Below are 57,422 nucleotides of genomic sequence, written 5' to 3'. Positions count from 1 at the left end.
AGACGTCGCCCTTGCCGCGAATGGTTATATATTTAGGGTCAAATTGATTGTTTACATCTACGCCCATCTGACTCTTCGGGAGGTCACGCACATGGCCCATTGACGCTTTTACCATGTATTTGCTGCCAAGATATTTTCCGATTGTTTTTGCTTTCGCCGGTGACTCGACGATTACAAGCGTATCAGCCATTATTTTCCTCCCCCTTCGGGAAATGAATCTCCCTAATTATTCAATATGCGTTTTCATTTGTCAAACGTCGAAGACACATATCCATTTTCCCTCCGCTTCACGTAAAATCCTCCAGGCAGGCAAGAAATAAATCCTTTTGCCTCCAAGAGCACCAAATGGCGGTCCAACTCACGCCGCTTCTCCTCATCTATTTGCCCGTGCAATTCATCCCAATGCAGCGGCTCATAGGACAAAAGTTCAAGTACTTGCCGCTCTCCAGCACTGACCGACGGCTGCAAAGAATCGGGCATATCAAGCGCTGAAGGGGCCAATCCAGGGTATTCCTCAAGGATGTCCTCCCAGTTTGTTACGAGTTTTGCCCCTTGTTTGATCAAGTTATTCGGCCCTCTGCTCACATTTGAAAAAATCGGCCCCGGAACGGCGAACACGTCTTTCCCCTGCTCCAGCGCACAGTCAACGGTTATCAGCGAACCGCTTCGCTCCGCCGCCTCCACGATCAGCACGCCGCGAGACAGCCCGCTGATCAGCCGGTTGCGTTCAGGAAACAATCCCGGGACGGGCTGCACCCCTGGCGGGTACTCGGACAGGATCAGCCCCTCCTCGGCAATTTGCCGATACAGTGGGAGGTTTTGCCGGGGGTAGATCTGGTCGATGCCGCAGCCAAGCACGGCAATCGTCTTGGACGGCGTTTTCAAGGCGGCGCGATGAGCCTCCGCATCGATGCCGTGAGCCAGTCCGGAGACGATCACGAAACCGGCGTTCGACAAGCCAGTCGTCAAATATTGACAGACGGATCTGCCATAAGGTGTCGGTTTGCGCGTTCCGACGACAGCGAACATCGGCTGCCGAATCAGATCGATATTCCCCTGATAAAACAAAAGCAGCGGCGGGTCGGGCATCTCGCGAAGGGCGGACGGATAAGCGGGATCCAGGAAACAGGTAAACGACAATCCGGCGGCCGTACGCTGCTGCTTGTCCAGGCTTACCTGATGCGGCTGAAGCTTTTGCTGAAGGGCATCGCGAACAGCTGAAGACAGACGCAGCCCCTCCAGCTGGTTTACTATTTTCATAGACAACCCAAGAAAAGAACCGGCGGTCTCGTAAATGCGGCGAAGCGTCTTGCGTCCAATCCCATTGATGCAGACCAGGGAATACAGCCAATCCCGCTCTTCAAGCTCTACCGAGTATACCATGCGGCAGCTCTCCTCCACCGTTTTTCTTCATTATAAGAAGAGACAGACATGGCGACAAAAAAAGAAGAGGAGACTGTTTTGTCCCCTCTTCACGTTGGCTTAGCGAGAAACCATCACTTTATCCAGCATGCCTTTTTCTTTTAACACTTCAACCAGCGTCTCTCCGATGACAGCAGGTGTCTTCGCGACACGAACACCGCAGGATTCCAGTTTGGCAATTTTTTCGGCAGCAGTACCTTTTCCGCCGGAGATGATTGCGCCGGCATGACCCATGCGCTTTCCTGGAGGCGCTGTTTGCCCGCCAATGAAGCCGACAACCGGTTTTTTCATGTTGGCCGCGATCCATTCAGCTGCTTCCTCTTCTGCGGTACCACCAATTTCCCCGATCATGATCACTGCTTCTGTATCTGGGTCTTCGTTGAACAGGTGAAGCACATCGATAAATTCCATGCCTTTCACCGGGTCTCCACCGATCCCTACAGCAGTGGATTGGCCGATGCCGCGAGTAGTGGTTTGATGAACCGCTTCATAGGTCAGGGTACCGGAGCGGGACACGATTCCCACTTTGCCCGGGAGATGGATATACCCAGGCATGATCCCGATTTTGCACTCGCCCGGAGTAATGACACCTGGGCAGTTAGGCCCGATCAAACGGGTTTTTTTGCCTTCCATGTAGCGTTTTACCTTTACCATGTCGAGAACTGGGATACCTTCTGTAATACAAATAACCAGATCCAGCTCCGCATCTACTGCTTCCATAATCGCGTCAGCTGCAACCGGGGGTGCTACGGAGATGAAAGAAACGTTTGCCCCCGTTTTTTCCACCGCTTCTGCCACGGTATTGAAGATCGGAAGCCCTTCAATCTCCGTGCCGCCTTTTCCTGGGCGAGTACCGCCTACGAACTGCGTGCCGTACTCGATACCTTGTTTGGTGTGGAACAGCGCAGTTGCACCAGTAATCCCTTGTGTAATCACCTTTGTATTTTTATTTACAAGAATACTCATCGCTTATTTTTCCCACCTTTATTAACATCTCGGAATCTCTCCGTCTTATTTTACGAGCGAAACGATTTTTTCCGCGCCGTCTGCCATCGAATCTGCCGCCACGATGTTCAAACCAGACTCATTCAGGATTTTCTTGCCCAATTCAACGTTGGTTCCTTCCAGACGAACGACGAGCGGACGATCCAGTTTCACCTGTTTTGCTGCGGCAACCACACCGTTTGCGATGATGTCGCACTTCATGATACCACCGAAGATGTTGACGAAGATGCCTTTTACTTTCGGGTCTTTAAGGATGATCTTAAATGCTTCGGTTACTTTCTCTTCCGTTGCGCCGCCCCCTACGTCGAGGAAGTTGGCCGGTTCGCCGCCGTAGAATTTCACGATATCCATGGTGGCCATCGCCAAACCTGCACCGTTTACCATGCAGCCGATGTTTCCATCAAGAGCGATGTAGGAGAGATCATACTTGGATGCTTCGATCTCTTTCTCATCTTCCTCATCCAGGTCGCGAAGTGCAACTACTTCGGGATGACGGAACAGCGCGTTGCTGTCGAAGTTCAATTTCGCGTCAAGCGCCATCACTTCGCCGTCTCCGGTCACAACAAGCGGGTTGATTTCCGCAATGGAGCAATCTTTGTCAACAAATGCTTGGTAGAGGCTCATCATAAATTGAGCAGCCTTGTTCACCAATTCACTTGGAATGTTAATCGCAAAAGCAAGTCGGCGAGCTTGGAAGGCATTCAGCCCCGTTACCGGATCGATTTCTTCTTTGAAGATTTTTTCCGGAGAGTGTGCAGCCACTTCTTCGATTTCCGTACCGCCTTCTTCGGATGCCATCATTACCACGCGGCCGCTGGAACGGTCAACAACAAGACCTACGTAATATTCCTTCTTGATATCGCAGCCCTGTTCGATCAGCAGGCGCTTTACTTCTTTTCCTTCCGGGCCGGTCTGGTGGGTGACAAGCACTTTACCCAGAATCTCGTTTGCGTATGTACGCACCTCGTCCAAATTCTTCGCTACCTTGACGCCGCCTGCTTTGCCGCGGCCGCCGGCGTGAATCTGCGCCTTGACTACCACGACCTGTGTTCCCAGCTCCTTAGCAGCCTCGACAGCTTCGTCGACGGTAAAGGCAACTTGGCCTTCTGGAACTTTTACACCGTATTGCTTCAGTATCTCTTTACCTTGATACTCATGAATGTTCATTCTCCATCCTCCTATTACAGTCTTAACCCAACATGATAGTATTCTCTTTCAAGCAAAAAAATCCTTCAATGCATCGAGGTGCTATAGACATTTTACGACAAAAAACGAGCGTCTGTCATGCCCTCCATACAAGTTCTTTCTTAGCGTCACCAAATGTACAGCTTCTCATGAAGATTTTTTCGGTTGTTCAAACATCCCAAACAGCGTCAAAATATCGCGTCCTGCATTCTTGCGCTCAAACCAGCTGCCGCCGGTCGAGAAAGCATGTTCATAGACAGCGACTTCCGTCACTTTTTCTCCTACGGTAAACCTGAGCACGTACTCGGCCCGGTTTGCCGCTTGCTCCGGTTTGCCTGCCAGGGCTGTACCGTGCTGCAGCACCCGCACCACCTGATGTACGATCCCCTGCTGGACGATCGAATCGGCTACTTTCCAATCAAGCGCCTCTGCCTTGCCGCCAGCAGGCAGCAGTTTTACCCCAGAGGCTTTAAACAGCATATGTACCGTCTCTTCATCCGGCTGTTGGAGCGGAAGCTTGCCTGTCAACCACGCAAACATCTGGCCTGAAACATGATAATAGATGATTTCCTTCCCCATTTTCACGGAGACAAGGGCCGGTGTCAACACGGTGACTTCCATGATGTTTCTGCCTGTATCAAACTTTAGCCGATAGTAGGGGTAAAGCGGAAACTGCCGGTTGCCCGGCTTTTCACGGTATTCTCCGCTGCGCAGATATTCCCAAAGCTCATTTGCTTCCTGCTTTTGCAAAAACTGGGACATGTTGAGATCGGAAGCGACGATATCCACCGATTCTACCTGGTCTTGCTGGAAGAGGGCAGCGCCGATCAGCTCCCTGACCCAACTGTAAAAGTTGCGCGCCCCCGGCCCGCTGTACGAAGCCTCACCGATTCGGCAGACGTTTTCACCGACGTCGATGATCAGCGGAGCTTCTACGGCTCGGTAGACGATCAGAGAAAATTTAACATCTTTTTCCGGCAGCGGCTGGTCCGCCGTGGTTACCTCCCCCGTCAGCTCCAGCAGCCCGCGGGAAAAGTCTTTCACATCCAAAGGGATATCCTGGCCTTCCGTCGTCAGTACAGAAACCTTTTCTACAGAGTCGACATTTTGGACAATCAGATTGCGCTCAGCGGCGTTAGGTTTTTGCGGGTTCGCAGAACAACCGTAGAGAATCAGACATACCAGACACATTAGGCCAAGCCTGATCCGCCAAAGCTTTTCCATCAGCGGCCTCCTTGTATTAAAGTAATCCCAACCTTCGGCTTACCTCGCTTCCCAGTCTTCTCTTCACGTAAATTTCGCCAATTTGATGGGGGTCCTTGACCATGACCGACCGGTTATTGGTGCGGATGCTGACGAATTTTTCCCCGTTTTTGTCCAGTCCGCATATCAAGTCGGAAGCCACTTCAACAAAGATGATGACAACGTATTTATCCTCCACCTGCTTCAGCGATATCTTGGGAAAGGGCGCCAGCAGGGGAGTTGTCTTGTCCTGGATATACTGTGTAATCGCCAGAATGTACTTGTCGGGGTCCTCGTACTGGCTCAATTCCTCATTTACCCCGACAATTTCCCCGTTGTCGTCGATGCCGAGAAACAAGTTCCCGTTGTTGCTGTTGGCAAAGGCTACGACTGTTTTGATGATATTTCCTTTCGACTGCAAAAAATCGCGCTTGAATTCGATCATGTCGTTTTCGCCCAGTCTTACGGCTGTATGCGGATCGTCTACCTTCCCCAGATAGCGGAACCTGCTAAGGGCGCCCAACCGGTAGACGTACTCTTCAAACAGGTCGGCCGGCAGCGAGATTTCTTCGATCATGGCGTCGGTATTTTGCCAAAGCTTGTATGTCTGCGGTGAAAAACACATATCGAACAGGACAGTTGTGCCAAGCGACTTGATATTCATCCCGATCGCTACCGGAGCCACACTGGAAGGCCGGTACGAGTCAAGGCCCTGCGCTTCCATCACTCCGCTCTGCACGAGAAAGTCAAAGTAGCGCCGCGGCAGGCGAACGGATTCCTTGATCAGCTCGCGCCGCTGCTGTTCGCTGATCCGCTTGGTCACGTGGTAAAGATCAAATAAAACCTCGGACGGGTCGGCATGAATAATGGTAGCCAGAAAGAAACAGAATACTCGCATCGCTCACCCTACTCTTTGTCGTAGTCCATTAGTCTTATTGTAATGACTTTTCCTTTTGTTTGCCACTTTTTTGGGTTTATTTAACAATACTAGATTTTACAGGATCTCTCCCGGCAGCATTTTTGTGCAAAAAAAGAAAGGCAGCCACTACAGCTGCCCCTCTTCATTTCGTTGCCGCTACTTCGATGGAATGCCGACTCTGCTTGCTTCCAGCAGAATCTCCTGTTTTTCGTTTTCATGTACCAGGATCGCCTTTTTATCTGTTTGGAAGTCGTAGTGTCCTTTCTTTAAAAAGTCCTCGACTTCTTGCATTTGCTCTTGGTTCAATTCATAAGAAAACAACGGCACGTACGGCGTGGTATTCCGCGTAGAGAAATACACGGCCGCGGCAACGACAATCACGAGTACCAGTACTCCAATCAAAATCGTGCGTTTGCGTTTATCCGCCATCTTTCGTGTCCTCCAACTGTTAGGCTAAAAAACTAGTACCATCCTAACATGTTTTTTGGAGAACGGTCAAATACTCTCCCCGCTGTCGGCCGAGCGTTCCTGTTCGTGCAGATCAAGCAGAAAATCCCCGATCTGCCGCCAGTCGTCAATCGAAAAGACCGGAAGCTTTTGCGGCGCAAGCGGCACCCAGCTGACGATGCCGCAGCAGTTCGTCACCTCGGCGAGCAGCGGCAAATCCGCTTCGCTGCGTATAAACGCCAGCTTGCGGTAATCCGCCCGTTTGAAGCCTTCGATCAGCACGATGTCTGCCCCCGCCGCTTCCATTCTCGCGACGAGCCGTTCCAGCGGTACAGCGGCCTGCTCAAACCAGCCTGTTTTGCTCTGTGACTGAATCGCCACGAGCGGCGCGCCAGCCTGGCGAAAACGATGTGTATCTTTTCCTTCGTCCCAATCGTGGTCATGACCATCGTGTTTGATCACGCCAACCCGGTGATGCCTGCTTTGAAAATCTCTGACCAACTGCGTCACGATCGTGGTCTTGCCGGAATTGGCGAAACCCACAAACTGCATAATCAAGGGCAATGCCGCCATGGTGTCACCTCGCTTCTCATCTCGAAGACGATCACTTGCGAAACGGAATTATTTCTACGACTTCTCCGGCTGACCGCCCCCTGCCTCCGGGGGGGATGACGATCAAACATTCGGCGTCTTTTAGCGTCCTCAGCATCCCTGACTTGTCAAACCCGTCAGGAATGGCATACAGCGTCGTCTCCTGCAGCTGCAGCCGGCCGCGCAGATAGCGGGGGTACGGACAAGGTTTGTGATAGTCGCAGATGAGCAGCGCTTTTTCGCTTCGCATCGGCGAGGCTTCACGTCTGCCTGCCAACCTGGCCAGGAGCGGCCTGACCAAGAGGTGAAAACCCGTAAAACACGCACCGGGATTTCCCGACAAAGCACAGATCAGCCTGCCGCTTTGGCGTATGGCGGTCGTCGGGCTGCCCGGGCGCATCGCCACGCGGTTGAACAGAAGCTCCACGTCCGGTTCGTCAACAAGCGACGCGACGATGTCTTTGTCCCCAACAGAAACTCCGCCGGTCGTCACCAACAGATCAACCTGACCAAGCACCTGGTCGATCTCTGCCTTTGCCGTCTCCAGGTCGTCCGGCAAACGCTGGCATACAAGCGGGATTCCTCCTGACTCGTGAATCAGGCCCCAGAGCATGATCGTGTTGCTGTCGCGGATTTTCCCGGGCGAGGGAGGCTGCGCGGGATCGACCAATTCGTCGCCGATCGAGAGGATGCCGATGCGCGGCTTTTGGTAGACGGGGACCGGCGTCATCCCGAAGGTAGCGAGGACGGCCAAGGCTCCGCCTCCGATCTGCTCGCCGGCCGCCAGCACCATTTCCCCAGAAGTAATTTCCTGTCCCTTGTAGGCGACGTTCTCTCCCGGCTCCAGCTCCCGCTTGATCAAGACGGCGTCCAGCCACTCTCCCGGATTCTCCGTCTGCTCAAACATGACGACGGCATCAGCTCCCGCCGGCATCATTGCTCCGGTCATGATTCGCACCGCCTCGCCGCGTTTGATCGGCCCTGCGGGAACGTCACCCGCCTTCAGACAGCCGGCTACTCGCAGGCGCACCGGTGACTGCGGGGCAGCCCCGGCGGTATCCGCGGCCCGAACGGCATACCCGTCGAGTGAAGCCCGGTCAAACGAGGGCAGAGCGCAATCCGCCCGGCAATCCTGGGCCAGTATCCGTCCGTGCGCCTCGGCAAGCGGCACCTCTTCTATGCCGATCGGGGCTGCGCCTGCCAACAGCCTGCGGACTGCTTCCTCAACAGTTACTGTCTCCCGGTGAAAGCGCATCTCTTCTCCTCCTCTCCGCCAACGCCCGGCGATAATCGTCAGGGGTGTTCATGTTGAACGTCGCCCACTGGTCCAAATACCCTTCCGCGATCCGCTTCACCCGCAGCTTTTCCAGGACCGACATGATCCGGTACTGCCTGGCAGCAAGCGCTTCCTCCCAAACCGGCAGCGTGCGGGCGTGGTACAGCGCAAACAGCGGGTGAATCCGCCCGCCCGCTTCCGGGATCAGCGCATCCCATTCGTTCAACTCTTGTTTCAGCGCTGCCAAGTGCATGATTTGTCTGGAGTCCGCAAACGGCAGGTCACACGACAGGATCAGCAGCGCATCCTTCCTTGCGCTCTTCAAGGCGGAGCAAATCCCGCTGACCGGACCGTGTGAGCCCCCCTCGTCACGGATCACTTCGATCCCCTGTTCCTGTAGCCTTCGCCAGCGTTCGCCTGAGCCCTCGCCTGCAGCCACCAGGCAAGGCAGTCCGGCTGTCCGCAAACCCTCAAAAAGCTGGAAAAGGAGCGGACGCCCGCCCCAATCCAGCCACTCTTTTGCCGTTCCCATCCGCCGACTCTGCCCTCCGGCCATAATCGCTGCGCCCAATGTAATCTCTGTCATCATCCAATTCCTCCCGTACGAGCAAAGCGCAGTTTTAGCCGACAGACATCTCCAGCTCTTCTATCCTTTTTTCTACGTACTTGGTGTCCTTGTGAGCGTGGTAGGTTTCCGCTCTCTCCACTATGACCGCCGTATTGTACTCCGGAATTCCGGCGAATTCTTCATATACCCCTTTGGGGATCAGGATGTTCCCTTCGGGCCAGTAGACTTGGATATTGCCAGGCTTCGTCTCGGCCAATTTGGCCCATCCCTGGAATACCCCGTGTTCATTGTACACGACAATCGCTGTCCCTTCCAAGATGTCGAGCTTTGCCGCGTCCTCCGGATGGATCAATACATCATACCGGTCCGCCGCGTTAAACGGATCTGTCTCGCTGTAGATCATCGAGTTAAACTGTTTGCCGCGCCGGGTCGTCACGTAAAAGTGGCCTTCCGGCTTGCGCAGCTCCGGCTGATCGATCGGGATCAGGTTAGCCCGGCCGTCCGGCGTCGGGCAGATCCCCCCTTCGCACAGCCAGGCACCGCCCCACTGGAAGACATCCCCACGTTTTTCCAGGTGCTGTATGCCGTCGTAATTGGGATTGGCCCGGGCGATCTCTTCTCGGATCTGTCTGGCGTCGCCAAAGTGGATCAAGTGCTTTTTCTCCGGGTAGACGCGCGAGGCCAGGTCGACGTAGATCTCCCACTCCGAGCGGGCCTCGGCGATGCGCGGCCCTTCGATTTCCGGCGTGAAGTAGACCATCCGCTCGGTGCTGGTAGACGTCCCTCCGCCCGGCTGTTCGTATCTCGTCATTGCCGGCAGGACGATCACTTCTTCTTTGGCGTCAACCAGTGTCGAGGTGTTCAAAATGATATCCTGGTGTACGCGCAGCTCAACCGCTTCCAGACACCGCTTGATAAACGCCGGATCCGGCATCGTCTCCAAAAAGTTTCCGCCGCTGGTGTAAAACAGCCGCGTCTTCCGCTCATGCCCGTCGGGAAGCAGGGTATTTTCCAGGCTGACACCGACGATATCTCCTTGCCAGCGAGGGATTTCAAATCCCCATAAGGCTTCCATCCGCTTGATATTTTCCTCGTCGAGCGGCACCCCGCCGGGCAGCGACATCGGCTCCGCTCCCATCTCGCCGGAGCCTTGCACCCCGCTGTGGCCGCGAATCGGCATCACGCCGCAGTGCTCCCGTCCGATAAATCCGCGCAAAATCGCCAGGTTGGCTACCTGGGAGACATTGTCGGTGCCAAACCGGTGCTGGGTCAGCCCCATGCTCCAGACGAATACTCCCGACTTGGCCTCTGCCAAAAGCTTGGCAAATTCGCCGATGCGCTCCCGCGACAGCCCGGAGGATTTTTCGATCAGTTCCCAGTCCTGGCTGGTCACATGGGCCTTCAGCTGCTCAAAGCCGTTGGCGTGGGCATCGATAAACTCCCGGTCAATCGCCGACCCCGGCGCCGCCTCCTCCATCTCAAACCAGTGCTTCATCACCCCGTTCATGAAGGCGATGTCGCCGCCGATGTTCACCTGGTAGACGTCATCGACGATTTTCGTGCCGAACAGCGCGCTCTCTGGAATAGAAGGGATCCAGTAGTTTTCCATCGCCGGTTCCCGGTAGGGGTTGATCGTGATGATCTTCGTCCCGGCTTTTTTGGCTGCGTACATGTACTTGGTGGAAACCGGTTGGTTGTTGGCCGCTACCGAGCCCCAGAAAACCAGCACATCTGTCCCGATCCAATCCTTGTAATTGCAGCTGGAGGCGCCGATGCCGAGCGAGCGCTTCAGCGCGGTTTTGCTGGGCGAGTGGCAAATCCGGGAAGCGTTGTCAATATTGTTCGTCCCTAAAAAGCGGGCCATTTTCGTCGCGGTGTAGTAGACCTCATTGGTGATTCCCCGCGAGGTCAGGTAAAATGCAAGCTGCTTTGGATCGATGCTCTTGATCTTCCGGACGATCCGGTCCAGCGCTTCATCCCAACTGATCCGGGTAAATGCCTTTTCTCCCGGCTTGCGGGAGAGCGGGTACGGAATCCGCCCCAGCTTGCGCAGCTCGGTGCTGTCCAGCTTCCTCAGCGCTTCGACATCCTCCAGCCACTTGGCCTCGATGGCCGGCATGGTGTTCAGGCGCAGCACATTAAGCCTGGTCGTGCAGACATGCGGTCCGGTCAGGGTCTGGTCGTACAGCCCTGACACCCCAAGCGCACAGCCGTCGCACACCCCTTGGGACAAAATCCGCCAGGCATAGCCAAGGTTGTCCTTGTTTTCGTAGATGACCTTCATGGTGTCGCGAATGTGGTGCGGCTTGACCTTGCCGAGCCCCATCGGCATGTAGCCCGCCCACAACGACGGTTTCCAGGAAGTGTCCAGTTTAATCGGACCGGTGTGTTTTGTTTTCCCCATCTGTCGCTACTCCTTTCTTGAAGCAAAACGCTCGCCATGAGCAAAAAACCACCGGGAAATCATCTTTTCGCAATGCTGAAAAGAGGAAATCACGGCGGTTAATCTTGAGCAGGGTCGCTACCAAGTACCAACATCGCACCTGTGTATGTTATGGCGCCGAGCCGCCGACAGGAGCGCTGTCGCGGCGTGCAGCAGGCTGTTACGCCTTGTTAAATTTCTCTTCGATGTTTTGATCAAAGACAAAAATCGACATGCCGTAGTCCCTGTCGATATCGATATCGACGAACAAGTCGACAAACCGGGCACCGAGAAACGCTTCCATCTCCACCGGCCGGTTTTTGCGGTACATCTCCTTCACCATTTCCGTCCTGGCTGCCCGCAGCATCTGTTTTCCTTCATCTGCGCTGGCAATAAACTTTTCGACCGGTGAAAGATTGCCTTCCATCACGCAGATCGCCCACTGTTTGCAAAAGGTCGTGTGAATCTTACTCGGACCTTTGCCCATGTGACGTTTCCGAAATGCCCGGACAAGATTGCTGAATTCCGCTTCATATTTGTTCATGGCAAGCCATTTCCTTTTACATTCTTAGCGATGAGAATATTGTAACACTTGACTGCTTTTTTCGCAATTCTGACGCTGTCAACCCCAGCAAGATTTAGGCCTGTGCCCGCGCCTCCAGTTTGGCCCGCAGCCGGGCGATGTCCAGCCGGATCAAGAGGGAGATCGCCAGCGCCACGACAAACATCCCGGCAAAAATATACATGATCAGCGAGTAGCTGTTGACTGTTTCACGCACCCAGGACGCGAAGATCGGCCCGGCCAGTCCGGCTGCGGCCCAAGCCGTCAAAATGTAACCGTGAATCGCCCCCAGCTGCTTCTTGCCAAACAAGTCGCCGATGTAGGCCGGAATCGAAGCGAAACCGCCGCCGTAGCAGGTCATGATCAAGAAGATCAGCAGCTGGAAAAACAGGGCGTTAGAAATGGACGGCAGGATGAAGAACGCGACCAATTGGATGGCGAAGAACGCCGTGTACGTGTTGGGCCGCCCAATGTAATCGGAAAAAGATGCCCAGCCGATCCGTCCCATTCCGTTGAAGAGTCCCATCAAACCTACCATCGCTGCGGCTGTGGCCGGAGTCATCCTGGCGATTTCCTGAGCCATGGGCGATGCGACGGCGAGAATGGCGATGCCGCAGGTGACGTTGATGAACAGCATGAGCCACAGCAAGTAAAACCGCCGGGTTTTCACCGCTTCATTCGCCGTCAGCTCTGACAAGTCGACGGCCAGCTTTTTCTCGCCCGACTCCACTTTTTGCTTAAATCCTTCCGGCAGCCACCCCTGCGGCGGCGGAGCCAGATAACGCGCAGAAGAGAACATCAGGATAAAAAAGATAATGCCCAAAATGAAAAAGGTGTTGGCAATCCCGACCGTTGAGATCAGCTTGGCCTCGATCGGACTGAAAATTAATGAAGCGAATCCGAAGCCCATGATGGCCAGTCCTGTTGCCAAGCCGCGCCTGTCCGGAAACCATTTGACCAGTGTTGAGACGGGCGTGATGTACCCGACGCCAAGTCCAATCCCCCCGAGAACCCCGTAGCACAGGTAGAGCAAGGGGAGCGACCCGAGGTTGACAGCCAGTCCAGCCCCGACGGTCCCGACCCCGAAAAAACAGGCAGCGAGTGTGCCGGATTTTCGCGGGCCGTGCTTTTCGACGAAGTGGCCCAAAAAGGCAGCCGACAGTCCGAGGAATAGAATCGCAATACTAAATGTGAATGATACCTCTTTCAATCCCCATTGAAACTGGTTCATCAGCGGCTTCGTATAGACGCTCCAGGCGTACACGGAACCGATGGAGATGTGGATTCCAACTGCCGAGGCCGCAATCAGCCAACGATTTTTTACATGTTCCATTCTTTTTCCTCCTTTTTAATTTTATTGCCGGTGCGGGCAGCAAGCCGCCTTCATCCACCAGCATATGGGCAAAAGAAAAACTGCCGTCTTTCAATGTGGGTACGGGCAAAACACCCTCTTCACAGTGAAATGCGACAGTTAATCTTCAGCAGGAACACTGCCAAGTATCAACAGCACACGCGATACGCCGGAATATTGTTGATCGGCAACAGGATCGCTATTCCGATACAACAATACGGTCCGGACCTTTTGGCGGGAGTTAGAAGCTCATCACCTCAAACAGAGCCAAAGCGTATGTTACAATTTTATGACAAGTTCTAGGTCTAATACTAGCATGTATGCGGTTTCATAGCAACCATTTTTAGACATTTTTTTCGTTTTGTCTTCTCAGAATTGTTTGACGCAAAAATATGCTATGATAAACGCATCCTGTACAGAGGAGTGGGAGCAAGATGCATGAGATGCCCATTACCATCAGCAGATCCGTGGCGAAATACCGCGACAGTGCATTTACGCTGGAAGATGACGAGATCGTGGCAGAGTATCCATTGACGATCTTTGTCAACGATCAGGAATTTGCGACTGTCGTCTGTACGCCTGCCGACCTGGAGGAATTGACCATCGGCTTTCTGGCATCCGAAGGAGTGATTCGCTCCGCATCAGAAGTGAAACAGATTGCCATCGATACAGGCAAAGGTTTTGCCTACGTCGACCTTCATCAAGCCTTCAAGCTGCAGCAGAGCTTCTTCACCAAGCGGCGGATCACCTCTTGCTGCGGCAAAAGTCGCCAATCGTTTTACTTTTACAGCGATGCCAGAGCGGCCAAACCCGTCGATTCGCAGCTGAGCGTCTCTGTGGAGCAGTGTTTTCACCTGATGGACGTCCTCCAGCAATCCTCCCAGATCCATCGCCAGACCGGCGGCGTCCACAATGCTGCACTGTGCAGCGGCCAGGAGATGCTCGTCAGCTACTCGGATATCGGCCGCCACAACGCACTGGATAAAATCTACGGCTACTGCCTGCGGGAAGGAATCGAAACCAGCGACAAGCTGCTCGTGTTCAGCGGCCGAATTTCTTCCGAGGTCCTGTTGAAGGCGGCGAAGATCGGTGCGGCCATTCTCCTCTCCAAATCAGCTCCGACCGATCTGGCCCTGCAGATGGCCGAAGAGCTGGGAATCACCGCCGTCGGGTTTATCCGGGGCGGCAAGCTGAACGTGTACACCAGGCCCGAGCGGATCACGGCCGGTACGCTGCCGGGCTAGGCACGAAACGCGAAAAAAAGCAGCCGTCACGATGCCGCGGCGGCTGCCAGTTTTTCCATCTGTTTACGCCAAAATCGCAAAGACGCCTGCATGACCGGGCCGACCATCAGAACGGATACGAACGTGCCAACTGAGACGGGTCCGGTCGCCAGCCAGCCGAGCAGCAGAGCGGTACCTTCCAAAATCGTCCGCACCAGGCGGATCGACCAGCCTGAGCGTTCTGCCAAAAGCAACGTAAGCCCGTCCCGCGGTCCTGCACCAATATTGGAGGCGACGTACATCCCGGCGCCGAATCCCATCAAGACGATGCCAAACACCAGCATCAGAATTCTCGCCCACAGGAGTTCAACCGCTGGCACGATATCCAATGCCAACAGCCAATTCACAAAGTAGCCAATCAAGACAATATTTAAAACACTGCCGATCCGCGGCCATTTGCGATCCAGCACGCAGGTGATCCAGATCATCAATATACCGATGATCTGGATCCACGTACCCATGGACAAAGCCGTCAAATGGGTCAAGCCGATATGCAGCACATCCCATGACGCCACGCCCAACTTCGCCTGCATCATAAACACGACGCCCAATGCCAATACGAACAGTCCAGCTAAAAACACAGTACATCTGACGGTAAATTTCGTCCCTTTCTCACTCACTCCACTACCTCATCCTTCTCATCTTTTCGTAATAAATTGATCATCATCTGTTCGATGACGCGATTGAATACGGCGAGCTCCTGCTCATCGATATTCAGCAGTGCCTTTGCTTCCAGTTCGTCCGACGCCTGCTGCCAGCTGCGAAACTTTTCGCTCGCCGCCATTGTCAGACAGACCTTCCGCTCCCTCCGGTCCGTCCCCTTTTCCCGGACAATCCAGCCCAACTCTGCCATTCGCGCCAGCGTGCGGGTCATCGTCGGGGGTTCGACGCACAAGTAATCGCTCAACTCCGTTTGCGTACATGGCCCCTGCTCGAACAAGCGCAGGATCACGCCCCATTGTGCGTTGTACATGCCGAGGGGGGATAACTGCTCATTCAGCTTTTTGGAGAATACCCTTGCAGCCTGATTGATCTTATGGCCGTAAACAACCACATATGGTTCCCCCTTTAAATACTTACCTAGCTAAGTATAATTCGAAAAGGTCATTCCGTCAATGAATGAACTTGACGGGAGGAAAGCATTGCCGGCTGGATTTCCGTAAAAAACCCCTCTGCAGATTGCTCCGCCAGAGGGTTGCAAGTTCAAAGCCGCTCCTTTACCGAACGTTTCGCCAGACATTTACGGCAAACAGAATAATCCCGATGATTGTGACAATCGATCCAATGATGATCGCCGCTTCCATCGCCTTATGACCTTGCAAGAAAAAGAACAGACCAATCATCATCACCGGCAAACCAATGTTGTGCAGCCAGAAGTGCCATACACCCAGACGGCTCTCGGCGGCTTGGGGGAACAAATGATAAATAAGACCTGCCAATGCCAACGATACCCAGCCGAGCAAATTGATGTGGGCGTGCACCCCGATCTGCGTAAACATCTGCGTCATGGACATGTACATGCCAAGCAGTACGCCGATGACGAAGTAGACGACAGCTATTTTTAACAGACGAGCTCCCATTTTTCTCCTCCTTCCTCAATAATTTACTACAGTATATTGAGGCAAAAGTCGGGTATGCCAGTCGTGTGCGTTTTCTCCCGCTATGACAACCCATAAAAAATAGCGGCTTGTCTGGCCGCCGCTTCTACCCTTTTACTGATTCAAGCCATTCTGCGTAGCATTCGTCACAAAGCAGTTCACTGTGTTCTCGCTCAGGTTCGTAAAAGGTGACGTAATGGACACTCTCCGTCTGATGATCGCAGTAATAGCACTGGTAGGCCATCTTGTTTCCTCCTTGGTGTACATTGTTTTGACGGTAGTGTTTCCTGCATTTGCGATCTGTTCACTTTGTAAATGATTCCAGTTTACACGTTCTGAAGTTGATTCGAAGCTGGCGGGATTGTGGTAAAATGACACTACATGTGGGGAGGAGATCTTGATGGAATTATCTTCTGTATTGCCTTTTATCGGGGTATCCATGCTGCTGACGCTGTCCCCCGGCCCGGACAATCTGTTTGTGGTGGCACAGAGCGTATCGTACGGCCGCAGGGCGGGATTGGCGACAGCGCTTGGTTTGTGCACAGGCATCACGGTTCATACGCTGGCGGCCGGGTTGGGATTATCCGCTATTTTGTATCAGTCCAACCTCGCCTTTCAAATCGTCAAATACGCTGGTGCAATCTATTTGCTGTACCTGGCCTGGCAGGCTTTGCGGGAAGGACCGCTGACCGCCCAGAAGGCCCTGAGGCTGAGTCTTCCCGCTCTTTTCCGCAGGGGGATTTTCATGAATGTGCTGAACCCGAAGGTATCTCTGTTCTTTTTGGCGCTGCTGCCGCAATTTGTCTCACCGCATCAGGGCAGTCCTGCTTTGCAGATGATTGAATTGGGACTCATCTTCATGGCCCAGGCCATCCTGCTGTTTTCGCTGCTCGCCCTGTTTGCCGGAAGCGTCGGACAAAAGCTGGTTGGCAAGCCGCGCGTCGCGCTTTGGATCAACCGGGCAAAAGCCGGCATCTTCTCCTTCATTGCCATCCGGCTGGCTTTGCTGGAAAAGTAAAATGTTGTGGGAAACAATACGATTTTTCTAAAAATTTTCATCATTCCTGTTGCAGTTTGCCCGAATAGATACTACAATAAAACTCAATCCAATGATCAGAATGATCGTCTGCGGTTTTACTATATCAAACAAAGATGATTTGCACGGTAGTGATTCAGTCCGTTGACCGCGCCCTGCAGATTCTCGATTTGTTCGATAAACAGACGACGTCGTTGAAAATAGCCGAGATTAGCGAGCTTATGAGGCCGCACAAAAGCACCGTTCACTCTCTGTTGAAGACGCTGCAAGACCGCTGGTAAATTGGAGCATTTTGCCGTAATGCTGTGGGAAGCTGCGCAGGAAATGTCTGCCGAGCTGGGGTATGGGATGCTGGAAAGAGGCTAGGTGTTCCTTTTCATGTCATTATTTTAAAACTTAGTTTTATAATATAAAACAATTGGAGGTTTCGCTCATGCGCATTATTCGCTATCTAAATGAACATTCTGTTCCTGCCCTCGCCGCTGTCACCGACGAGGAGCACGTCTACACGCTGCCGTACGGCGATTTTCTGGATTTGGTACACCAGGCCCGCCAACGGGGGATCACACCGCTCGCCTTGATTGGCGAGACCGTCTCCGCTTCCGCCCCCCTTGCCGCTTCCATGGAAAGTCTCTCGCTGCTGACGCCCATTGTCGCCCCGGAAGTGTGGGCAGCAGGTGTCACCTATGAGCGAAGCAGGGAAGCCCGGAATTACGAAGCAACCGGCGGGAAGCTGGATACAACCACCTTTTACGACAAGGTTTACGATGCCGAGCGGCCGGAGATTTTCTTGAAGTCCACTCCTTCGCGCACAGTCGGTCCTGATCAGGCGGTATGCCTTCGCAGTGATTCCCATTGGCAAATCCCTGAGCCGGAGTTGGGGCTGGTGCTCGACAAAACGGGACAAATCCTCGGATATACGATCGGCAATGACATGAGCTGCCGCGACATCGAGGGAGAAAATCCACTCTACTTGCCGCAGGCGAAAATCTGGAAAAACTCGTGCTCCATCGGCCCTGCGATCCGTTTGGCCGAAACGGTTGGCGATCCGTATCAATTCCAGATGTCCTGCCGGATTTTTCGCAATGGAGAAAAAATTGTCGAAGGCTTCGCCCATACCGGTCAATTACACCGTTCGCTGGATGAGCTTGTCTCCTTTTTGCTGCGAGACAATGAATTGGCCGATGGAACCGTGCTGTTGACCGGAACGACAATCGTCCCTCCCAACGACTTCACATTGGCCGACGGTGACAGGGTTGAAATCGAGATATCCCAAATCGGAACCTTGACCAACCCCGTTTGCCAGATCGGGGCATAGTATGAAGCCAAAGGCCGATTCCACGATCGGAAGATGAACAATCGGTAATACAGTGTTTGAAAGGCAGGCAAAGAGAACAAGGGATGCCCGTGGAGAATTCATCCAGCGGCATCCCTTTTTTCGTTGATCTTGATATCTTCGTACCGGATAGCGCAAAAAAATAGGCCATCACAAAGGATGGCCGATGGTCTCGCCGATGGTTCACTTGTCGTACAGTTTGATGAGCGCCTGTGTGCCGCTGTTTTCTTCCCCTTGGGCGGCCAGTTCTTCGTACAGCGATTTTGCCAGCTCCAGTCCAGGAGTCATCAGGCCCATCTCTTTGGCCGAGTCAAATGCAATGCCGATATCTTTAATAATGTGCTTGACGTAAAAGCCCGGGTCGAAATTACCTGCGATCATTCTCGGAGCCAAATTGTTCAAGGACCAGCTCCCTGCCGCCCCTGTCCCGATGCTTTCCAGAACGCGGGTGGGGTCAAGTCCGGCTTTTTTCGCGTAAGCGATTGCCTCGCTGACTCCGATCATGTTGGACGCGATCGTAATTTGATTGCACATTTTGGTATGCTGCCCTGCCCCCGCTTTTCCTTGCAGCACGATATTGGTTCCCATCAGACTGAGGATCGGTTTGACGGCTTCGAAGTCTTCCTCGTCCCCTCCGACCATAATCGTCAAACGGGCTTCCCGCGCCCCGACATCTCCGCCGGAGACTGGCGCGTCCAATGCGTGCATGCCGTTCTCCTTCGCTCGGGCGTAGATCTTTTCCGCGAGTGACGGCGTCGAGGTCGTCATGTCGATCAGATAGCTGCCGGCTTGTCCGTTGGGAATAATTCCTCCCGCTCCCAGGTAAACCTCTTCTACATCCTGCGGATAGCCGACCATGGTGATCACGACATTGGCCCGAGCGGCAACTCCTGCAACAGTATCCTGCCACTGCGCTCCGGAAGCCAGCAGATCCTCGGCTTTGGCCTTGGTGCGGTTGTAGACGACCACCTCATAGCCGGCTTTTAAAATATGGGACGCCATGCTTTTGCCCATCACGCCAAGTCCGATGAAACCAACAACGGTATTTTCTTTCGTCAATGCCAATATCCTCACGCCTTTTCATATTTTTGTAATATTTTATCATATATTATGGGCAATGGCATCCCTTACGTCATCAGCCTCTCCGGCCGAAACAGCTCGATGGGATGTGACGTTGTGCCGACAGTTGTCAAGTCAGCCAAAATCTCTCCCACCACACTGGCAAATTTGAAGCCGTGCCCGGAAAATCCGGCGGCTATGGCGACCTGCGGGTGCCTAGGATGCGGGGAGACGACAAAGTGCTGATCAGCGGTAAACGTAAAGAAACACGTCTTGGCCCGGATGAATTTGCCGTTTAACGCTGGAAAGCGATCTCTGATGTAGCCCCGCATTTCCTCTATCTCATGATCGTGTACCTGACGGTCGATCGTGTCTGTCGTACATGGGGTCCCCGCGTAGAAACCGCCGATCTTGACCCCTTCACAGGACAGACCTTGAGCGGGAAAACCGTACAGATGGGCTCCATCATCCTCCCAGATGTAGATGGGATGCTTCCCAATTCGAAACGGCTCCAACCCGTTCACGGGCTCAAACCACATCATCAGCCCTCGTTCCACGGCAAAGCTTACCCCCAAATCGGCCAGTACATCGGGTGCCCAGGCACCCGGGCAGACGATCAGCCGTCCCGCCTCGTAGACCCCCTTCTCTGTAGTGACACGGACGCCTTCGCCGTATGGGGCCGCCTCCCAAGCCGTGACTGCCTCGTGAAAGTGAAGTTCCGCTCCGTGCCGCTCTGCTTGACACAAATGCGTATACACGCTTGCTTCGGGACGGACAAAGCCGCCGTTTGCTTCGTAAAGGCCGACGAGATCGGGGGTGGGATTGAAGGCGGGAAAGCGGCTTTTGATCTCTTTTGCATCCAGCATTTCGTAGGGCAGGTTCCACCGCTTGGCGCTCTCCAGGCTGCCCCTTAGCGTCATGCTGTCCGGTTTTCCCATCATCAGGCCACCCGTGATGGTCATGATGTCGGCACCGCTCTCCCGTTCAATCTGCTCCCATAATTCATAGGCCCGAAGCAGCAGCGGGACGTACGCCGGGTCTTCAAAATACGCCTGCCGGATAATCCGCGAGCCGCCGTGATGGGACCCCTGATCGTGTGCCGGGCCAAAGCGTTCCAGTCCGAGAACGCGCTGACCGCGTTTCGCCAATTGATAGATTGCCGTACTGCCCATACTGCCCAATCCGATTACGATGACATCGAAAGATTTTGACATGTCCATTTCCCCTGACTGGTAAGGTTTCTACTCTTCAAAATTATATTACCATTATTCAGAGAAATAAAAATAGCCGCATTTTTCGGCGGCTGGGACGCAGCGGCAAAAGCTTGCCTGCGATCAATGACAGTGCTCCCGCGCACTGCCACACATGAACTCATATCGAATCGAGATTTTTCATCATCTGCTGCAAGACACGCTGAAATACAGCCAGGTCGTGTTCTTCAATGTCTTGAACCACAACGGTTTCCAATTCGTCTGCCGCCTGCTGCCACAAGGGAATCGTCTCGATTGCTTTGGGAGTTAAAAATACCTTCCGCTCCCGCTTGTCCTCCCCCGCTTCTCTCACCACATACCCAAGCTCCTCCAGCCTCGCCAACGTTCTGGTAATCGTGGGAGCTTCCACGTTGAGATAACAGCCGATCTCGATTTGCGTGAGCGGACCGCGAATATGCAAGTAATAAATAATCGCCCATTGTGAGCTGTACAAGCCCAGACAAGAGAGCTTTTCGTTTGTTTTCTTGGCAATTTTCCTCGCTGCCTGGTTGATTTTATGTCCATAGAGATCCATTTTTTCCCTCCTAAACGAATGATCAAACCGTCTTGTTTAAGGAGATGGAACACGGGCAAATCCCGAACTGCTGCAAACACAGCATGTTCGATGCTTGTTTCTCATCGTTGCTCAACGTTATTTATATTATCAAAAAAGTTGTATAATCACAAATCGACTTCGTCCATCTTTTGGGAACCAGCTTGTACCCAGATCCTCAGAGCATCGTGCTGTCTTGTGCAAACCGGACGCAGCCAGATTACGCGTACTGTTTTTCCGGTGCCGGGCCCCTCTTGCCAAGCTTGTGCTTGATGTACAGGTATTCTTCAATCTCGTGCAGCAGGTAGAAAAGCGCTGCGCGGGTCTCAAATTCTTCGGTCGTCTGCGGAAGCGGGGTTTCCCGGATCTCCTCGCGCATCAGGCGCAATTTGTCCAAAAAGCGATAGGCTGTATTTCCGGGATGGATCGAATGACTCAACTGATCCAAAAAGTCCGCAATCTGCTGCCCTTGAGGCACCTGTACACTCAACGTCGATACGAGCGGGAGCATTCGCTCCAAATATTCAAACTGCTTTTCCCGCATGACAAAATAGTCGTAAAACGAATCTTCCTTTCCGCCAATCCTGTTTTCGACATCACGGGCGGCTAAAAGTTTGGCTTCCTTCAACAGATTCTCCGTCTCCAGCATCTCACCCCCGTTCCAATCGCTTTGACCGTGGCGCAAGTAGTAGCAAAACTCCTGCAAAATGATGGCGAAGTTGCGTTCCACCGCAGTCACCATGCCTTTCAGTTCCTTTTCCAGGCTGGGCATGTAGAGATTGGCCAACAGGGCGACACCGGCCCCGATGACGAGTAAGGCCAGTTCATTCAGTATCGCCGGCATATCCAGCCGTTCCAGAGAATAGAGGTGCAAGAGGACAACCATGCTGGTGACGAACCCCTCTTGAATCTTAAAGCGGACGGCCAGCGGCAGATAGACGAGAATCAGCAGGGACAGCGTTACCGGCTGAAATCCGAGCAAGGCAAACAGGGCGACGCCAATCGCCAGCCCGAGCAGGCAGGCCAGTATCCGTTTGACTGCCGTCTGAATCGACTGTTTGCGGGTCACCTGAATGCAGAGAATCGTAATCGTCCCGGCAGCCGCGTAAAAGGCGAGCCCCAACTGCTGGGCGATCAAGATAGAGACTCCGGTTCCGATTGCGGTTTTTATGGTGCGATAACCTATTTTAAAAGCCATAAGCTCAATCCTTCCATCCTCATGCTTTTCCGCCAAAAATGAAGTACCCCACAAGTATACCGCAACCCAACAGGACTGCAAAACCCAAGAATTATTCCCGTCGTCTGCATGCCCTTCCGCCCTGCCCGGCCCCGGGAAAAAGCGCCCCGTTTCCACTGCAGCCGGTCATGAACTGACAGAATTAACAGATGGTTTGACAGGTATAATCATCAGGAATATTATTATCTAGGTAATTGTTACTTAAGTAACTTTACTTTTTTCAGGGGGGAATCCATAGGGACAAAGTATTGCTTATGTTTACGTGAAGTCTTGTTATGCACCAGAGAGAAGGGAAAGAGGAGGAATTGCGATGGCAGATATCCATTCGAAACAGCCGAAGAGCAACTCCCGGCGCGAATTCCTGAAGAATTCGGGGATTGCTTTGGGGGGACTCGTCGTCGGGGGCGTACTCGGCGGTTCACTGATCGGCAATAAGCAGACAGAAGTAGAGAAGGTCGTCGAAAAATCAGTCGACTACAATCAAGCCTTGATGTTCTTCAATCAAGAGCAGTACCAATTGACGGATGCCGCCTCTGAGCGCATCTTTCCGAAAGACGAAATTGGCCCTGGCGCGAAGGAGTTGGGCGTAGCCTTCTACATCGACCACCAGTTGGCCAGTCCGTGGGGGATCAATGCGAAAGACTACATGACAGGGCCGTTCTATCCGGGCGAAGCGACACAAGGCATGCAAACTTCGCTGAAACGCTCAGAGATCTTCACCTTGGGCCTGCAAGGGTTAAACGACTACAGCCAAAAGAAATACAACAAGAAATTCACCGAGCTTGCAGAAACAGAGCAAGACGACGTGTTAAAGGTATTTGAGGAAGGAAAAGAATTCCAGCTGACAGGTCTTACCACCAAGGAATTTTTCAACCTGCTGCGCAGTATGACCCTTGAAGGCGTTTATGCAGATCCCATGTACGGCGGCAATAAAGACATGCAAGGCTGGAAAATGCGCAACTATCCGGGCAACCAGATGAGTTACGCCGCCATGATCGAGAAGGATGAGTTTGTCAAATTAGATCCAAAAAGTCTCCGTGACCACATGGGTCATTGAGATCAGGAAGGGATGACATAGATGAGTAAGAAGCTTCCTAAAGTTCCGGTTGTAATCGTCGGGATGGGCTGGGCCGGCGGTATTATCGCCGCAGAGCTGACCAAAGCCGGAGTAAAAGTAGTCGGACTGGAACGGGGAAAAGGACGAAGCACTAGTGATTATTACATGGCCCACGACGAACTGCGCTATGCCCAGCGTTATGAACTGATGCAAAACCTCTCCCTGGAGACCGTCACTTTCCGCAATAACGAAAAAATGCGCGCACTCCCCATGCGCACGTACGGTTCCTTCCTTTTGGGCGACGGTGTTGGCGGTGCAGGTTCCCACTGGAACGGCCAGTACGGTCGTTTCCTGCCGTACGACTTCGAGATCAGATCGATGACTGTGAAACGCTACGGCGAAAAGAAGATTCCCAAGGGCATGACGATTCAGGACTGGGGCATTACCTACGACGAGCTGGAGCCTTACTTCGACAAATACGAAAAGATGGCAGGCATTTCGGGCGAGGCCGAAGACAACCCGATGGTCGGCAAACGCTCTAATCCATTCCCTACTCCTCCGATGAAAGTAACCCCTGCGATGAAACTGTTTTCGGATGCAGCCAAAAAGCTGAACTACCACCCGTACATCATTCCATCGGCCAACCTGACGGAGAACTACAAAAACCCGGACGGCGTCGAGCGGGCCGCGTGTCAGTACTGTGCCTACTGCGAACGGTTTGGCTGTGAGTACGGCGCCAAAGCCGATCCGGTCGTGACAGTCATCCCGGTCGCCCAAAAGACAGGAAATCTCGATTTGCGCACTCATTCCAATGTGACAAGAATCCTGCATGACGGAAAAAAAGCGACCGGTGTCGTCTACGTCAATACCATTACCGGCGAAGAGATCGAGCAGCCGGCAGATCTGGTGATCTTGACCAGCTTTACCATGAACAACGCTCGTCTGCTGCTCCTCTCCAAGCTGGGTAAACCGTACGATCCTGTTACCGGTACGGGTGTCATCGGGAGAAACTACGCGTACCAAATGAACGGCGCCAAAGCAACCGGTTTCTTCGACGACAAACAGTTCAACACCTTTATGGGAGCGGGTGCCCTCGGTGTGGAGATCAGCGATTTTAACGGGGACAACTTTGACCACAGCGACCTCAACTTCCTGCATGGCGCGGGCATTCGCTTCACCCAGACCGGGGCTCGTCCGATCGCCAGCAACACGGTGCCCAGCGGAACTCCTTCCTGGGGCAAGGAATTCAAGCAGGCATCGATCAAGTATGCGAACTCAACGCTTACCTTCTCTGCCCAAGGGGCAAGCCTGCCCTGGCAGCATCACTACATCGATCTGGATCCGACGTACAAAGATGCGTACGGCAACCCCCTGCTGCGGATCACCTTCGACTGGGAAGATCAAGACAGGGAAATGACCAAGTTCCTGGCCGGCAAGGTTGGCGAACTCATGAAAGCCATAAATCCGACAAGTGTACAGGTAAGCGATACGTTGAAGCCGTACAACATTACACCGTATCAATCCACCCACAACACAGGCGGCGTCATCATGGGAGCTGATCCGGCCACATCCGCCGTCAACTCCTACCTGCAGATGTGGGACGCAGAAAACGTGTTCGTCGTCGGCGCATCCGCCTTCGCCCACAATGGCGGCTACAACCCGACTGCAACTGTCGGAGCGCTGTCCTACCGGGCCGCGGAAGGCATTTTGAAATACATCAAGCAAGGCGGACCACTGGTCTAGTCTGATTCAAGCGACAAGGTTATATAGAAAAGCGATTTTCGCTTTTCTATATAACTTTTATTTGAGGGGTGTGTATGCAAAACAACCAGGAATTTGTATCCCATTTGACCGAACTGCGGAAACGGCTCATCTGGGTCATCGTCTGTTTTCTTTTGTCTCTTTGCATCGGCTTGGCCCTATCCCCTTCCATTCTGTTATTCATAAAGTCTCAGCCTGTAGCTGCCCATATCGTCTGGAACGTGTTCTCATTTACTGATGGAATGTTCATTTATATGAAATGCGGCTTTCTGGTCGCCCTCTTTCTGACGCTTCCGCTCGCCCTCTACCAGGCGTGGGCATTTGTCAGACCGGGCCTGACCGACGATGAGGCACGGAAAACGATCTGGTTCGTTCCATTGTCGTTTTTCCTGTTTCTCTGTGGGGTGGCGTTTAGCTATTTCGTCGCCTTTCCGATGATGGTTTCCTTTCTGTCGAACGTGAACCGGAGCATCGGAGCAGTGGAAACGTATGGAATTGATCGCTTTTTCTCGTTTATGTTCAACGTCATTTTTCCCATGGCGGTCGCATTTGAGATGCCGGCAGTCGTGTTATTCCTGACCAAGCTCGGCCTCATCAATCCCGCTCAGTTAAGGTCATTCCGCAAATACGTCTATTTGGGCCTGGCGATTGTCGGGGCGATGATCTCCCCGCCGGATTTTGTCTCGCATTTATCAGTCACGATTCCGCTCATTCTCCTGTTTGAGCTGAGCATTATCTGCTCGGGATGGTATTTGCGCAGATCAAACCGTTCGCTTGCGCCTGAGTCGTAAACAAGAGGAGGAAACTACAGTGTTTAACAACATCGGAATTCCCGGATTGATCATCATTCTCGTCATTGCATTGGTTGTCTTCGGACCGTCAAAACTTCCGCAGCTGGGCCGAGCGCTGGGTGATACGCTCCGCGAATTTCGCTCTTCCACCAAAGGAGTTGTCGAAGAGATTACGGACGAATCAAAGGGAACAAACACACAAAACCCTGAAAAAAAATAACAGCAGCTTCCGCATGGACGTGCAGCAGCATCCGCCGGTGATAGTGATGGGTGTAGCTAGCACGTCTATTTTTTTTGCCTTGCTGCCTTTTTTCTCCGCCTTCAACGATTTGAACAAGGCCGCTGACATCAAGAACAAAATCAACGTAAACGGAAGGCGGCGTCAGAAAATGGCTCATCGGCTCGGCGACGCCCCAAAAGACAAGCCTTACGCCGTACCCGGCACTAAACAGCATGCCGATCCATGTAAAATACGGGAACTCTGGTTTATCCTCGTCCTTGCCGTCGCATACCGGGCCATCATGTCAGGCGCCGCGATCCCCCAGAGAACAAGGGCCGTTCTGAAGTCCACTTTCCCTGCAAAAAAACACGCTTATCCGCTCATCCGGCATAAAGCGGTCTTTCCAACTGCTATCGGATGCTTACTCTCCAATCGAGAACTCATAGGCGGCGAAAGCGAGATTGCAGGCGTAAACGGCCGCCAGATAATCTGCCTTGGCTTTGTACCACGATTCTTCCGCCTGCCTTCGTTCAGCCAGGGTCATCCTGCCTTTTTGGTATTCTTCACTCGCCTTCTGATCGGCCTCCTCTGCAGCCTGCAGCGCCAGACTCATCTCTGCCTGCTTCGCCAGGGCAGATTCGAGCTTGCCGTAATTCGCCGTCACATCCTTCTTCGCTGCCTCTTGCAGCTTTATGAGCTCCAATCCCGCTTTCTTCACATCGTTCTTGGCGATTTGCCCCCGGTACGTTTCCAGGGAGGAATACAAGTAGATTATGTTGGCTCTTACTTCAAATGCTTTCAGTTCCGCCTGTTTTTTGAGAATTTCTGGCCGCTGCTGCCAGGCCTTTTCAATCGCAAGCTCAAGTGCGGGCAGTTCGTTGGATGGGAGAAAATGACTCTCGTTTAGTTTCCACTGTACGTCGTCACTCTCACCCATCCATTCATTTAATCGGGACAATGCCTTCTGAAAATTGTCTTCGGCATCCGCTATCGCCTTTTTCCCCTCTTCATTCTCGCTTTGGGCAAATTGCCGCATTTTTAGTTCCAGATTTTCCTGTGTGTAGAGCACTTCATAAAATGCCCTGGCGGTGTCCAGCTTCAGCTTTTTTTCCTGCGCTTCTACGGAGTAGCGCTTCAGTTCCTTTTCCTTTTCGGCTTTGGCTAGGGATTCGTATTTGCTCAACGCCCGGTCCAAAGTCATTTCCAATTTCGCGTTGATGCTTTTGGACGCGAAGCGGGCCAACTGCAATCTCGCTTCTTCCGAATCCAGATCAAGCCGCAGGATCGCCAGGTCGATATTGCTCCCCAGGGTTTTTTCTACTGCTTCCTGCAGTGTTAAATCGGTAAGCTGGATCGATTGATAAGATGTGTCAGCGGCTGCCTTCATCACAGGTGATCCGGCCAGCATCACCGCAGCCGCTGCCGCTGCGATCAGGGGACTACGCAATCTCACAAAACTAGCACCTCGTATCTGACTGATGGTTGCGGCAGGCAAAGCTTCCCTCTGCCACGCCTCTACTATAGGACGGTGCTGCGTGTGAATAGTTACAAGGCAAATCGATAAAATTCTTTTCGGGGGAATCAGTTACCGTTTAGTGCGGAACCTCGTCAGGAATGATTGCAGCCGCGGACTTTGCGGATTACCGAAGATCTGGTCGGGCGGGCCCTGTTCGACAATTTTTCCTCCATCCGTAAAGACCACGCGGTCCGCCACTTCTCTGGCAAATTCCATTTCATGCGTGATGAGAAGCATCGCCATCTCCCCTTCGCGGGCGATCTCTTTGATTACGGCGAGGACTTCGCCGACAAGTTCCGGATCCAGTGCGGAGGTCGGTTCGTCAAACACCATGACCTTTGGCCGCATGACGAGCGCCCTGGCGATGGCAACCCGCTGTTTTTGTCCGCCTGACAACTGGGAAGGATAGGCCTCTGTTTTATCTTCAAGCCCTACCTTTCTCAGCATTTCTACAGCTCTCTCCCTGGCCTCCTCTTTGGGCATGCCCAACACGTGAACGGGCGCTTCCGTACAATTTCGCAGAATTGTCATATGCGGAAAAAGGTTAAAATGCTGGAAGACCATGCCGATATTTCCGCGAATTCTGTGCAAATGCTTTTCGTTAGCCCGGACCAGCTTTCCATTCACTCGTTTGTGCCAAAGCAGTTCCCCGTCCACCTCGATCGTTCCGGAGGTGGGCTCCTCCAAGGTCATCAGCAGACGGGCGAGCGTCGTTTTGCCAGAACCGCTGGGTCCGATTACCGCCACTTTTTCGCCGGATGCGATATCGAGATTGATTCCATCGAGTATCTGCTGTTCCCCAAACGACTTGCTGATATTCTGATAGCGGACAAGCGGACTGATCCTTCCGGCAACCGGCGTAGCTTCCTCTTTCGTTGCGAGCGGCATATTCATACGATCTATCCCCTTTCTTATTTTAAGCTGATTCGCGCTTCCAAGCGCCGGATGAGCAGGGCGGACGGGTAGCTGAGCAGCAGGAACAAGAGACCGACAACGGTAAATGCTTCCACATAGCGGAAAGAAGCGGCGCCGATCAACTTGGCCGTCGCCATCATCTCCACCACGGTGATCGTCGAAAGCAGCGGCGTCTCTTTGAACATGACGATGAGGTAGTTGCCCAGCACCGGAGTGATCGGCCGAATCGCCTGCGGCAGGACGATTTTCGTCCAGGTTTTCCATCTGGAAAAATTGAGCGCGGTTGCCGCTTCCCACTGACCTTTGGATACGGCCTCGATGCCGGAGCGGTACACCTCTGACAGATAGGTGCTGTAGTGGATTCCGAGCCCGAGCACCCCGATGGTCAAGGCGGAGAAGTGAATCCCATAGACAGGGAGCGCAAAGTAGAGAAAGTACAACTGGATCAATAGCGGCGTACTGCGGATAAATTCGGTCACGGCCGCAACGGTCCAGGACAGCGGCTTAAACTTTGCGCGCCGCCCCAAAGCGAGCAGCAATCCAAGGATCAAGGCCAGGAAAAACGCAAGAATCGTCGTCATGATCGTGATGTGAATGACACTGAGCAATTTGGGCAGCACAGACATGGCGAATTCCCAATTCCACATACCTATGTCCTCCCCGCTGTAACAAATTTTTCAAGCAGGCGAACGCCAAGCGTGACGACTGCCGCCATGACGAAGTACATGATCAACAACAGCCCCAGGATTTGCGGGGTGCTGGAAATGTCAAACGTGCGAAGCAGCATGCCCTTGAACGTCAAATCGGCCAGCGTAATCAGCGAAACGAGCGATGTCCCTTTTAACAGCTCGATCAGCAGGTTGCCAAATGCCGGCAGCATCATGACGACCGCTTGGGGCAGGACGATTTTTTTCATGCGCTGGAAGGGCGTCATGTTGAGCGCAATGGCTGCCTCGATCTGCCCCTTGGGGACCGCCTGAATCGAACTTCGGACAATCTCCGAGCCGTATGCGCCATAGTTGCATCCCATCGCAATAAGTCCGGCTGCCATTGGTGTGAGCTCGAAACCGAGCAGCGGCAGGGCAAAATACAGCCAAAACAGCTGAATCATCAGAGAGGTACCGCGGAAAAATTCGACGTAGACCGCCGTTGCGATGCGTATCGGGGTATGCTTTGACATCCGGCCGAAGCCTGCGAGAAAAGCAATGGCGATGGTGAGAACAGCCGAATAGGCAAATATCTGTGCCGTCATTCCGGCGCCGCTCATCAGCGGCGCCAGGAACCCGGCCCCTGCATCTGTATTCATAAGGTGCCTGCTCCTTTCTGTCTACTTCATTCTTTGACAAGCTGTTCTGCTGTCATGTCACCCGGCAATTCTTGCTCCGTAAAGCCGAAGGGCTCCAGAATTTCCAGCAGTCTGCCGGACTCCTTCAGCTTTTGCAGCTCGCTGTTGTACGCCTTGAGGAAATCCTGATCCTCTTTGCGGAACGCAGCAGCTCCGTAACCGCGGATACTCTGTCCATCGATGACCGGCTGATCGAACTCCATGACCCGCTCGATGCCGCTATCCTTTGCCGAATCCAGCACCGCTTGCAGAGACGGCCCCGTCATCGTAATCGCGTCCACCCGGCCTGACTGCAGTGCCGCCACAGCCGATGGCTGGTCGGTCACGATCACCATCTGGTCATCGCCAACGCCCGACTTTTTTAAATAGTCAATCTCTATCGCGCCGCTCATCACGCCGATTTTTGCCTTCTTCTCGGCGATATCCTTATAGCTGTGGAGATCCTTGGGATTCCCTTTCTTCACGGCCAAAGCCTCGCCAATGCTGTACTCCGGGTTGGCAAAGGCCACTTCTTTCGCTCTCTCGGGTGTGATGTACATCCCCGCCGTAATAATGTCAAAGCGTTTGGCATTCAGTCCCGGGATCAGCGAGCCGAATTCGGTCAGTACCCCATTCATCTCGTCTATGCCCATGTTCTTCAGCACCTCTCTCGCTACCTCGACCGCCTCACCGCTCAGCTTGCCGTCCGGTGTCTGATACGCGTACGGCTTCTCATTGGCAAATCCGACCGTCACAACTCCTTGCTGCTTGGCTTTTTCAAGTGTAGAGACTCCGCTCTCCTCATTCGCCCCACCCCCGGAGCTGCTGCAGCCTGCCATCAACAACCCTATCGACAAAACTCCTGTAAGCAAAAATGAAAGCCCCTTTTTGTTCAATGTTCTTTCCCCTTTCTAGCTGGTGCCTAAAAATAAATAACCGGTGCCTGCTCTTCCCCTAGAACCGAAGTTCCAGGAAAAAAGTCTGCACCGGTATTCATCGCCTGATTATCGGTCTGGCCTTAAAACGACCATACCTCAGACCGTGCTCTGCTCGCCAAATAAACGGAATATTCCGCCTATTTATGCGACCCGTTTTCCAGGATCTTCTCTGCATTAGCCGGCGAGGTTAGCTGACGGGTAGGATGGCAGAGAAGCTGAGCTCTAAAACATCCCTCCTGATATCACTTCAAGGATTAACCCCAAAAACCTGGTTCCCCCGCTCCCATCCAAAGATGGAATTAGGCCTTTTGTATTCAGTTGTAAAAGCAAGCCTTGAGTCTGTGTGCCGCTTTGTTGTTTTCTATGGTACCACAGCAAAAATTTCAACTCATCCTCGATATATTCTGATAATAGGCGAGATAGCCGGCTCTCTTTCCGATACTCCCGCTGACCGGACCGAGCCTCCCTTTTCCTCCCAATTGGAGCCAGATGCTGGCAAGTCCACCTTTTAGAAGGCGCAGTGAGGGTTGGCTACCGTGCCGGACATGGACATTGCCTGATGAATCGGATGGAAAAAAATGGACTAAAGGTTCAAGTTTCTGGTTACGAAGTAGCAGAAACAGATGATTCCGTTAAAAAAGGGAGCTAAATTACCATGCGTTACTAGGAATTCGGTTCCTGTACAAGCCATCGCGCTTTCCTTATATATAGGGTGAACCACACATATATTTCCATTCTGGTGAAAAGGAGTGTGACAAGCATGTGGGCAAGAGAGACAGATAGGTGCAGCTTCCAGCGCTTGGCCATGCGGACAACCGTCTTTTTTCTGGCGGTATTCCTCTGTCTATGCGGACAAGCTGCCGCGGCGGAACTGGAGCCGCAGATGAAGTGGTCGAAACGCTATGTCAAGGATGAGACGCGGGAATTGGTGAAGAAGGTCGTGGCCGCTCGAGACGGCGGAGCGCTTGTCTGGGCAGACGAAACGGATACTGCCTACCATATCCTCCCCCCGCTGCTGTTGAAAGTAGATGCGGCCGGTGAAGAAGAATGGACCAAGCGGATGCCGGAGGACTTCTGGATTGCCAGCGTCAAGCAGGCAAAGACAAGCGGTTTTCTCGTCATGGGGGCGCTTCGCTCCCAACCGGAAAAGCTGCAGTTGGTCCGCTTGAGCGAAACCGGAAAAACGGAGTGGACGAAACAGATCGCAGTAGAAGGCGGTGCGATGATCCCGCAGTACTATTCCCTGTTGTACAGCGATTTTGCGGAAACATCCGACGGCGGCTGGATCGCTGCTGGACGTTACTACCCTGGCGGCTACGACACAGGCAAAAAGTCTCTCGTCCACCTCGTAAAAATCACAGCTTCAGGCAAAGTCGAATGGGATAAAACATGGGACACACCGAACTTCAGCTCGGCAGACCGGATTATCATTACGGACAGCAAAGACGTCTATCTGCAAGGGACAGTATCTTCCGGCGACTCGCAGCTGTACATCGCAAAGCTGACCGAAGATGCCGAAGTCATCTGGAAGCACACCTATGATGAGGTTGGTTCTGTGACGATCCACTCGGTCCTGCCCGCAAGCGACGGCGGACTGCTCATTACCGGTTATGTAAACCGGTACAGGTACGATCCTGCGTACAATGACATCTTAGCCTGGCACATCAATGCCAAGGGAGATGTGGTCTGGCGGCAGCAGTACGGAGAAGAAGAACGCGGTGAAATCGGCTTGTCCCTGACTGAGAGGGCTGACGGAGGCTATATGCTGATCGCGCTGCTCGGGTCGGAACGGAATGAACCCTCAGACTGGAGTTTCATGACGCTGGATGATTCCGGCAACCTGTTGGATGAGAAAACCGTCACCTTCCCGCAAGTGCGGGTGATCGGGGCGGTTCCCCAGGGGGCTGGTGAATATCTGCTGTTGGGTCAATATTGGGAAAAAAGCACGACCCTTGCTGACAAGCGGGACATCTACCTGATTAAATACGGAAAGGCAAAGACGCTCATCTCGCTTCAACATGCCTACGATCACAAATTGAAACTGACCCTCGGAGATACCACACAGCTTCAGGTCAAGGCCGTTTATGATGACGGAACGGAGGAAGCTTTGACAAGCGCGGTCAAGTGGCAATCATCCGACGAAAACGTGGCCGCAGTAGATGGAGACGGACAAATTACGGCAAAACAAAAAGGCAAGGCGAAGATTACAGCTTCTCTCGAAGGGAAAAGCGCAATGTTCACGATCCAGGTGAAAAAGTAGCATTCCATGTAAAAAATCGCCCTTGGCCGGCATTCAAAGCGAGTGTCGGCTTGGGCGATTCGTTAGTCGCTTCTACCAATTGGCCGGCAGGCGATAAGTCGAAGCGCTACTGTGAAAATTGCCTCAGATCGATAACCCTGCTGCAAATCCGCTTGATCAGGCTGGCATCATGGCTTACCACGAGCAGTCCCATCTCATGCCTCTGGACATGTTCAAGCACTACGCGCCAGATCTGCGCCTGTGTGATGGCATCGAGCATCGCGGTCATTTCATCGGCAATCAAAAAACGAGTCTGCGGACTCAGCGCCCGCGCTACGCAAAAACGCTGCAGCTCTCCTCCCGACAGCTCGTTTGGCCAGCGGCCCAGCCACTCCTGCTGGATCCCGAGCGCTGCGAGCAGCGAATCGTCCGGCGTCCCGCCCTCCATCAAGGTCTGTCGCATGCGCCAGCGCGGATTGACTGCTTTCTCGGGATGCTGGAAGACAAGCTGAACAGGGTGATACCCCGTAGTCGGCAAAGATGCCCCGCCGAGTGTCACGCTGCCTTCATGAGGGCGCTCATAACCGGCCAGGATACGTCCCAGCGTCGTTTTGCCGCAGCCGCTCGGCCCCACCAACCCGACCGCTTCACCCGCCTGGATCGTGATGTCAACTCCCCGCAGCACCCAGCGGTCACGGCCGTAGCGAAAACCAATCTGCTTCGCTTCAAGTTGCATGGATGCACCTCACAGTTCCCCCGCGCACATTCCGCTCTTCCGGGCGATCGGTGTCGCACTCAGGCGCAGCCATGGGACAGCGGGGGTGAAACAGGCATCCGGAAGGCAGCGCATGGGGCGGAGGCTGAAACCCCGGAATCGGTTCAAAACCGTTTTGCGGCAGCGCTCTCCACAGTGCTTTGGTATAGGGATGGCGGAGCGCCTCACCCTCTCCGGTAAAATCCGTCACAAGCGCGGTCTCGACTGTCGTGCCCGCATAAAAGACGGCGATGCGGTCGGCGATCTTGAGCGCTGTTTCGATATCGTGCGTGATCAACATCACACCTCGGCCCTCTTCTGCCAGTTCCCGAAAATACCCCAAGGTTTCCTCGACCGCCGCTTCATCAAGTCCGGGTGTCGGCTCGTCAGCGATCACCAGCCGAGCACCGCTGACCAATGCGGTAGAGACAAGGACGCGACGCGCCATGCCTCCTGACAATTGAAAGGGAAACAGCCGCTTTGTATCAGGGGGCAGATTGTACCTGGCAAATACCTCGCGCTGGATGTCGGCAGCTTGGCCGCCATTCACAGCCGTACGCACCTGTTTACCCACTCGCATCAAGGGATCGAGGTAATTGACGGACTGCGGAATCAGCGCGATTTCCCGTCCTCTTAGCGATGCCTGCTGCTCTGGTGTCAGCTTTTGGCCGGCAAATACGATCGAACCGGAAGTGACGGCATTGCCAGGCAGAAGACCGAGCACGGCATGGGCCAGCAAGCTTTTGCCGGAACCGCTCGCACCTACGACAGCCAGAATTTCTCCGGGATAAATCGATACGGACAGTCTGCTGATCACCTCCAGGCTCCTTTGCCGCAGGCCGCCCGAATACTGCACAAATGATACGTTCAAGTCCTGCACCTCGAGGATCGGTGCGGTCACTGTCTGGGTTCGCACGTTCCTTCCTCCCTCCTCTCTGCTTCGATTCGTTATACCGGTTTGTCAGCCGATTTATTGATGGGCGCGATGGGGATCAGCCAGCATGCGCAGGTTGTCGCCTAGAATATCGAAGGCCCGGACGATGACGAGCAGGGACAGCCCCGGAAAAAAGGCAAGCCACCACATGCCTGTCGTCAAGTACCGCATTGATTCCGAGAGAATGATGCCAATCGCCGGCTGGTGCGGGGACAAGCCAAAGCCCAGGAAACTGATCGCCGCCTCGTGCAAAATGGCGTGGGGAAACAGCAGCACGAAGCCGACGAGCAGCTGCGGGATCAGATGGGGCAGCATGTGACGGCTGGCCACCCACCATCGCGACTTGCCCAGCCGCCGGGAAATCTGGACAAACTCGGCCGAACGAAGCTGCATGACCTCGGCCCGAATCACCCGCGCCAGGCTTGGCCAATGGGTGAGCGCAATGCCGGCCACTACTCCCTTCATTCCCCCTCCCAGCGCAAACGAAATCAGGATCAGGGCAACCAGGTGAGGAACGCCCAAAAACAAATCGATCAACCAAGAGATGGCGGCATCGACAGCCTTGCCCATCGTGGCTGCCAGCATCCCCAATGCAAGTGCAACTGCCGTACTTGCTGCGGCAGCGGTGATGCCAACGCCGATACTTACTGTCAGCCCTTTCACCGTCCGGGCAAACATATCCCGGCCGAGCCAATCCGTCCCGAACGGATGGTCAAACGCGGGAGAGATATTTCTCGCCCCCAAATTTGTCGTGATCCGCTCATCGCCAAGCAATAGTCCGCAAGCGATGACAACAGTCAACAGCAGAACGGTCAGTACAGTAGAGATCAGGGTTTTCTGCCTGCGGTTCACGCCGCCTCCCCCTTCCTCATCCTCGGATCGACCAGGCGGTAGATGATATCCGCGACAAGGTTGCCGAGAAAAACAAAGAGAGCGGTAAACAGGACGATCCCCAAGAGCAGCGGTACGTCCCCCCGCAGCCCCGCCTGAACCGTTGCCTGACCAAGGCCCGGGTAAGAGAAGACCTGTTCCGCCAGGACGGTCCCGCCGACCAGCTCACCGAAGGAAGCGAATTGGATCGTGACGGCCGGCAAGGCGACATTGCGCAGGCCGTGCCGCCAAAACAGCAGCAGCCCGGCCTCTCCGCGGGCCCTGGCAAACAGGACATAATCGCTGGCCAGTACGTCGACGAGCTTTTGCCTCGTATGCAGGGCGACATTGGCAACACCGAGAATGCTCAGGGTCAGCGCTGGCAGGATGAGATGGTGGATGCGGTCGGCGATCGTCACATCGCCAGCCAGTTTCCCCGCCGGAACCCCTAAGCCTACCGGAAACCAACCCAGCCATACGGCAAATACCATCAATAGCAAAAGCCCCAGCCAAAACGCGGGAGTAGATGCAAGGGTAAAGCAGTACCATTTGACGAGGCGATCCGCCCAGGTGCCCTGTTTCATCCCGGCAAGTACCCCAAGCGCAAATCCCAGCACCCCGGAAAACAGCCAGGCTGCACCCATCAAGGACAGTGAAGACAGAAAACGCTCGCCGATCACCTCTGCAACCGGACGGCGAAAGATCATCGAAGTCCCCAAATCCCCGTGCAGAACTGCTGATCCCCAATGGAAAAACCGCGTCAGCGGCGGCTGGTTCAGTCCCCAGTACTCGGCAATCACTTCCCGCTGCTCGGGACTTACTCTCGTCATGTCAGCCCCGACATATGCTTGCACCGGGTCCAGAGGGGAGCAGCTGACCAGCCAGAAGGAGAGCGCGCTTAGAGCGATTAGCAATGTTGCCATTCGAAGCAGTTTTCGCAAAAGAAAAAAACCAAAGCCTCTAACGTCCAACCCGACTTCTCCCCCTTGCCCGTCATTCCTTCCAGGACCATTCTACGATGTTGTCTGTAATGGGCCATCCATGTCCGTGGGGCTGGATTTTTGGTTTGCCGATATCCAGGCCATCCCGTACCAGATACAGGTGCTGCCGGTTGACTAACCAGGCCCAGGGCGCATCCCCCTTGGCGCTGAATCCCGTCTTTCCGTCCCATTGCGCTTTTTTCCAATAGACCAGCGCCTCTTCTTCGCTCGTCGCCTTGAGCGCCTTCTCCATGTATTCATCCACGGCAGGGTTTGCGTAGAAGCCGGTATTGTACCAGCCGGCGCCTGCCGTCTTGCTGCTGTACAGGTTGTACATCTCCAGCGGATCATAGCTGCCCCAGCCAAACAGCACGGCATTCGAATGCATCATATGTTCGATGTCGTCCCAGCTCTTGCCTTCCACTTTGATAGCGATTCCCAGCGGCTTCAGCATATCGGCCACGGCGATCGCGAGCGATTGGCGCGATTCGTCGTCAGCCTGGTAAATAAGCGTAAACTCCGCTTTCAGAGAGCCTTTCTCCAGGATTCCGTCGCCGTCGGCATCCTTCCATCCGGCCTCCGCGAGAATGGTTCTGGCCCCTTCCAGATCGCCGTCCTCCATCACTGTATCCGGATTCCACCAAGGCATGCCGTCAGCCACCGAGTAAGCAGGCGTGCCAAAGCCTTCAAAAATCCCATCAACCAGCTTTTTCCGGTCCACTGCCAGGTTAATCGCCTTGCGAATCGAGCTATCGGCAGTCACATCATTCCCGATGGGAGCTCCGTCCTTGGTTGTTCCGCCGGAGCCTACCGTAGGAAAGAGAATTCCCCGGTTGTCCACGCTGTCGACGGCGACGAGATGCATGCCGGGCACCTCCTGCCGGGCGACGGTCGGCAGGACGAAAGCCATGTCTACCTCACCGGCTTTGGCAGCGGCAAATGCGGCATTCTCGTTCAGGAAGAGAAAGGTCAGTTTTGTAAAGGCCGACTTCGGTCCGTAGTACTCGGGGTTGGCCTCGACGATCAACTGCTGGCCTGCATCCCACTGCACCAGCTTGTAAGGTCCGGATCCAATCGGTTTTTTGGCGTAGTCATCACCATGGGCGTGCTTGGGTACAATCCCCGTGGCAACCAGGATATTGACGAAGGTGGACTGCGGGTGCTGCAGCGTAAACTTGACCGTATGGGGATCGGCGGCCTCTACGTGTTTCATCACGCCAAGATCGAGAACCGAACCGCTTTTCGCAGCGGTCTCGTAGGTGTACACCACGTCTTCAGCCGTCAACGGCCGGCCATCTGAGAATTTTACATCATCGCGAAGATGGACCGTCCAGACCAACCCGTCATCGCTTACTTCGTATCCCGTTGCCAAATCGTTTACGATCTTCAGATTGTTGTCACGCTTCAAAATGGTGCTTTGGAACAGCGGCGAGCCGTAACGTCCCCATCCGGTAGTCGGGTCGAAGCCATCTTCCGGCTCGTAGCCAATCGCGAGGATCAATTCATCCTTCTTCCCTGCCGTTTCTGCTGTACTCCCCTGATTCTTTGCCGTTGCACAACCGGTTAAGAAGAGGAGAGAAAACGCCAATAGCGATATAGCTGGAATTAATAACCATTTTCTATACATTTCTAAGATCACTCCATTCCAAACGTACCCATCATTTTATCTCGTCTCTATATATGTAGATTCGTTTCTTCCTTACCTGCAGCAAAGATAAACTGCTGACAGCTGCATGGACTGCCGTTGTTAGATTCATTGCTTTCCGAAAACTTTCCACTTCTTTAATAGAAGGATATGGCTGCATTGGGGGAAAAACAACTATGTTTGGCGGTCGCCAGAAAAATAGGGGTAACGAACTGCTTCGGGGAACTGTGTATGGATCATCCCGCATGCCGCAAGCAGACTATCGGCACCCGCGGAAGCCAATAAACCTACTATATTATATGTTTTCTAAACCGTATAATACAAGGAAAACAAAAAGGATGTCTCCCAGACACATCCTTTCATTTATTAGGGCGCTCTATTTACGTTTTTGGATCCATCGGCCATCTTCAACCCGAAGGAGGCTGTGGCTGCCATCTTCGAAAATGAAGGTTTTCTATCTAACCGGCGACTCTCGTTTGCAGTGATTTTTGAGTGTTGCCGAGCGTCATGCAGGCAATGATCGAAATCACAGCGGAGAGAATGAGGAACCAAAAAGCGGCGTCATAGGAGCCGTTAAATGCGGTGATTAAAAATCCCATGACCATAGGCGAAACAAAACCAGCCACCTGTCCTCCAAAATTGATCATGCCGGAGGCTGAACCCATCACTTCGGTCGGAAGGATTTTTACAGGCAGGGACCAGATCCCCGCGAATCCGGCATAAAGGAAAAAGGCGGAGAGAATCTGGTAGAGAATCGCCGACTCCAGCCCCTTTGTCGTAAACATCAGGTACAGGAAAATTACCCCTGCTATTTGGACCACGATGGCAAAATACTTTTCACGGCCTGCAAAGTACCTGTCGACCAGCCAGCCTCCGAGAAGCATGGCAATCCCCCCGGCGAAAAACGGCAGGGAAGCTACATAGCCGGCCTGCAGCAAATCCAGGTTACGGACTTTTAACAGATAGGAGGGCAGCCAGGAGGCAAAACCCCATAGCACGACATCCAATCCAAACCAGGCAACCACTAGTTTCCACATGGTCGGCGTCTGCAGCAAATCTTTCAGGGACATGCTTTGCTCGGATGGCTTTGCGCTGTCGTCCCCCCTTTGGACAGGCTTGCGCAGGAAAATTGCGTACACGACGGCGAGAATGAATCCGACCAGCGCAATCATCACAAACATCTTTCGCCATCCCAGCCAAATCATCATCGGTGCCGCAAACAATGGAGCGAGGGCGGCACCGAACGCATTGGACGACAACATCGCCGATTGCGCTTTTGCTCTTCCCGCTTTAGGGAAGTATTCGGCTATCGCCTTGGAGCTGGCTGCCGGAAACCCGCTTTCACCGATCCCAAACAAAAACCGAATGGCCAGCAGCGACATCAATGACCACGCCAACCCTGTCATCGCGGTAAACAGCGACCACATGATCAGCGCCACGATCATGATTCTTTTTGATCCGTACTTATCTGCCAGCCAGCCGCCTGGAATCTGCATCAATGCATAGCCGGCAAAGAAACTGCTGAGGACAATCCCCAATGAACTTGCCTCCAGGTGCAGGTCGCTTCCAATCGAGGTCAGGGCAACACTGATGACCATCCGGTCAAGGTATGCAAGAATCCAGCCGAAAAAAAGCAGAAAGAGAATAAAATAGTTATTTCCTGCCAAAGCGGCAATGCGGCTCATAACGTTCCCCCTTATGAGGCGAATGGACTGATTTGCCGATGTTGCAGACAGCTTCCCTATATCTTTTTGATAAACCTGCCTTGCTTCACCATGTAGAAGATTCCGTTTCGAACAACGGGAGTTCCATTTACGAAGACGTGGTGAAATCCGACAGCTGTTTCGGAAGGAGACTCATATGTGGCGGCATCCGCAACGATGTTTGGATCGAACACGACGAGGTCGGCAAAGGCTCCTTCACGAATCATTCCGCGATCCCGCAAGCCAAGTTTTTTCGCGGGAAAAGAAGTCATCTTCCGAATGGCATCTTCCAGGCAAAGCACTTTTTCGTCCCGCGTGTAGTGCCCCAAGACTCTTGCAAAGGTGCCAAAGTAGCGAGGATGGGTTTTTCCGGGGTCGGGAATCCCGTCCGATCCGATCATGGTTTCAGACTGCTTCATGATAAAGCGAACATCATCTTCACTCATCATGAAGATGACCATCGTCGCGACCCCTTCCTCCTCGATGAGGGTGTCACACAGTGCCGTCACTGGATCCTGCCCGCGCTCCTGTGCGATGTCCCGTAAGCTTTTGCCTTCCAGTTCTTTGCGGTATTTGGCTGAGGCGATGAATACCTGATCCCAGCCTGCATTCTTGGCGATATTTTCCCATCCAGGGATTCCGCGCTCCATATCATTCATAATCTTCCGTCTATTATCGGGATCGCGAAGCCGCTGCAGCATTTCCTGAACCCCTCCCTCGTGACACCAGGGGGGCAGCAGTGCGGACAGCAGCGTACTTCCCGCCGTGTAGGGATACAGGTCCATGTCGACGTCGATTCCGTTTTCCCTCGCCTGCTTGATCATGGCCACGGTTGTTTTCGGTTTGCCCCAATTTTGTTTGCCGGCCGCCTTATGATGGGAGATCTGTACCGGAATAGCTGCGCTTCGCCCAATCGCGATGGATTCCTCCACGGCTTCTACAACCCGGTCCGACTCGTTTCGCATGTGGGTTGCATATATGCCGCCGTGTTCCCGAACCACACGGGAGAGCTCGATCAATTCTTCCGTAGAACAGAAAACACCCGGCGGATAAATCAGTCCGCTGGAGAGCCCAAATGCCCCTTCTTCCATTGTCTGCGCGACAAGCTGTTTCATCATATCCATTTCTTCCTCTGTCGGAGGACGTTTATCAAATCCCATGGCAGCAATGCGGATGGCTCCATGTCCAACTAATGGGATCAGATTCGTCACCATTCCCAAAGACGAGCAGACCTCGGCATATTCAGTGAGTGAAAACCAGCTCCATTCCAATTCTCCAAAAATACTGCTTACGTACTGCTTTAACAAGTGAGCATGGGCGGGATTGACGGGAAAGGCACTCATACCGCAGTTGCCGATTACTTCCGTTGTCACCCCTTGCATCACTTTCCCTTTTGACAGCTCCGGAACAAACGGCGCGTTATCGGAATGGGTATGAATATCGATAAAACCGGGTGCAACCGCCAGCCCCTGAACGTCGATCTCATCTTCTGCCGAAAAGCCAGCCACGCTTCCGATTCGCTCAATGCGATCGCCGTCGATCGCAATGTCTGCTTCATACCAGGAATTGCCGGTACCGTCATACACCCGGCCATTTCGCAGAATTCTCCTCATCGCAAACACCTCGCCTTCTTTATATGCATGCTGTCGGCAAGTGAAGGGAAGACACCTGCTCGTTCTTGTGAAGTCTACACTTCATAATATGTGTCAATATTGAAGCGTATGCTTCCATAGCATCCAATTCCTTCAAACTGAATCCCCCTCTAGCGCACCAGTGCGTATTAGAGGGGGATTCAGTCTACACGATGTACTGTTTCTGTTCGCCGTAGTAGTATCTGTTTTCCGCGAGCTGGTGCAACGAGACGCCGATGGCAGAGAGGCCTTTTAAGGAGATGCTCGTATTAAAGCGGTCTTCTTCATTGTCAAAATCGATCTCCAGGATCTCTTGGATTCTTCCCAAACGGTACTTGAGCGTATTGATGTGAATGTGCAGCTGCTGGGCGGTGTGATGATAGTTGTACGTCTCCACGTACTTCTCCAGTGTTTCAATCAAGGCCTTTTTGCTTTGATGGGAGTAGGCGAGCAGCGGAGCGAACAACTCTTTTGCAAAGTCGAGGATCTCCACGTCGTTTAATTTCAGGAAAAGCTTGGTGGCCCCCAACTGGTCGTAGAAGACAATGTTTGACCCATGGGCCAGCTTTCTGCTGTATTCGAGGCATTTACCAGCGTCCTCATAGGACTTTCGCAGTTCCGGCAGCTGCTGGCAGATGCGGCCGACTCCGGCGGAAAAAGTGTCGTTGTACCGCTGATGGGCGATGCGCTGCTGAAGCTCCGTCAAACATCGCTTGACCCGTTTGGCGATCTGTGCCGAGTTCTCCCTGGTCTCATAATGAAACAGAATCACCAGATACGTCTGCCGAAAGATCACGTTTGCTTGAAGGTGCATCTCGCCGGCCAACTGCGTAAAGATGTCGAGCAGCTTGCGCATCCAGGTGTGACCCGACGTATAATCAGGCAGCTCCGGGCGGGAATCCCACTCCAGGATGACAAACTGATGCTTCTGGCTGGTGTTGATGCCGAGCAGGCCCGCCCGCAGCTTCATCCTCTCCTCATCCATACTGGTCAAGAGTTCGGAGAGAAACTCTCCCCGCAGCCGCTGTTCGGTCTCGAAGATAGCGGTTTTGCGCAGGATGTCCAGGGCGAGGATCAGGCTCACCTGCTCGATGAAACGGATCGACTCCGGGAGCAGCTTTCCCTGCTTTTCCACGACGATCAATACCCCCAGCCGCTCCCCGCTTGAGAAGATCGGCACGATGTAGACGGGGTACACGATGGGAAAATCGATACTGGGATCAAGCCGCTTGGCGATCCGCTCTGCGTAGATCGACTTCAGCTTTGACAAAAACGGCGGGGACGACAGCGAAAAGCCAAATGTCTCCACACCTGTCTCATCTTGTGACGACGCTACATGTGTGAAGCGCTGGTCGTACATGACGACCGGATTGCCGATCAGGGTAGAAATGTGCCGGATGATCTCAGTGATGTCCCGTTCCATCAGCAGCAATTCCATCAGCTGGGCGTGGTGTTCAAATTGCACGGTAAGCAGGTTATTCTGCTCCTTGATCCGCTGATTCAACTGCTCTAAAATGCCGTTGCGCTGCCTTTCCCTGTGAAATGTCCTGGCGTTTTCAATCGCAATCGCCACCGTATTGGCCATGATTTGCAAGAATTCGAGGTCAGCTCTAGCAACCGAATCTACCTCTGCGTAGAAATCGAGCGTGATGACGCCAACTGCCTTTCCCTGCCATTTCATCGGCGTACAGATGACGGAGTTGATCTGTCCGAGCGATTGTGTGGATTTTTGGTTAAAGTACCTGTTTTCCGGCGACATGGAGGCTGTTTGCTGCTCGATCTGCCTCTTTCCCGACAAGAGCAGCGGCTTTTCCTGCTGAAAGCAGGTACCTGTAATCGATTCACCAGGCTTCAGGCGGACGTGCTGCAAATATCGATAGTCAAAACCGACACAGCTTCGCGCCACTAATGCCTCTTCCTTGTCGTCGTAGAGAAAGATCACGCCGGCAATGGCTCCTTCAAACAACAGAATGGTCCGCTCCATCAGCTCGTGCAGGACCAGATCGAGGTCAGCGCTCGAGGAAATCGTCTGAATCGATTCGACCAATACATGCATCCGTTTCAAGTCAATATCCGCTCTGCAACGCGGTAGAGAACGGCTATCATCAAACACGCTGTTGGCCCCTCCTCTGCAAGAAGAAAAGCTTCAATGGAAGCCCCTCAAAGATGTGGTGAAGTCCAGCTTTCAAGACGCGAACAGTCCACCGGCGCGGGGAAGCTGCACTCAGGTACAGGCGGCGCGGCGCCATCTTCCCCGGTCGGTGGACAAGGATGGTTATATGTTGACTACCATATCTTCCAACGATCTGGAATAAGTCGTCAAGTATTCGGGTTCGCCATCGGTCACCACCACAGTGTCGGAGATGCGAACCCCGCCCAGCCCCGGCACGTAGATGCCCGGTTCACTGGAGAGAACCATGCCGGGGCGCAGCGGCGAGTTGTCTCCGTCCATCAGCCAAGGCGGCTCATGTCCTTCGATGCCCAGCCCGTGTCCCAAGCGATGCTTGATATACGCTCCCTCCCCTGCTTCCCGGATGACGGCCAGCGCCAGCCGGTTGGCTTCGGAGCAGGTTCGCCCGACGGACAGCGCTTCACAGCCCACCTGCTGCGCTTTTCGCATCAATTCGTACAAGCTGGCCTGCCGTGTGCTGGGTTCGCCGAGAAAAAAGGTGCGTTCGCTTTCGGTCGTATAACCGCCGACAGAACAAACGAAGCTTAAAATCAGATTGTCGCCCGGCTGCAGGCGCCGGCTGCTGGGCAAGCCATGGGGAAGCGCGGAACGCTCTCCGGAACAGACCAGCCCCATCGCTACGCCGGAGGTGAAGACGATTTCATCCAGTTCCGCCAGCATCTTTTGGACGACGCGCTGCATGACGGTTTGGTGAATCTCCAATTCGCTGATCCATCCCCGCTCCCGGATGACTTCCACACCCGCGCTCACCATGTAGTCGGAATACGTGCCGCACAGGCGGAGCAATTCCAGCTCTTCTTTCTCTTTCACCAGCCGCATATCGGACAAGATGTCTCCCGCAGGCACCCAGTTTACGTCCGGCAGGGCCTGGTCGATCATCTGCTTGTAGGCCCAGGGAATCGAGCCTTCAAAACCAAGCGGCTGTCTGGAAATCCCCTCGTTTTGCAGCTTCTGGCAAATCCACAAAACCGGGTAGGTTTCACCGGGGTAATCGAAGTAGACTTCCACCCGGTTGATCCAGTTCTCTTTGATGTGATCGACCTCCAGTTCCGGGACGTAGGCGATCGGTTCACCCGCCGCCGGCACGAATACGCCGATCGGACGCTCTGTCGGAATGTGAAAGAACCCGATTAGGTAGTAGATGTTGGTCGGTTTGAGCAGAAGCATGCCTGCCAACCCTCTTTTTTGCAATTCCGCCTGCAGCTGTTTTACTTTTCGTTGGTAAAAGGACGCCTGCAACCTCATGGACAACACCTCCCGTTTTCCTTAATAGCCTGCCATCTGATCAGTGGTTGTTGGCCTTCCCCTTTTTCAATTCGTACGTCGCCGGCAAAAACCTTCTGAATATTCGAACGAAACTAGGAGCAAATAAGGGAATCAAGGTCTCGGGGATAGTAGGTGAGCCGCTCCATGCCGTCCTCCGTAATCAACACGGTGTCCGAGTGCCGGAAGCCACCCACACCCTTGACGTACAGCCCTGGTTCCACGGTGACGACCATGCCCGGCTGCATGACGGTATGGTCACCCAGATCGAAAAAGGGCGCCTCGTGTCCCAAGAGTCCGATATTGTGGCCGGTGTGGTGGCGGGTAAGGTGCTGAATCCCGTTATCCTGCATGAATGCTGTGACTGCCTCGTCAACCGAGGAAAACGGCTTGCCGGGCTTGATGTGGGCAAAGGCGATCTCCTGTGCCTGGCACATCAGGTGAAAGTACTTCTCCTGCTCACGGCTCACCTCGGCGACAAACATGGTGCGTTCCAGTTCGCTCTTGTACCCCCAGACGTCGGCCGCCGCCTGCGACACGAGCGTGTCTCCTTTTTTCAGCACCATGTTTTGGGTGACGGCATGCGGAAACGCCGAGTGCGGCCCTACCTGTCCGCGGTAAAAGGCGTTTGCCGGGTTGCCATGCGGCTTGTAGTCCGGGCCCAGCGTCTCAATCATCGCCATGGTGGCTTCCGTGGTCGCCCTGCTGGTAATCTCGATCTCGCCAACTCCCGCCTTGGTGTACTTCTGCAGCAGCCGGTGGGCCAGGTTGCCCCAGCGGCACGACTCTTGAATCAGTTCAATCTCGGCGGGCGACTTGACCATGCGCATCTCTTCCACGATTCCCGCGACTGACTTCCACTCCTTCGCCGGGGTGATTTCGCTCAGTCTCGGCCCGCGATAGCCCATCGACGAGCCGTATCCATCAGCGTCGTATCCGGCCGCCTTTCCGCTGAACCCCGCCTGCTCCAACACCTCTTTCAACTGCTCCAATGGATGCTTCAGTCCCGGGTACTCCGGATAAGAGTGAACGGCGTCAACGCAGGCGAACTCCTCGGCGTGCTCATGCTCCAGTGCCGGAACAAACAGGCGGGTCGTCTGGCTGGGATCCACCACGAAGCACATCGGCCGCTCCGTCGGGTGAAAGTGAAACCCGGTCAAGTAGAAAATATCGGTCACGCCAAACAGCACCGCGCAGTCCGCCCCCGCCTCCTGCAATTTCTGCAGAAACCGATTCTGCCGCTGCCTTAGCTCATCTTTTCCAATCGCTAATCGCATCTGCTTCAACCTCCTCGAATTTGTTGTCTTCTCAGCCGCAAACAAGCGATGCCAAGTCGCGCGGGTAGTAGGTCAGCATCTCCATGCCCTGATCGGTGACGAGCACCGTGTCGGAGTGACGGAAGCCGCCCAACCCCTTCACGTAAATCCCTGGCTCCACGGTGAACACCATGCCCGGCTCCATGATGGTTTCATCGCCAAGGTCAAAGAACGGAGCCTCATGCCCCAACAGCCCGATGTTGTGGCCTGTGTGGTGGCAAGTGAGGTGCTGGACCCCGTTTTCTCGAAAGAACGACTGGACCGCCTGTTCGACCGTGGAAGCCGGCTTGCCCGGCATGATGTGGCGAAACGCCACCTCCTGGGCCTCGTACATCAGCTGAAAGTACTTTTCCTGCTCACGACTCACTTCTTCCACAAACATCGTCCGCTCCAGCTCGCTGTGGTAGCCCCAGACGTCTGCGCCGGCGCCGGTGACAAGCGTGTCGCCTCGCTTCAGTACGAGATTCTGGGTGACAGCATGCGGAAAGGCCGACATCGGGCCCACCTGTCCGCGAAAGACAGCCCGGGCGGTCACCGTATCGCCGTGGGGCTTGTAGCCGGGACCCAGCGTCTCCACCATCGCCATCGTCGCTTCCGCGCTGGCCCTGCCGGTGATCTCAATCTCGCTTCGCCCCGGCTTGCTGTACTTTTGCAGCAATCGGTGAGCCAGATTGCCCCAGCAGCAGGACTCCCGGATCAGTTCGATCTCCGCCGGCGACTTGATGAAGCGCATCTCCTCCACCCAACCGCGGATGGACGAAAACGCCTTAGCCGGCAAAAAATCTCTCAGCCGCGGACCGCGATACCCCTTGGCGGAACTGTATCCCTCCGCGTCAAGCCCTACCGTCCTCTCCTGGAACCCCGACTCCAGCAAGGCCTCCTTCAGGTACTCCATCGGATGGCGCAGGCTGGGATACTCGGGGTACGAATGGACAGCGTCGACGTATGCGTACTCTTCGGCGTGTTCCCGCTCCAATGCCGGGACGAACAGATGCGTCTTTTCCTGCGGATCGACGAAAAAGCAGATCGGCCGCTCCGACGGACGGAAGTGAAACGCTGTCAGGTAGAAGATGTCGGTGACGCTAAACAGGATGGCACAGTCGATCCGGTTTTCCTGCAGCCTGGCCCGCCACTTTTGTTGGCGCTGCAAAATCTCCTCTTTGCCAATTGACAGCCGCAAAAGGATCCCCTCTTTCTTCTTGGTTTAGTTGTATAAATGACAGGCTACCACGTGGTGTTCGCCTGCATTTACCATCGGTGGCGCCGCGGTTCTGCATATCTCCATGCAGCTTGGACAGCGGGGGTGAAAAGCACAGCCTGGCGGCGGATTGACCGGGCTGGGGACGTCGCCTGTCAAGAGGATCCGTTCCCTTTTCTCGTCAGGATGGGCAGCCGGTACGGCGGAGAGCAGCGCCTTGGTGTACGGATGCTTCGGACTAGCGAAGATCTCTTCTGTCGCCGCTACTTCCACCACTTTTCCCAGGTACATCACCGCCACGCGGTCGGAGATGTGCCGAACCACGCCCAGATCGTGGGAAATAAACACGTAGGTCAGCGAGAACTCCCGCTGCAGCTTCAGGAGCAGATTGATCACCTGCGACTGGATCGACACGTCCAGGGCAGAGACCGGCTCATCCGCCACGATCAGTTCAGGATGCAGGATCACCGCTTTGGCGATCCCGATCCGCTGCCGCTGTCCGCCGGAAAACTCATGCGGGTAACGATCCAGATGATATTCGGAGAGGCCGACGATCTCGAGGATCCGGACAGCCTGTTTCACCCGCTCTGTCGGGCTGGCTACGCCGTGAACGCGCAGGGGCTCGGTGAGAATCTGCCGGATCGTCTTTTTCGGGTTGAGCGATGCGTACGGGTCCTGAAACACCATCTGCATCTTTCGCCGCAGCCTGCGCATCTCGGAGTAGGAGAGGCCGCTGATCTCCCGGCCGGCAAACACGATCTGGCCGGAAGTGGGATCGTGAAGCCGCAGGATCGTCCGCCCTGTCGTCGATTTGCCGCAGCCGCTCTCTCCGACCAGGGCAAATGTCTCCCCTTTGTAGACCGTAAACGAGACATCGTCCACCGCTTTGACCACTTTTCTCGGTTTGAACCATCCCTGGTCGATGGTGTAGTACTTTTTCAACTGTTTGACTTCCAGCAGCGGCTCAGAGTACATGGCCCACCGCCTCCCCTTCTGCGCACTCATACAGCCAGCAGCGGCATGATCGGCAGCCCAGCTCAATCAGCGGCGGCCGTTCCGCCAGACACTTGGAAAAAGCCTGGGGACACCGCGGCGCAAACGGGCAGCCCGCGGGCAGTTCGTCCGGCCTCGGCACACTGCCTGGGATGGAGTAGAGCTCCTGCTTTCGCTGATTGGCGTTTGGCATAGAGGCGAGCAGCCCGCGCGTATAAGGGTGCCTCGCGTCGTTGAAAATCGTGCGGACATCGGCACTCTCCACCACTTGCCCGGCGTACATCACCGCCACCCGGTCGCACATCTCCGCCACCACCCCGAGATCGTGGGTGATCAGCAGCATCGACATGTTGTGTTTCTCCTTGATCGTTTTCATCAGCTCCAGAATTTGCGCCTGAATCGTCACATCGAGGGCCGTCGTCGGCTCATCGGCGATCAGCAGCTTCGGCTGACAGAGCATGGCCAGCGAGATCATCGCCCTCTGCCTCATACCCCCCGACAGCTGGTGCGGGTACTCGTCAATCACCTGCTCGGCCCGGGGTATGCCCACCTGCCGCAGCATCTCGATGACTCGCTGCCGGATCTCCCGCTTGCCCAGGCTGGTGTGCTGCCTGAGCGGCTCACTCAGCTGCTGACCGATGGTGAAGACGGGGTTGAGCGAGGTCATCGGCTCCTGAAAGATCATGGCGATCTCGTTGCCCCTGATTTTCCTCATCTCTTTTTCTCCAAGACGCGTCAATTCCGTCTGCTGAAACCAGATTTCACCGTCTGCAACCCTGGCCATTGGCCTCGGCAAAAGCCCCATGATACTCAGGGAGGTGACGCTTTTGCCGCAGCCGGACTCGCCGACCAGCCCCAGCGTCTCTCCCTCATACACCTGCAAATCGATTCCGTCCACCGCTTTTACCGTACCGCGAGCGGTCGAAAAGTGCGTCTTCAGATTGCGAACCTCCAAAACCGATCTGCCCGTTCGCAAATGGCCTCCCCCCTTATTTCCCTTTCATCTCCGGGTCGAGCACGTCGCGCAGCCAATCGCCGAACAGGTTGACGCCGAGCGCCGTCAGCACGATCGCCACTCCCGGGAACGTGATCAGCCACCACGCGCTGAAAATGTAGTCTTTGCCCTCGCTCAGCATGTTTCCCCAGGCCGGCTGCGGGGGCTGCACTCCAAAGCCGAGGAAGCTGATCGAGGCCTCGGCGATGATGTAGGTAGCGATCTGCAGCGAGGACAGGACGATGATCGGCGTAAACAGATTGGGCACGATGTGCTTCACGATAATTTCCCAGCGCGGGACGCCGGTGGCGACGCAGGAGAGGATGAACTCCTTTTCCCGCAAGGCCAGCACCTCGCTGCGCACCACTCGGGCATAGACGACCCAGCCGGCCAGGACCAGGGAGATGATGATATTGCGCAGTCCCGTTCCCAGTACGGCGTTGATCACAAGCACCAGCAGGATAAAGGGGAAGCTTAGCGTCACATCGACGATGCGCATCAGCACCACGTCGATCCAACCGCGAAAATAGCCTGCGACAATGCCGATCGCCGTCCCGGCCGATCCCGCGGCGATCACCGTGGAAATTCCGATGATCAGCGAAATTCTGGTCCCTGCCATGATTCGCGACAAGATGTCCCTGCCCAGTTGGTCCGTGCCCAACAGATGGCCTTCCGTCAGCGGCGGAAGCAGTTTCTTGGCAAAGTCCGCCTGTGTCGGGTCAAAAGGGGCCACCCACTCTCCGGCGAAGCCGAAAAAGACGACGCAGACGATGATGGCAAGCCCGAACATTGCCGTAGGGCTTTTGGCAAGCTGGCGGGCCAGGTGGCGCAGCCCAGAATCACGTCCCCTGCGTCCCGCGGGTATTGGCTGTGAATTGGTTTCTACCGCGGAATGGTTCATCGTATCCCCCCTACTTTAAGCGGATCTGCGGATTGACGAAGGCATACAGCACATCGACGACAAAATTGATCACGGAGTAGACAAAGGCGATGAAAAAGACGCCGGCCAGTACCACCGGAAAATCCCTGCCCAGAAGCGACTGCATCAGCAGCCGGCCGATGCCAGGCCAGGAGAAGACCGCTTCGGTAATCACCGCCCCGCCGAGCAGTACCCCGAGGTCCAGCGCGATCAGCGTAATGATGGGGATCAAGGTGTTTTTGAGCGCATACCGGGAGAGAATTCGCCAGGTAGGCACGCCGGATGCCCTGGCCGTGCGGATGTAGTCCTGCCGCAAAACGTCCAGCATCGTCGAGCGGGTAAAGCGGGCAAAGCGGGCGACGCTGTAAGCGGCCAGCGTTACTGTCGGCAGGATCAGGTGCAGCGGGGAGCCGCCGCCCCCCGATGGCAGCCAGCCCAGCGTCGCGGCAAACAGGTAGATCAGGATCAGCCCCAGCCAGAAGCTGGGTACCGCCTGCCCGAGCACCGTAAAAGCGACGCCCAGTTGATCGTAGAACGTATTGCGTCTGTAGGCGGACAGCACCCCCAGGGGAATGCTGATCAAAAGCGACAGTAGCAGCGAGGAAAACGCAAGCTGAAAGGTGGCGGGCACACGGTCCAGCACCGTCGTCAGCGCATCTTCCTGAGTTCTCAGCGAGGCGCCGAAATCGCCCGTCACCGCCTGTGCGATAAACTCGCCGTACTGCACGTAGAGGGGCCGGTCAAAGCCCAGTGCCTTCCGATACTCCTCCAGTTGTTCGCGGGGTGCGTCAGGCGGCAAAAAGAGCGCCGTCGGATCCCCTGACAGGCGAATCAGAAAGAAGACGGCGGTCAGCGCCAGAAACAGCACCACAATCGTTTGGCCTGCCCGCTTCAAGACAAAATCCAGCATAATCGCCCTCCTTCCTTTCCAGACACCAGAACGGGCTGTCTACTTGCCCCACTTCATGTAAAATACGGGAATTCGCTCATCCACCCGCGGCGTGAACTGCAGATCTTTGGCTACGGCATAGATGTCTTTCTGCTGCCAGAGCGGCACCCAAGCCGCTTCGTCCACCAGGAGCTGCTGCAGATGGTCAAATGCCTTTTTCCGCTCCTCCGGCTGGAAGATCGGGATAGCCGCCTGGATCTCGGCTTCTACGTCCTTGTCAAAGAAACTGCTGTACGGCGCCGCTTTGGTGAACAGGTTTTCAATCGTGCTCTGCGCGTCAAAAGCAGGGCCCCAGCCGAGGATGAACATGTCTTTCATCTCCCGCTGCCTGATCTTGCTCAAGTGGTTTCCCCACTCGTTCACCTGCACGTTTACCGTGATGCCGATGCGCTGCAGCTGCGCCGCGATAGCTTGAGCCACCTGCGAGTCCATCGGATACCGGCCGCTCGGGGTGTCCAGCTGCAGCTTCAGCTGCTTGGGATCGTAGCCTGCCTCTTTCAACAGCTCCACGGCCTTGTCCGGATTGTACTCGTACCCTTTGGTCTCGGCGTAATCGGCATTCACCTTGGAGAGCGGCCCGGTCATCCTGTTCCCGAAGCCGTTGAGCACCGTCTTCAGCAGTTCATCCACATCGACGGCGTAGTTGATCGCCTGCCGCACCCGCTTGTCCTTCAGCGGCCCGTCATAGAAGTTGTTTAGGGCCAGGTAGTTCACCCGTGAAGAACCGACCATCTCGATTTTGGAGCCAGAGTTGTTTTTTACTTTTTCCACCGCATCGACCGGCACGTTTTTAAACAGGCTGATTTCCCCGCTCAAAAATGCCGACAATCTGGCGCTGAATTCCGGGATCATGCGAAACGTCACATGCTTGATGGTAGGCTCGCCCCGCCAGTATTTGTCGTTGGCTGTCAGCTTCAGGTATTGGTCCCGCTTCCACTCCTCGAATTTGTACGCCCCCGTCCCTACCGGTTTGCCGGCCGCCTTCTCCAGGCCCGCTTCTTTAAGGTGTTTCGGCGCCATGATCAGGAGGTCGTCCGCCACCCGCAGCAGCAGATTGGGAAACGGCTGGTCGGTGATCAGGCGAACAGTGTTGTCGTCGACCACTTTGGCCTCTTTGATGTGCACCCACCTCGAGCGGTAAAACGAATTGTTCTTCTCGTCCAGAATGTAGTCGACGTTGGCCTTGACCGCCTCTGCGTTGAACGGTTCTCCATTGTGAAACGTGACGCCCTGCCGCAGCTTAAACTCCCACGTGGTCTCGTCGATGTTTTTCCATTCTGTCGCCAGGCCGGGAATAAACTTCCCGTCTACATCCCTGTCGATCAGCGGGTCGTAGATGTTTCGAATCAGCTGATCGGTCACAGAGTTTACGTCGGTATTGGCCAGCATCGTCGCCGCATCCGATTCCACGCCGATCACCAGATCTGTCTTGGCCACGGCGGCAGCGCTCTGTCCGCCTGTGTCCGACCCGGCTTGAGCCGGCTGGGTGGAAGGCCCGTCCTTATCGGCCGTACCGGGCGTGCAGGCCGCCGCCACTGCCGCCAGTACGAGCAGCAGCACCAGCATCGCGTGTTTCACTTTTCCCATTGCAATCCCCCTTTTCAAGTTGGTTTCCTGAGGTTGATATCGAACAGAATTTTACGAATTAATAAATTATTTTAACCACTTTGATTTTCATTGCTATGTCGCAATTGCCAAAATTCCTGTGTATTTTTTGTTGTGGGTGACAAACTTTTTAAAACATCTGCTGGTATGTATTACCGGCCATCATATCGTCCTGCTTCCATAACAGGAACATTGCTGCATTTATCGAACTATGTAAGGTGATTAAAGGTGACATCATGCCACATAGTACCAGCATGAAGCATTATAATCTGAAGAAAAGAAAGGTCGATGCCCATGTTTGATGCACAGTTCAAGAGAATAGGTGAATATAATTGGCTTACGAAAAAATTTTCCGATGCTGTAAAAAAGCTCTATCCTCATCCCATTGCTGTTGTGACTCAACAGTTCTATGAACCTTCACTTCTCAGCGATTTTGTGATTTTGACTGATACAACTATTGATGTCGTTACGGGAGAGCCGGTGAATGCTCATGATACAAAATATTCCTGCACGATCGTATCCTATCCAATCAGAGCAATCCAAAAAATCCATGTGGAATTCGCTGAAACACCCCTCATTCCTGATAAAGGATACGATCTAAACGCAGTAAATCAAAAAGTTACCATCACCGTCGATACTGGGCAGGCAATTGTAATTGACTATTTACATGTGCCAGCATATTACTTGCAATCATTAAGCAAGGAACTAGAACACTTCACTAGAGAACTAAAAGCTCGGATGTAAGCCGACATTTTAGCGGCTTTTTTCGATACTCGGATGTACCAATAATTCCCCCAAGTGAGTCCGATCATTTCCCAGTATTGATTTCTTGCTGAAAAAGAAAAAGCACCCCGTGGGCGCTCACTTTGACTTAGATTAACAATAAAATAAGGGGAGTCGATTGAGAAAATCAACTATTCTAAAAATAGTATCTGTTTTGTATTGAGATGATTGTTTTTTATTTTTTGATAAAAAGTCCGAGACTTATATTGAAATGGAAGAGGTGGAACTTTGGACTTCTGGGGCAATTACATTTTCGCGGGTGCCCCGCAGTCCATGGAGAAACGCTACTTTATCGAAAAGAAACAGTCCGATCAAAGGTACGATACCGAATCGCCTCTGCTACATGCCCGGCTTCGATCCGTTCAGCCCCGGAGAGATCGGCGATCGTCCGCGATACGCGGAGGATTCGGTCATAGGCGCGGGCGCTCAGGCCCATCGTCTCAAATGCCAGACGGAGCAATTCCTGACCTTCCCGGTCTAACGGGGCATGGGAGCGAATCTCCCTTCCGTTCATCCCGCTGTTAAAGGGAAAGTGGCTGCGCTGGCGGTAGCGCTCCTGTTGAAGGGCGCGGGCGTGCTCTATTCGGTGACGTATCACCTCCGACGCCTCTTCCACTCTTCGCTCGCCGAGCAGCTCTACCGGGACTCTGGGCACTTCCAGGTGAATGTCAATCCGGTCCAATAGCGGGCCGGACAGACGGGAGCGGTATCGTTGGATTTGCTCCGGCGTACAGGTGCATTCGCGCTGATCGCGGGAGCCGAAATAGCCGCACGGACACGGATTCATCGAGCCCACCAGCAGGAAACGTGCTGGATAGGAGAACACCTGCCGGGCTCGTCCGATCGTCACCTGTCCTGATTCCAACGGCTGGCGCAGCACTTCGAGCACGTGCCGGGAGAACTCCGGCAGTTCGTCGAGAAACAAGATGCCGCCATGGGCCAGACTGCACTCTCCCGGACGAGGCGTCTGGGCGCCGCCGCCGATCAGCGCTGCAGCCGTGATCGTGTGGTGGGGAGCGCGAAACGGCCGCTTGGTCACCAGACCGCTCTTGCTGGTGAGGTACCCGGCGATACTGTAGATCTTGGTTACTTCCAGCGACTCTTCCTGGACCATTTCCGGCATGATCGACGGCAGGCAGTTAGCCATCAGCGTCTTCCCTGATCCGGGCGGCCCGATGAGAAGCACGTTATGAAATCCGGCAGCCGCTACTTCCAGTCCACGCTTGGCATACGCCTGGCCAATCACGTCGGCGAAGTCGCAAGGCGTGGCATGCTCATTCGCTTTGACCGTCCGTGCCGGGGTGATCCGGACCGGTTGAACCGGTTGATCCGGATGATCCGCTCCCGATGCCGATTCCGCCAGTTGATCGACCGCTTCCCCGCTGTAGAGCCGGACCGCATCCGGCAGGTTGCCCGCTGACTTGACGTCGAGGTCGACAAGCAGGGCTTCCTCGCGATTGGACTCGGGCAAGACGACGTCTGTAAAACCATGCTCCTTGGCGGCCAGCAGGATCGGCAGTACCCCCGGCACCGGCCTCAACGAACCGTCCAAGGCCAATTCCCCCAGTACAAGCGTACGGGTTTTTGCCGGTTTTAGCTGTTTCGATGCAAGCAAAATGCCAATCGCAATCGCCAGGTCAAACGCCGATCCCTCTTTGCGAAAATCGGCCGGCGCCAGGTTGACGGTAATCCGCTCGAGCGGGAATTCAAACCCGCCATTGCGCAGGGCCGCGCGAACGCGGTCGCGGGCCTCTTTGATCGCGGAGCCGCCCAATCCGACCACTTCAAAATACGGCAGTCCGTTGGAGATGTCCACCTCCACCGTAACCATCATTCCCTCGATTCCGAAAATCGTCCCCGAACAGGTTTGTGCGTACATGTCTTTTCTCCTCCTGATTCAAGGCTACAAAAAGACAGGGGCGCTCGCAAAAAAAACCTTCCGCAGATGTGCGAAAGGCTAAAAAAATGTTGCTATTGGAGGAGTTCATCGCGTCGAGTACACTACATCATACGCACCACAGGCAGGGGCTGCTGTAGACACTCCCCCAAATCAAGCCGCCTAATTCTAAAATGCCCCTATGATGTGCTTCAGTTCAAAGGTCGCAGAATCCTTGTACAAGATGCAGACGATGTCAAAGCGAATGCGCTGTCTTCGCTGCTGCTGCTTGAGATAGAGCAGGGCCAACTCTCGCAGCTTGCCTTGCTTTTGCCAGGTGATGGATTCCGCAGGGGTACCGTACCGATCACTGCTGCGGGTTCGTACTTCCACGATCACCAGCGTATTCCCGTCAACGGCGACGATATCAATCTCCCCGGAGGCAAACCGCACGTTCTGCCCGAGGATAGAGTAGCCTTTTGTCTGCAGATGCTCCACTGCCAGCTGCTCCCCCTTTTTGCCCAGCCTTGCTCTCCACCTGCTCACTTCCCGCCCGCCTTGTCCATGCGGTATACAAAAGCGAGGATTTCCGCTACGACTTGATACAGTTCCGGCGGGATTTGCTGATTCACGTCAAGCTTGCTCAACATCTCGACGAGCGAAGGGTCTTCCTGAATCGGTATCCGGTGCTCCTTGGCCCGCTGCAGGATGTTCTCCGCCACAAATCCTTTGCCTTTGGCGACAACTTTGGGCGCCTCCGCCATCTCTGCCCGGTAGCGAAGGGCCACGGCTTTTTTGCCGAACTGTCCTGGTTGCGGTGGACGGCTCATATGCGCAAATCCACCCCTTTATAGCTGGCGAGCAGGCCCGCCTTGACTTCCGCGCTCACCGGTTCATCTCCTGCCGCCGCCGGGATCGGCTGGACACGCAAGCCGGACAATTGGTAGCCGACCTCGCCCAACTGCCTGGCAAATGTTTGTTTTGCGCCGTAGACGAGCGGATCCAGCCATGGCTGGTCATTAAAAATGCTGACATTGACGATCCGGTTGACGATGTTGACGTCGATCATCGTCACGCCCAATGTGTGCAAATCGAGATTGAAGAACAGACGGCAGTTTTCCGGGTCGAGCTGTCCGCCGCCCTGTTTGCGAGACTCGATCTGTACGAAGGCCGTCTGCTCGCCTTGCTCAGTTCGCAGCGGTATCTGCATGACCACCTGGGAGATCGACTGGCTGCCAGGCTGCAGCAGCATCAACTGCTGTCCGGTAATCTGCTGCAGCAGGCTTTCCGCTGACTGGCGCAGGCCGGCGGGCAATGCCTCCCCATGCTGCTGAAGCACCTGCAGCAGCATGCCTTTGACCGTCTCCAGGCGGCTGTCCGCGGCAAAGCGTCCTCCAGGCGGGATCTGGCTCTGCGCAACCTCCCTTTCGTGCCGCAGACCCAAGCTGTGGAACAGCTCCCTGAGCTGCTCTCCCTTTGCCTGTGCTGCTGGGCCTGAACCTAGGTGAACCACATCCGAAGCGAGGTCCTGATTCGAATGCTGCACGGGGGCCCGATCAGACTGGCCAGTCGGGCGGAGCGATGCCGTCTGCGGAGTGGGATTTTCCACCTGGGTGCGGACGGTGTCCGGTGTGCTAGAGTCCGATGTCCGAGCCCAGGCGTTGCTGCTGCCAGACAGGCCCGCAGAAGCGGGTAGAACGCTGGCCGACCCGCTG

Annotated in this window: 55 protein-coding genes, 2 pseudogenes and 1 riboswitch (2 of these 58 running past the window's edge); of the genes and pseudogenes, 10 read left to right on the top strand and 47 right to left on the bottom strand. The window is 54.5% G+C overall.

The features are described 5' to 3' along the window. The 13 genes from topA to ACI7RC_RS01675 form a co-directional block, all read right to left on the bottom strand. Positions 1–190, bottom strand: partial view of a type I DNA topoisomerase gene (gene topA / locus ACI7RC_RS01735; protein WP_408106486.1) — the beginning only. 1,889 nt of this gene lie to the left of the window's left edge; the window shows 190 of its 2,079 coding nt (coding positions 1–190); its start codon is at positions 188–190; its stop codon lies off the left edge, out of view. A gap of 53 nt (positions 191–243) precedes the next feature. Further along, complete coding sequence (gene dprA, locus ACI7RC_RS01730) at positions 244–1,383, bottom strand: DNA-processing protein DprA (RefSeq protein ID WP_408106485.1); 1,140 nt, start codon at positions 1,381–1,383, stop codon at positions 244–246. 99 nt (positions 1,384–1,482) lie between these two features. Next, positions 1,483–2,388: a succinate--CoA ligase subunit alpha gene (sucD, locus tag ACI7RC_RS01725; protein ID WP_408106484.1), complete on the bottom strand. Its 906-nt coding sequence runs from the start codon at positions 2,386–2,388 to the stop codon at positions 1,483–1,485. A 45-nt stretch (positions 2,389–2,433) separates the two neighbouring features. Next, the gene (gene sucC / locus ACI7RC_RS01720) at positions 2,434–3,594 is read right to left on the bottom strand and encodes an ADP-forming succinate--CoA ligase subunit beta (protein ID WP_408106483.1); all 1,161 of its coding nucleotides are present in this window, start codon (positions 3,592–3,594) and stop codon (positions 2,434–2,436) included. A 165-nt stretch (positions 3,595–3,759) separates the two neighbouring features. Continuing rightward, complete coding sequence (locus ACI7RC_RS01715; protein WP_408106482.1) at positions 3,760–4,836, bottom strand: hypothetical protein; 1,077 nt, start codon at positions 4,834–4,836, stop codon at positions 3,760–3,762. Positions 4,837–4,852: 16 nt separating this feature from the next. Beyond that, positions 4,853–5,752, bottom strand: coding sequence for an AlbA family DNA-binding domain-containing protein (locus ACI7RC_RS01710; protein WP_408106481.1), 900 nt, complete (start codon positions 5,750–5,752; stop codon positions 4,853–4,855). 177 nt (positions 5,753–5,929) lie between these two features. After that, a complete protein-coding gene (locus ACI7RC_RS01705) occupies positions 5,930–6,202 on the bottom strand; it encodes a hypothetical protein (protein ID WP_408106480.1) in 273 nt (90 codons plus the stop codon). A 66-nt stretch (positions 6,203–6,268) separates the two neighbouring features. Continuing rightward, positions 6,269–6,793, bottom strand: coding sequence for a molybdopterin-guanine dinucleotide biosynthesis protein B (mobB, locus tag ACI7RC_RS01700; RefSeq protein WP_408106479.1), 525 nt, complete (start codon positions 6,791–6,793; stop codon positions 6,269–6,271). A 31-nt stretch (positions 6,794–6,824) separates the two neighbouring features. Then, complete coding sequence (locus tag ACI7RC_RS01695; protein ID WP_408106478.1) at positions 6,825–8,066, bottom strand: molybdopterin molybdotransferase MoeA; 1,242 nt, start codon at positions 8,064–8,066, stop codon at positions 6,825–6,827. Next, positions 8,035–8,676, bottom strand: a complete 642-nt coding sequence (locus tag ACI7RC_RS01690; protein WP_408106477.1) for a molybdenum cofactor guanylyltransferase — start codon at positions 8,674–8,676, stop codon at positions 8,035–8,037. The genes ACI7RC_RS01695 and ACI7RC_RS01690 overlap by 32 nt, the downstream gene beginning before the upstream one ends. Positions 8,677–8,707: 31 nt before the next feature. Beyond that, positions 8,708–11,059: an FdhF/YdeP family oxidoreductase gene (locus ACI7RC_RS01685; RefSeq protein ID WP_408106476.1), complete on the bottom strand. Its 2,352-nt coding sequence runs from the start codon at positions 11,057–11,059 to the stop codon at positions 8,708–8,710. A 199-nt stretch (positions 11,060–11,258) separates the two neighbouring features. After that, positions 11,259–11,621: a Na-translocating system protein MpsC family protein gene (locus ACI7RC_RS01680; protein WP_019119094.1), complete on the bottom strand. Its 363-nt coding sequence runs from the start codon at positions 11,619–11,621 to the stop codon at positions 11,259–11,261. 94 nt (positions 11,622–11,715) lie between these two features. Continuing rightward, on the bottom strand, positions 11,716–12,972 hold the full coding sequence (locus tag ACI7RC_RS01675) for an L-lactate MFS transporter (protein ID WP_408106475.1): 1,257 nt from the start codon (positions 12,970–12,972) through the stop codon (positions 11,716–11,718). A 452-nt stretch (positions 12,973–13,424) separates the two neighbouring features. On the opposite strand from ACI7RC_RS01675, the gene fdhD reads away from it, so the two are divergent. After that, complete coding sequence (gene fdhD, locus ACI7RC_RS01670) at positions 13,425–14,234, top strand: formate dehydrogenase accessory sulfurtransferase FdhD (RefSeq protein ID WP_408106474.1); 810 nt, start codon at positions 13,425–13,427, stop codon at positions 14,232–14,234. Between the two features lie 26 nt (positions 14,235–14,260). Here fdhD and ACI7RC_RS01665 read toward each other — a convergent pair whose 3' ends face one another. The 4 genes from ACI7RC_RS01665 to ACI7RC_RS01650 all read right to left on the bottom strand — a co-directional run bounded on the left by ACI7RC_RS01665 (position 14,261) and on the right by ACI7RC_RS01650 (position 16,115). Next, positions 14,261–14,893: a YczE/YyaS/YitT family protein gene (locus tag ACI7RC_RS01665; protein ID WP_408106473.1), complete on the bottom strand. Its 633-nt coding sequence runs from the start codon at positions 14,891–14,893 to the stop codon at positions 14,261–14,263. Further along, positions 14,890–15,327, bottom strand: coding sequence for a MarR family winged helix-turn-helix transcriptional regulator (locus ACI7RC_RS01660; RefSeq protein WP_408106472.1), 438 nt, complete (start codon positions 15,325–15,327; stop codon positions 14,890–14,892). The genes ACI7RC_RS01665 and ACI7RC_RS01660 overlap by 4 nt, the downstream gene beginning before the upstream one ends. Positions 15,328–15,490: 163 nt before the next feature. Then, positions 15,491–15,853 (bottom strand): cytochrome-c oxidase, encoded by a 363-nt coding sequence (locus ACI7RC_RS01655; protein ID WP_408106471.1) that lies wholly within the window; start codon positions 15,851–15,853, stop codon positions 15,491–15,493. A gap of 124 nt (positions 15,854–15,977) precedes the next feature. Then, the gene (locus tag ACI7RC_RS01650) at positions 15,978–16,115 is read right to left on the bottom strand and encodes a hypothetical protein (protein WP_408106470.1); all 138 of its coding nucleotides are present in this window, start codon (positions 16,113–16,115) and stop codon (positions 15,978–15,980) included. Positions 16,116–16,271: 156 nt separating this feature from the next. Here ACI7RC_RS01650 and ACI7RC_RS01645 point away from each other — a divergent pair, with 156 nt between their 5' ends. The 3 genes and pseudogenes from ACI7RC_RS01645 to ACI7RC_RS01635 all read left to right on the top strand — a co-directional run bounded on the left by ACI7RC_RS01645 (position 16,272) and on the right by ACI7RC_RS01635 (position 18,225). Further along, complete coding sequence (locus ACI7RC_RS01645; RefSeq protein ID WP_408106469.1) at positions 16,272–16,889, top strand: LysE family translocator; 618 nt, start codon at positions 16,272–16,274, stop codon at positions 16,887–16,889. 134 nt (positions 16,890–17,023) lie between these two features. After that, positions 17,024–17,176: pseudogene (locus ACI7RC_RS01640) on the top strand (helix-turn-helix domain-containing protein); the annotation flags it as partial. Positions 17,177–17,340: 164 nt separating this feature from the next. Beyond that, complete coding sequence (locus tag ACI7RC_RS01635; RefSeq protein ID WP_408106468.1) at positions 17,341–18,225, top strand: fumarylacetoacetate hydrolase family protein; 885 nt, start codon at positions 17,341–17,343, stop codon at positions 18,223–18,225. A gap of 201 nt (positions 18,226–18,426) precedes the next feature. Here the strand turns inward: ACI7RC_RS01635 and ACI7RC_RS01630 are convergent, their stop codons facing one another. The 4 genes from ACI7RC_RS01630 to ACI7RC_RS01615 form a co-directional block, all read right to left on the bottom strand. Next, positions 18,427–19,308 (bottom strand): NAD(P)-dependent oxidoreductase, encoded by an 882-nt coding sequence (locus ACI7RC_RS01630; RefSeq protein WP_408106467.1) that lies wholly within the window; start codon positions 19,306–19,308, stop codon positions 18,427–18,429. A 62-nt stretch (positions 19,309–19,370) separates the two neighbouring features. Continuing rightward, entirely contained in the window at positions 19,371–20,516 is a 1,146-nt protein-coding gene (gene solA, locus ACI7RC_RS01625; protein ID WP_408106466.1) for an N-methyl-L-tryptophan oxidase, read from the bottom strand. Between the two features lie 157 nt (positions 20,517–20,673). Continuing rightward, positions 20,674–21,087 (bottom strand): MarR family winged helix-turn-helix transcriptional regulator, encoded by a 414-nt coding sequence (locus ACI7RC_RS01620; RefSeq protein ID WP_408106465.1) that lies wholly within the window; start codon positions 21,085–21,087, stop codon positions 20,674–20,676. Positions 21,088–21,325: 238 nt separating this feature from the next. Further along, a complete protein-coding gene (locus ACI7RC_RS01615) occupies positions 21,326–22,303 on the bottom strand; it encodes an aromatic acid exporter family protein (protein ID WP_408106464.1) in 978 nt (325 codons plus the stop codon). A gap of 349 nt (positions 22,304–22,652) precedes the next feature. On the opposite strand from ACI7RC_RS01615, the gene ACI7RC_RS01610 reads away from it, so the two are divergent. The 4 genes from ACI7RC_RS01610 to ACI7RC_RS01595 all read left to right on the top strand — a co-directional run bounded on the left by ACI7RC_RS01610 (position 22,653) and on the right by ACI7RC_RS01595 (position 26,171). Then, complete coding sequence (locus ACI7RC_RS01610) at positions 22,653–23,399, top strand: gluconate 2-dehydrogenase subunit 3 family protein (protein ID WP_408106463.1); 747 nt, start codon at positions 22,653–22,655, stop codon at positions 23,397–23,399. Between the two features lie 21 nt (positions 23,400–23,420). Continuing rightward, on the top strand, positions 23,421–25,142 hold the full coding sequence (locus ACI7RC_RS01605) for a GMC family oxidoreductase (protein ID WP_408106462.1): 1,722 nt from the start codon (positions 23,421–23,423) through the stop codon (positions 25,140–25,142). A 74-nt stretch (positions 25,143–25,216) separates the two neighbouring features. Then, on the top strand, positions 25,217–25,951 hold the full coding sequence (gene tatC, locus ACI7RC_RS01600; RefSeq protein ID WP_408106461.1) for a twin-arginine translocase subunit TatC: 735 nt from the start codon (positions 25,217–25,219) through the stop codon (positions 25,949–25,951). A gap of 19 nt (positions 25,952–25,970) precedes the next feature. Continuing rightward, entirely contained in the window at positions 25,971–26,171 is a 201-nt protein-coding gene (locus ACI7RC_RS01595) for a twin-arginine translocase TatA/TatE family subunit (protein ID WP_408106460.1), read from the top strand. Positions 26,172–26,325: 154 nt separating this feature from the next. On the opposite strand, the pseudogene ACI7RC_RS01590 reads toward ACI7RC_RS01595, so the two are convergent. From ACI7RC_RS01590 to ehuB, 6 genes and pseudogenes are all read right to left on the bottom strand, one after another. Then, positions 26,326–26,448 (bottom strand): annotated as a pseudogene (locus ACI7RC_RS01590) (BCCT family transporter); the annotation flags it as partial. A gap of 144 nt (positions 26,449–26,592) precedes the next feature. Next, on the bottom strand, positions 26,593–27,624 hold the full coding sequence (locus tag ACI7RC_RS01585) for a TolC family protein (RefSeq protein WP_408106459.1): 1,032 nt from the start codon (positions 27,622–27,624) through the stop codon (positions 26,593–26,595). 132 nt (positions 27,625–27,756) lie between these two features. Beyond that, positions 27,757–28,581 carry an ectoine/hydroxyectoine ABC transporter ATP-binding protein EhuA gene (gene ehuA, locus ACI7RC_RS01580; RefSeq protein ID WP_408106458.1) on the bottom strand — a complete coding sequence of 275 codons (825 nt, stop codon included), beginning with the start codon at positions 28,579–28,581 and terminating at the stop codon, positions 27,757–27,759. Positions 28,582–28,598: 17 nt separating this feature from the next. Beyond that, positions 28,599–29,249: an ectoine/hydroxyectoine ABC transporter permease subunit EhuD gene (ehuD, locus tag ACI7RC_RS01575; RefSeq protein WP_408106457.1), complete on the bottom strand. Its 651-nt coding sequence runs from the start codon at positions 29,247–29,249 to the stop codon at positions 28,599–28,601. 2 nt (positions 29,250–29,251) lie between these two features. After that, positions 29,252–29,908, bottom strand: coding sequence for an ectoine/hydroxyectoine ABC transporter permease subunit EhuC (ehuC, locus tag ACI7RC_RS01570; RefSeq protein WP_408106456.1), 657 nt, complete (start codon positions 29,906–29,908; stop codon positions 29,252–29,254). 26 nt (positions 29,909–29,934) lie between these two features. Continuing rightward, a complete protein-coding gene (gene ehuB, locus ACI7RC_RS01565; RefSeq protein ID WP_408106716.1) occupies positions 29,935–30,765 on the bottom strand; it encodes an ectoine/hydroxyectoine ABC transporter substrate-binding protein EhuB in 831 nt (276 codons plus the stop codon). 259 nt (positions 30,766–31,024) lie between these two features. Then, positions 31,025–31,180, bottom strand: a riboswitch (cyclic di-AMP (ydaO/yuaA leader). Positions 31,181–31,624: 444 nt separating this feature from the next. On the opposite strand from ehuB, the gene ACI7RC_RS01560 reads away from it, so the two are divergent. After that, positions 31,625–33,124, top strand: coding sequence for an Ig-like domain-containing protein (locus ACI7RC_RS01560; protein ID WP_408106455.1), 1,500 nt, complete (start codon positions 31,625–31,627; stop codon positions 33,122–33,124). 106 nt (positions 33,125–33,230) lie between these two features. Here ACI7RC_RS01560 and ACI7RC_RS01555 read toward each other — a convergent pair whose 3' ends face one another. From ACI7RC_RS01555 to ACI7RC_RS01480, 16 genes are all read right to left on the bottom strand, one after another. Further along, entirely contained in the window at positions 33,231–33,839 is a 609-nt protein-coding gene (locus ACI7RC_RS01555; RefSeq protein ID WP_408106454.1) for an ABC transporter ATP-binding protein, read from the bottom strand. Beyond that, complete coding sequence (locus ACI7RC_RS01550) at positions 33,829–34,773, bottom strand: ABC transporter ATP-binding protein (RefSeq protein WP_408106453.1); 945 nt, start codon at positions 34,771–34,773, stop codon at positions 33,829–33,831. Before ACI7RC_RS01550 ends, ACI7RC_RS01555 begins: the two co-directional genes overlap by 11 nt. 54 nt (positions 34,774–34,827) lie before the next feature. After that, positions 34,828–35,643, bottom strand: a complete 816-nt coding sequence (locus ACI7RC_RS01545) for an ABC transporter permease (protein ID WP_408106452.1) — start codon at positions 35,641–35,643, stop codon at positions 34,828–34,830. Beyond that, the gene (locus ACI7RC_RS01540; RefSeq protein ID WP_408106451.1) at positions 35,640–36,632 is read right to left on the bottom strand and encodes an ABC transporter permease; all 993 of its coding nucleotides are present in this window, start codon (positions 36,630–36,632) and stop codon (positions 35,640–35,642) included. Before ACI7RC_RS01540 ends, ACI7RC_RS01545 begins: the two co-directional genes overlap by 4 nt. 22 nt (positions 36,633–36,654) lie before the next feature. After that, entirely contained in the window at positions 36,655–38,268 is a 1,614-nt protein-coding gene (locus tag ACI7RC_RS01535) for an ABC transporter substrate-binding protein (RefSeq protein ID WP_408106450.1), read from the bottom strand. 476 nt (positions 38,269–38,744) lie between these two features. Further along, positions 38,745–39,971, bottom strand: a complete 1,227-nt coding sequence (locus ACI7RC_RS01530) for an MFS transporter (RefSeq protein WP_408106449.1) — start codon at positions 39,969–39,971, stop codon at positions 38,745–38,747. Between the two features lie 56 nt (positions 39,972–40,027). Further along, positions 40,028–41,602 (bottom strand): N-acyl-D-amino-acid deacylase family protein, encoded by a 1,575-nt coding sequence (locus ACI7RC_RS01525; protein WP_408106448.1) that lies wholly within the window; start codon positions 41,600–41,602, stop codon positions 40,028–40,030. A gap of 184 nt (positions 41,603–41,786) precedes the next feature. Further along, positions 41,787–43,676 carry a helix-turn-helix domain-containing protein gene (locus ACI7RC_RS01520; RefSeq protein ID WP_408106715.1) on the bottom strand — a complete coding sequence of 630 codons (1,890 nt, stop codon included), beginning with the start codon at positions 43,674–43,676 and terminating at the stop codon, positions 41,787–41,789. Positions 43,677–43,895: 219 nt separating this feature from the next. Beyond that, positions 43,896–45,056 (bottom strand): M24 family metallopeptidase, encoded by a 1,161-nt coding sequence (locus tag ACI7RC_RS01515; protein ID WP_408106447.1) that lies wholly within the window; start codon positions 45,054–45,056, stop codon positions 43,896–43,898. A 113-nt stretch (positions 45,057–45,169) separates the two neighbouring features. Continuing rightward, on the bottom strand, positions 45,170–46,351 hold the full coding sequence (locus tag ACI7RC_RS01510) for a M24 family metallopeptidase (protein ID WP_408106446.1): 1,182 nt from the start codon (positions 46,349–46,351) through the stop codon (positions 45,170–45,172). A gap of 31 nt (positions 46,352–46,382) precedes the next feature. After that, complete coding sequence (locus tag ACI7RC_RS01505) at positions 46,383–47,570, bottom strand: M24 family metallopeptidase (RefSeq protein WP_408106445.1); 1,188 nt, start codon at positions 47,568–47,570, stop codon at positions 46,383–46,385. A 24-nt stretch (positions 47,571–47,594) separates the two neighbouring features. Further along, entirely contained in the window at positions 47,595–48,563 is a 969-nt protein-coding gene (locus ACI7RC_RS01500; RefSeq protein WP_408106444.1) for an ABC transporter ATP-binding protein, read from the bottom strand. Next, positions 48,553–49,557, bottom strand: a complete 1,005-nt coding sequence (locus ACI7RC_RS01495) for an ABC transporter ATP-binding protein (protein WP_408106443.1) — start codon at positions 49,555–49,557, stop codon at positions 48,553–48,555. Before ACI7RC_RS01495 ends, ACI7RC_RS01500 begins: the two co-directional genes overlap by 11 nt. 13 nt (positions 49,558–49,570) lie before the next feature. Next, positions 49,571–50,476, bottom strand: a complete 906-nt coding sequence (locus ACI7RC_RS01490; protein ID WP_408106442.1) for an ABC transporter permease — start codon at positions 50,474–50,476, stop codon at positions 49,571–49,573. A gap of 10 nt (positions 50,477–50,486) precedes the next feature. Next, positions 50,487–51,404 carry an ABC transporter permease gene (locus tag ACI7RC_RS01485; RefSeq protein WP_408106441.1) on the bottom strand — a complete coding sequence of 306 codons (918 nt, stop codon included), beginning with the start codon at positions 51,402–51,404 and terminating at the stop codon, positions 50,487–50,489. 39 nt (positions 51,405–51,443) lie between these two features. Beyond that, positions 51,444–53,030: an ABC transporter substrate-binding protein gene (locus ACI7RC_RS01480; protein WP_408106440.1), complete on the bottom strand. Its 1,587-nt coding sequence runs from the start codon at positions 53,028–53,030 to the stop codon at positions 51,444–51,446. Between the two features lie 312 nt (positions 53,031–53,342). On the opposite strand from ACI7RC_RS01480, the gene ACI7RC_RS01475 reads away from it, so the two are divergent. Continuing rightward, on the top strand, positions 53,343–53,792 hold the full coding sequence (locus tag ACI7RC_RS01475) for a hypothetical protein (protein WP_408106439.1): 450 nt from the start codon (positions 53,343–53,345) through the stop codon (positions 53,790–53,792). Between the two features lie 328 nt (positions 53,793–54,120). On the opposite strand, the gene ACI7RC_RS01470 is transcribed toward ACI7RC_RS01475, so the two are convergent. From ACI7RC_RS01470 to ACI7RC_RS01455, 4 genes are all read right to left on the bottom strand, one after another. Beyond that, positions 54,121–55,710 carry a YifB family Mg chelatase-like AAA ATPase gene (locus ACI7RC_RS01470; RefSeq protein ID WP_408106438.1) on the bottom strand — a complete coding sequence of 530 codons (1,590 nt, stop codon included), beginning with the start codon at positions 55,708–55,710 and terminating at the stop codon, positions 54,121–54,123. 186 nt (positions 55,711–55,896) lie between these two features. Further along, positions 55,897–56,253 (bottom strand): YraN family protein, encoded by a 357-nt coding sequence (locus tag ACI7RC_RS01465; RefSeq protein WP_408106437.1) that lies wholly within the window; start codon positions 56,251–56,253, stop codon positions 55,897–55,899. After that, positions 56,250–56,537, bottom strand: coding sequence for an EscU/YscU/HrcU family type III secretion system export apparatus switch protein (locus ACI7RC_RS01460; protein ID WP_408106436.1), 288 nt, complete (start codon positions 56,535–56,537; stop codon positions 56,250–56,252). The genes ACI7RC_RS01465 and ACI7RC_RS01460 overlap by 4 nt, the downstream gene beginning before the upstream one ends. Beyond that, positions 56,534–57,422, bottom strand: the final stretch of a protein-coding gene (locus tag ACI7RC_RS01455; protein WP_408106435.1) for a hypothetical protein. 1,118 nt of this gene lie beyond the right edge of the window; 889 of the gene's 2,007 nt are visible here — the last part of the coding sequence; its start codon lies beyond the right edge, outside the window; it ends in the stop codon at positions 56,534–56,536. The genes ACI7RC_RS01460 and ACI7RC_RS01455 overlap by 4 nt, the downstream gene beginning before the upstream one ends.

Origin of the sequence: Brevibacillus sp. B_LB10_24, assembly GCF_046036945.1 — a bacterium.
GTDB lineage: Bacteria > Bacillota > Bacilli > Brevibacillales > Brevibacillaceae > Brevibacillus_C.
The sequence above is the reverse complement of the archived record's forward strand: the minus strand, read 5'-3'. Positions and strand labels throughout refer to the sequence as shown.

Excerpts from the sequence above, each read along its gene's own strand:
- sucC (WP_408106483.1), bottom strand. The coding sequence starts at position 3,594 with ATGAACATTCATGAGTATCAAGGTAAAGAGATACTGAAGCAATACGGT.
- ACI7RC_RS01690 (WP_408106477.1), bottom strand. The coding sequence starts at position 8,676 with ATGATGACAGAGATTACATTGGGCGCAGCGATTATGGCCGGAGGGCAG.
- ACI7RC_RS01710 (WP_408106481.1), bottom strand. The coding sequence starts at position 5,752 with ATGCGAGTATTCTGTTTCTTTCTGGCTACCATTATTCATGCCGACCCG.
- ACI7RC_RS01655 (WP_408106471.1), bottom strand. The coding sequence starts at position 15,853 with ATGGGAGCTCGTCTGTTAAAAATAGCTGTCGTCTACTTCGTCATCGGC.
- ACI7RC_RS01525 (WP_408106448.1), bottom strand. The coding sequence starts at position 41,602 with ATGAGGAGAATTCTGCGAAATGGCCGGGTGTATGACGGTACCGGCAAT.
- ACI7RC_RS01480 (WP_408106440.1), bottom strand. The coding sequence starts at position 53,030 with ATGGGAAAAGTGAAACACGCGATGCTGGTGCTGCTGCTCGTACTGGCG.
- ACI7RC_RS01650 (WP_408106470.1), bottom strand. The coding sequence starts at position 16,115 with ATGGCCTACCAGTGCTATTACTGCGATCATCAGACGGAGAGTGTCCAT.
- ehuA (WP_408106458.1), bottom strand. The coding sequence starts at position 28,581 with ATGAATATGCCGCTCGCAACGAAAGAGGAAGCTACGCCGGTTGCCGGA.
- ACI7RC_RS01705 (WP_408106480.1), bottom strand. The coding sequence starts at position 6,202 with ATGGCGGATAAACGCAAACGCACGATTTTGATTGGAGTACTGGTACTC.
- ACI7RC_RS01475 (WP_408106439.1), top strand. The coding sequence starts at position 53,343 with ATGTTTGATGCACAGTTCAAGAGAATAGGTGAATATAATTGGCTTACG.
- ACI7RC_RS01500 (WP_408106444.1), bottom strand. The coding sequence starts at position 48,563 with ATGTACTCTGAGCCGCTGCTGGAAGTCAAACAGTTGAAAAAGTACTAC.
- ehuD (WP_408106457.1), bottom strand. The coding sequence starts at position 29,249 with ATGTGGAATTGGGAATTCGCCATGTCTGTGCTGCCCAAATTGCTCAGT.
- solA (WP_408106466.1), bottom strand. The coding sequence starts at position 20,516 with ATGTCAAAATCTTTCGATGTCATCGTAATCGGATTGGGCAGTATGGGC.
- ehuC (WP_408106456.1), bottom strand. The coding sequence starts at position 29,908 with ATGAATACAGATGCAGGGGCCGGGTTCCTGGCGCCGCTGATGAGCGGC.
- sucD (WP_408106484.1), bottom strand. The coding sequence starts at position 2,388 with ATGAGTATTCTTGTAAATAAAAATACAAAGGTGATTACACAAGGGATT.
- ACI7RC_RS01510 (WP_408106446.1), bottom strand. The coding sequence starts at position 46,351 with ATGCGATTAGCGATTGGAAAAGATGAGCTAAGGCAGCGGCAGAATCGG.
- ACI7RC_RS01610 (WP_408106463.1), top strand. The coding sequence starts at position 22,653 with ATGGCAGATATCCATTCGAAACAGCCGAAGAGCAACTCCCGGCGCGAA.
- ACI7RC_RS01675 (WP_408106475.1), bottom strand. The coding sequence starts at position 12,972 with ATGGAACATGTAAAAAATCGTTGGCTGATTGCGGCCTCGGCAGTTGGA.
- fdhD (WP_408106474.1), top strand. The coding sequence starts at position 13,425 with ATGCATGAGATGCCCATTACCATCAGCAGATCCGTGGCGAAATACCGC.
- ACI7RC_RS01460 (WP_408106436.1), bottom strand. The coding sequence starts at position 56,537 with ATGAGCCGTCCACCGCAACCAGGACAGTTCGGCAAAAAAGCCGTGGCC.
- tatC (WP_408106461.1), top strand. The coding sequence starts at position 25,217 with ATGCAAAACAACCAGGAATTTGTATCCCATTTGACCGAACTGCGGAAA.
- ACI7RC_RS01530 (WP_408106449.1), bottom strand. The coding sequence starts at position 39,971 with ATGAGCCGCATTGCCGCTTTGGCAGGAAATAACTATTTTATTCTCTTT.
- ACI7RC_RS01605 (WP_408106462.1), top strand. The coding sequence starts at position 23,421 with ATGAGTAAGAAGCTTCCTAAAGTTCCGGTTGTAATCGTCGGGATGGGC.
- dprA (WP_408106485.1), bottom strand. The coding sequence starts at position 1,383 with ATGGTATACTCGGTAGAGCTTGAAGAGCGGGATTGGCTGTATTCCCTG.
- ACI7RC_RS01615 (WP_408106464.1), bottom strand. The coding sequence starts at position 22,303 with ATGGCTTTTAAAATAGGTTATCGCACCATAAAAACCGCAATCGGAACC.
- ACI7RC_RS01620 (WP_408106465.1), bottom strand. The coding sequence starts at position 21,087 with ATGGATCTCTATGGACATAAAATCAACCAGGCAGCGAGGAAAATTGCC.
- ACI7RC_RS01485 (WP_408106441.1), bottom strand. The coding sequence starts at position 51,404 with ATGCTGGATTTTGTCTTGAAGCGGGCAGGCCAAACGATTGTGGTGCTG.
- ACI7RC_RS01555 (WP_408106454.1), bottom strand. The coding sequence starts at position 33,839 with ATGCAACTTGAAGCGAAGCAGATTGGTTTTCGCTACGGCCGTGACCGC.
- ACI7RC_RS01680 (WP_019119094.1), bottom strand. The coding sequence starts at position 11,621 with ATGAACAAATATGAAGCGGAATTCAGCAATCTTGTCCGGGCATTTCGG.
- ACI7RC_RS01515 (WP_408106447.1), bottom strand. The coding sequence starts at position 45,056 with ATGAGGTTGCAGGCGTCCTTTTACCAACGAAAAGTAAAACAGCTGCAG.
- ACI7RC_RS01560 (WP_408106455.1), top strand. The coding sequence starts at position 31,625 with ATGTGGGCAAGAGAGACAGATAGGTGCAGCTTCCAGCGCTTGGCCATG.
- ACI7RC_RS01490 (WP_408106442.1), bottom strand. The coding sequence starts at position 50,476 with ATGAACCATTCCGCGGTAGAAACCAATTCACAGCCAATACCCGCGGGA.
- ACI7RC_RS01645 (WP_408106469.1), top strand. The coding sequence starts at position 16,272 with ATGGAATTATCTTCTGTATTGCCTTTTATCGGGGTATCCATGCTGCTG.
- ACI7RC_RS01520 (WP_408106715.1), bottom strand. The coding sequence starts at position 43,676 with ATGCATGTATTGGTCGAATCGATTCAGACGATTTCCTCGAGCGCTGAC.
- ACI7RC_RS01470 (WP_408106438.1), bottom strand. The coding sequence starts at position 55,710 with ATGTACGCACAAACCTGTTCGGGGACGATTTTCGGAATCGAGGGAATG.
- ACI7RC_RS01535 (WP_408106450.1), bottom strand. The coding sequence starts at position 38,268 with ATGTATAGAAAATGGTTATTAATTCCAGCTATATCGCTATTGGCGTTT.
- ACI7RC_RS01695 (WP_408106478.1), bottom strand. The coding sequence starts at position 8,066 with ATGCGCTTTCACCGGGAGACAGTAACTGTTGAGGAAGCAGTCCGCAGG.
- ACI7RC_RS01715 (WP_408106482.1), bottom strand. The coding sequence starts at position 4,836 with ATGGAAAAGCTTTGGCGGATCAGGCTTGGCCTAATGTGTCTGGTATGT.
- mobB (WP_408106479.1), bottom strand. The coding sequence starts at position 6,793 with ATGGCGGCATTGCCCTTGATTATGCAGTTTGTGGGTTTCGCCAATTCC.
- ACI7RC_RS01635 (WP_408106468.1), top strand. The coding sequence starts at position 17,341 with ATGCGCATTATTCGCTATCTAAATGAACATTCTGTTCCTGCCCTCGCC.
- ACI7RC_RS01685 (WP_408106476.1), bottom strand. The coding sequence starts at position 11,059 with ATGGGGAAAACAAAACACACCGGTCCGATTAAACTGGACACTTCCTGG.
- ehuB (WP_408106716.1), bottom strand. The coding sequence starts at position 30,765 with ATGGCAGGCTGCAGCAGCTCCGGGGGTGGGGCGAATGAGGAGAGCGGA.